The sequence below is a fragment of the Rossellomorea sp. NPDC071047 genome (assembly GCF_050270195.1).
Taxonomy (GTDB): Bacteria; Bacillota; Bacilli; order Bacillales; family Bacillaceae_B; genus Rossellomorea.
The window spans coordinates 230,129-287,799 of sequence record NZ_JBNNJT010000006.1; the positions used below are offsets into that span (position 1 = coordinate 230,129).

General features: G+C 42.1%; 50 protein-coding genes and 1 other annotated feature (2 of these 51 running past the window's edge). Of the genes, 15 read left to right on the top strand and 35 right to left on the bottom strand.

Annotation, left to right across the window (positions count from 1 at the left end):
• The 5 genes from ACQKFO_RS19610 to ACQKFO_RS19630 form a co-directional block, all read right to left on the bottom strand.
• Positions 1-982, bottom strand: the 5' portion of a protein-coding gene (locus ACQKFO_RS19610) for an amidohydrolase (protein ID WP_427600492.1). 620 nt of this gene lie to the left of the window's left edge; only the first 982 of its 1,602 coding nucleotides appear in the window; it begins with the start codon at positions 980-982; its stop codon lies beyond the left edge, outside the window.
• 122 nt (positions 983-1,104) lie between these two features.
• On the bottom strand, positions 1,105-2,688 hold the full coding sequence (gene mbcS / locus ACQKFO_RS19615) for an acyl-CoA synthetase MbcS (RefSeq protein WP_427600493.1): 1,584 nt from the start codon (positions 2,686-2,688) through the stop codon (positions 1,105-1,107).
• Between the two features lie 1,049 nt (positions 2,689-3,737).
• Positions 3,738-3,941 (bottom strand): alpha/beta-type small acid-soluble spore protein, encoded by a 204-nt coding sequence (locus ACQKFO_RS19620; RefSeq protein WP_044339433.1) that lies wholly within the window; start codon positions 3,939-3,941, stop codon positions 3,738-3,740.
• A gap of 85 nt (positions 3,942-4,026) precedes the next feature.
• A complete protein-coding gene (gene thiI / locus ACQKFO_RS19625; protein ID WP_427600494.1) occupies positions 4,027-5,238 on the bottom strand; it encodes a tRNA uracil 4-sulfurtransferase ThiI in 1,212 nt (403 codons plus the stop codon).
• Positions 5,235-6,386: a cysteine desulfurase family protein gene (locus tag ACQKFO_RS19630; protein ID WP_427600495.1), complete on the bottom strand. Its 1,152-nt coding sequence runs from the start codon at positions 6,384-6,386 to the stop codon at positions 5,235-5,237. The genes thiI and ACQKFO_RS19630 overlap by 4 nt, the downstream gene beginning before the upstream one ends.
• 341 nt (positions 6,387-6,727) lie before the next feature.
• Between ACQKFO_RS19630 and brnQ the strand changes: the two genes are divergently transcribed.
• Entirely contained in the window at positions 6,728-8,068 is a 1,341-nt protein-coding gene (gene brnQ, locus ACQKFO_RS19635) for a branched-chain amino acid transport system II carrier protein (protein ID WP_427600496.1), read from the top strand.
• A 65-nt stretch (positions 8,069-8,133) separates the two neighbouring features.
• Here brnQ and ezrA read toward each other — a convergent pair whose 3' ends face one another.
• On the bottom strand, positions 8,134-9,828 hold the full coding sequence (gene ezrA, locus ACQKFO_RS19640; RefSeq protein ID WP_427600497.1) for a septation ring formation regulator EzrA: 1,695 nt from the start codon (positions 9,826-9,828) through the stop codon (positions 8,134-8,136).
• 485 nt (positions 9,829-10,313) lie between these two features.
• On the opposite strand from ezrA, the gene hisJ reads away from it, so the two are divergent.
• On the top strand, positions 10,314-11,102 hold the full coding sequence (gene hisJ / locus ACQKFO_RS19645; RefSeq protein ID WP_427600610.1) for a histidinol-phosphatase HisJ: 789 nt from the start codon (positions 10,314-10,316) through the stop codon (positions 11,100-11,102).
• A gap of 57 nt (positions 11,103-11,159) precedes the next feature.
• Here hisJ and refZ read toward each other — a convergent pair whose 3' ends face one another.
• Positions 11,160-11,813, bottom strand: coding sequence for a forespore capture DNA-binding protein RefZ (refZ, locus tag ACQKFO_RS19650; RefSeq protein WP_427600498.1), 654 nt, complete (start codon positions 11,811-11,813; stop codon positions 11,160-11,162).
• Between the two features lie 284 nt (positions 11,814-12,097).
• Here refZ and ACQKFO_RS19655 point away from each other — a divergent pair, with 284 nt between their 5' ends.
• Both ACQKFO_RS19655 and ACQKFO_RS19660 read left to right on the top strand, forming a co-directional pair.
• A complete protein-coding gene (locus tag ACQKFO_RS19655; RefSeq protein ID WP_427600499.1) occupies positions 12,098-12,583 on the top strand; it encodes a GAF domain-containing protein in 486 nt (161 codons plus the stop codon).
• Between the two features lie 228 nt (positions 12,584-12,811).
• Complete coding sequence (locus ACQKFO_RS19660) at positions 12,812-13,453, top strand: phosphatase PAP2 family protein (RefSeq protein ID WP_427600500.1); 642 nt, start codon at positions 12,812-12,814, stop codon at positions 13,451-13,453.
• Positions 13,454-13,511: 58 nt separating this feature from the next.
• Here ACQKFO_RS19660 and megL read toward each other — a convergent pair whose 3' ends face one another.
• From megL to ACQKFO_RS19675, 3 genes are all read right to left on the bottom strand, one after another.
• Positions 13,512-14,693 carry a methionine gamma-lyase gene (gene megL / locus ACQKFO_RS19665; RefSeq protein ID WP_427600501.1) on the bottom strand — a complete coding sequence of 394 codons (1,182 nt, stop codon included), beginning with the start codon at positions 14,691-14,693 and terminating at the stop codon, positions 13,512-13,514.
• A 161-nt stretch (positions 14,694-14,854) separates the two neighbouring features.
• A complete protein-coding gene (locus ACQKFO_RS19670; protein ID WP_427600502.1) occupies positions 14,855-16,687 on the bottom strand; it encodes a sensor domain-containing diguanylate cyclase in 1,833 nt (610 codons plus the stop codon).
• 41 nt (positions 16,688-16,728) lie between these two features.
• Positions 16,729-17,337, bottom strand: coding sequence for a hypothetical protein (locus ACQKFO_RS19675; protein WP_427600503.1), 609 nt, complete (start codon positions 17,335-17,337; stop codon positions 16,729-16,731).
• A gap of 347 nt (positions 17,338-17,684) precedes the next feature.
• Here ACQKFO_RS19675 and rpsD point away from each other — a divergent pair, with 347 nt between their 5' ends.
• Complete coding sequence (gene rpsD, locus ACQKFO_RS19680; protein ID WP_034765742.1) at positions 17,685-18,287, top strand: 30S ribosomal protein S4; 603 nt, start codon at positions 17,685-17,687, stop codon at positions 18,285-18,287.
• Positions 18,288-18,586: 299 nt separating this feature from the next.
• Here the strand turns inward: rpsD and tyrS are convergent, their stop codons facing one another.
• Positions 18,587-19,849: a tyrosine--tRNA ligase gene (gene tyrS / locus ACQKFO_RS19685; RefSeq protein WP_427600504.1), complete on the bottom strand. Its 1,263-nt coding sequence runs from the start codon at positions 19,847-19,849 to the stop codon at positions 18,587-18,589.
• Between the two features lie 54 nt (positions 19,850-19,903).
• Positions 19,904-20,113 (bottom strand) — a binding site (T-box leader).
• 187 nt (positions 20,114-20,300) lie between these two features.
• Here tyrS and ACQKFO_RS19690 point away from each other — a divergent pair.
• Positions 20,301-23,240: a transglycosylase domain-containing protein gene (locus tag ACQKFO_RS19690; protein ID WP_427600505.1), complete on the top strand. Its 2,940-nt coding sequence runs from the start codon at positions 20,301-20,303 to the stop codon at positions 23,238-23,240.
• Positions 23,241-23,518: 278 nt separating this feature from the next.
• On the opposite strand, the gene acsA is transcribed toward ACQKFO_RS19690, so the two are convergent.
• Positions 23,519-25,237 carry an acetate--CoA ligase gene (gene acsA / locus ACQKFO_RS19695; protein WP_427600506.1) on the bottom strand — a complete coding sequence of 573 codons (1,719 nt, stop codon included), beginning with the start codon at positions 25,235-25,237 and terminating at the stop codon, positions 23,519-23,521.
• A 253-nt stretch (positions 25,238-25,490) separates the two neighbouring features.
• On the opposite strand from acsA, the gene ACQKFO_RS19700 reads away from it, so the two are divergent.
• From ACQKFO_RS19700 to ACQKFO_RS19710, 3 genes are read left to right on the top strand one after another with little or no spacing between them, the layout of a single operon-like run.
• The gene (locus ACQKFO_RS19700) at positions 25,491-26,123 is read left to right on the top strand and encodes a GNAT family N-acetyltransferase (RefSeq protein ID WP_427600507.1); all 633 of its coding nucleotides are present in this window, start codon (positions 25,491-25,493) and stop codon (positions 26,121-26,123) included.
• 36 nt (positions 26,124-26,159) lie between these two features.
• Complete coding sequence (locus ACQKFO_RS19705; protein ID WP_427600508.1) at positions 26,160-26,807, top strand: acetoin utilization AcuB family protein; 648 nt, start codon at positions 26,160-26,162, stop codon at positions 26,805-26,807.
• A complete protein-coding gene (locus ACQKFO_RS19710; protein ID WP_427600611.1) occupies positions 26,804-27,979 on the top strand; it encodes an acetoin utilization protein AcuC in 1,176 nt (391 codons plus the stop codon). The genes ACQKFO_RS19705 and ACQKFO_RS19710 overlap by 4 nt, the downstream gene beginning before the upstream one ends.
• Before the next feature lie 43 nt (positions 27,980-28,022).
• Here ACQKFO_RS19710 and motS read toward each other — a convergent pair whose 3' ends face one another.
• The 4 genes from motS to ACQKFO_RS19730 form a co-directional block, all read right to left on the bottom strand.
• On the bottom strand, positions 28,023-28,760 hold the full coding sequence (gene motS / locus ACQKFO_RS19715) for a flagellar motor protein MotS (protein WP_427600509.1): 738 nt from the start codon (positions 28,758-28,760) through the stop codon (positions 28,023-28,025).
• On the bottom strand, positions 28,750-29,565 hold the full coding sequence (gene motP, locus ACQKFO_RS19720; RefSeq protein WP_427600510.1) for a flagellar motor protein MotP: 816 nt from the start codon (positions 29,563-29,565) through the stop codon (positions 28,750-28,752). The genes motS and motP overlap by 11 nt, the downstream gene beginning before the upstream one ends.
• A gap of 60 nt (positions 29,566-29,625) precedes the next feature.
• Positions 29,626-30,624 carry a catabolite control protein A gene (gene ccpA / locus ACQKFO_RS19725; protein WP_427600511.1) on the bottom strand — a complete coding sequence of 333 codons (999 nt, stop codon included), beginning with the start codon at positions 30,622-30,624 and terminating at the stop codon, positions 29,626-29,628.
• A 565-nt stretch (positions 30,625-31,189) separates the two neighbouring features.
• Positions 31,190-32,266, bottom strand: coding sequence for a bifunctional 3-deoxy-7-phosphoheptulonate synthase/chorismate mutase (locus ACQKFO_RS19730; RefSeq protein WP_148970963.1), 1,077 nt, complete (start codon positions 32,264-32,266; stop codon positions 31,190-31,192).
• Positions 32,267-32,471: 205 nt separating this feature from the next.
• Between ACQKFO_RS19730 and ACQKFO_RS19735 the strand changes: the two genes are divergently transcribed.
• Positions 32,472-34,628, top strand: coding sequence for a cell division FtsA domain-containing protein (locus tag ACQKFO_RS19735; RefSeq protein ID WP_427600512.1), 2,157 nt, complete (start codon positions 32,472-32,474; stop codon positions 34,626-34,628).
• 51 nt (positions 34,629-34,679) lie between these two features.
• Here the strand turns inward: ACQKFO_RS19735 and ACQKFO_RS19740 are convergent, their stop codons facing one another.
• The 4 genes from ACQKFO_RS19740 to ACQKFO_RS19755 all read right to left on the bottom strand — a co-directional run bounded on the left by ACQKFO_RS19740 (position 34,680) and on the right by ACQKFO_RS19755 (position 37,503).
• Entirely contained in the window at positions 34,680-35,264 is a 585-nt protein-coding gene (locus tag ACQKFO_RS19740; protein WP_427600513.1) for a YtxH domain-containing protein, read from the bottom strand.
• A gap of 781 nt (positions 35,265-36,045) precedes the next feature.
• Positions 36,046-36,360, bottom strand: a complete 315-nt coding sequence (gene ytxJ, locus ACQKFO_RS19745; RefSeq protein ID WP_427600514.1) for a bacillithiol system redox-active protein YtxJ — start codon at positions 36,358-36,360, stop codon at positions 36,046-36,048.
• A gap of 131 nt (positions 36,361-36,491) precedes the next feature.
• Positions 36,492-36,974: a YtxH domain-containing protein gene (locus ACQKFO_RS19750; RefSeq protein WP_148970967.1), complete on the bottom strand. Its 483-nt coding sequence runs from the start codon at positions 36,972-36,974 to the stop codon at positions 36,492-36,494.
• 16 nt (positions 36,975-36,990) lie between these two features.
• Positions 36,991-37,503, bottom strand: a complete 513-nt coding sequence (locus ACQKFO_RS19755) for a DUF948 domain-containing protein (RefSeq protein WP_148970968.1) — start codon at positions 37,501-37,503, stop codon at positions 36,991-36,993.
• 201 nt (positions 37,504-37,704) lie between these two features.
• On the opposite strand from ACQKFO_RS19755, the gene ACQKFO_RS19760 reads away from it, so the two are divergent.
• Positions 37,705-38,820, top strand: coding sequence for an aminopeptidase (locus tag ACQKFO_RS19760; RefSeq protein WP_427600515.1), 1,116 nt, complete (start codon positions 37,705-37,707; stop codon positions 38,818-38,820).
• Between the two features lie 259 nt (positions 38,821-39,079).
• Here ACQKFO_RS19760 and murC read toward each other — a convergent pair whose 3' ends face one another.
• The 9 genes from murC to ACQKFO_RS19805 form a co-directional block, all read right to left on the bottom strand.
• Positions 39,080-40,396, bottom strand: coding sequence for a UDP-N-acetylmuramate--L-alanine ligase (gene murC, locus ACQKFO_RS19765; protein ID WP_427600516.1), 1,317 nt, complete (start codon positions 40,394-40,396; stop codon positions 39,080-39,082).
• A 157-nt stretch (positions 40,397-40,553) separates the two neighbouring features.
• Positions 40,554-41,222 carry a hypothetical protein gene (locus tag ACQKFO_RS19770; protein ID WP_427600517.1) on the bottom strand — a complete coding sequence of 223 codons (669 nt, stop codon included), beginning with the start codon at positions 41,220-41,222 and terminating at the stop codon, positions 40,554-40,556.
• An 8-nt stretch (positions 41,223-41,230) separates the two neighbouring features.
• Entirely contained in the window at positions 41,231-42,334 is a 1,104-nt protein-coding gene (locus tag ACQKFO_RS19775) for a nicotinate phosphoribosyltransferase (RefSeq protein ID WP_427600518.1), read from the bottom strand.
• Positions 42,335-42,442: 108 nt separating this feature from the next.
• Complete coding sequence (locus ACQKFO_RS19780) at positions 42,443-45,247, bottom strand: DNA translocase FtsK (protein WP_427600519.1); 2,805 nt, start codon at positions 45,245-45,247, stop codon at positions 42,443-42,445.
• 399 nt (positions 45,248-45,646) lie between these two features.
• Positions 45,647-46,252, bottom strand: coding sequence for a YtpR family tRNA-binding protein (gene ytpR / locus ACQKFO_RS19785; protein WP_427600520.1), 606 nt, complete (start codon positions 46,250-46,252; stop codon positions 45,647-45,649).
• A complete protein-coding gene (locus ACQKFO_RS19790) occupies positions 46,252-47,061 on the bottom strand; it encodes a DUF1444 domain-containing protein (RefSeq protein WP_427600521.1) in 810 nt (269 codons plus the stop codon). The genes ytpR and ACQKFO_RS19790 overlap by 1 nt, the downstream gene beginning before the upstream one ends.
• A 167-nt stretch (positions 47,062-47,228) precedes the next feature.
• On the bottom strand, positions 47,229-47,546 hold the full coding sequence (locus ACQKFO_RS19795; protein ID WP_427600522.1) for a thioredoxin family protein: 318 nt from the start codon (positions 47,544-47,546) through the stop codon (positions 47,229-47,231).
• 1 nt (position 47,547) lies between these two features.
• A complete protein-coding gene (locus ACQKFO_RS19800) occupies positions 47,548-48,579 on the bottom strand; it encodes a PTS transporter subunit IIC (protein ID WP_427600523.1) in 1,032 nt (343 codons plus the stop codon).
• A 185-nt stretch (positions 48,580-48,764) separates the two neighbouring features.
• A complete protein-coding gene (locus tag ACQKFO_RS19805) occupies positions 48,765-49,271 on the bottom strand; it encodes a hypothetical protein (protein ID WP_427600524.1) in 507 nt (168 codons plus the stop codon).
• Between the two features lie 172 nt (positions 49,272-49,443).
• Here ACQKFO_RS19805 and ACQKFO_RS19810 point away from each other — a divergent pair, with 172 nt between their 5' ends.
• Complete coding sequence (locus ACQKFO_RS19810) at positions 49,444-49,890, top strand: YtoQ family protein (protein WP_427600525.1); 447 nt, start codon at positions 49,444-49,446, stop codon at positions 49,888-49,890.
• 209 nt (positions 49,891-50,099) lie between these two features.
• On the top strand, positions 50,100-51,593 hold the full coding sequence (locus tag ACQKFO_RS19815; protein WP_427600526.1) for a peptide MFS transporter: 1,494 nt from the start codon (positions 50,100-50,102) through the stop codon (positions 51,591-51,593).
• Positions 51,594-51,670: 77 nt separating this feature from the next.
• On the opposite strand, the gene ACQKFO_RS19820 is transcribed toward ACQKFO_RS19815, so the two are convergent.
• The 3 genes from ACQKFO_RS19820 to ACQKFO_RS19830 form a co-directional block, all read right to left on the bottom strand.
• Positions 51,671-51,907: a hypothetical protein gene (locus ACQKFO_RS19820; protein ID WP_427600527.1), complete on the bottom strand. Its 237-nt coding sequence runs from the start codon at positions 51,905-51,907 to the stop codon at positions 51,671-51,673.
• A gap of 139 nt (positions 51,908-52,046) precedes the next feature.
• Complete coding sequence (locus tag ACQKFO_RS19825) at positions 52,047-52,577, bottom strand: DUF84 family protein (protein ID WP_427600528.1); 531 nt, start codon at positions 52,575-52,577, stop codon at positions 52,047-52,049.
• Positions 52,578-52,691: 114 nt separating this feature from the next.
• A complete protein-coding gene (locus tag ACQKFO_RS19830; protein ID WP_427600529.1) occupies positions 52,692-53,765 on the bottom strand; it encodes a M42 family metallopeptidase in 1,074 nt (357 codons plus the stop codon).
• A gap of 235 nt (positions 53,766-54,000) precedes the next feature.
• Here ACQKFO_RS19830 and ACQKFO_RS19835 point away from each other — a divergent pair, with 235 nt between their 5' ends.
• Entirely contained in the window at positions 54,001-54,315 is a 315-nt protein-coding gene (locus ACQKFO_RS19835; protein WP_427600530.1) for a hypothetical protein, read from the top strand.
• 69 nt (positions 54,316-54,384) lie between these two features.
• On the opposite strand, the gene ACQKFO_RS19840 is transcribed toward ACQKFO_RS19835, so the two are convergent.
• Positions 54,385-55,227 (bottom strand): YtnP family quorum-quenching lactonase, encoded by an 843-nt coding sequence (locus ACQKFO_RS19840; RefSeq protein WP_427600531.1) that lies wholly within the window; start codon positions 55,225-55,227, stop codon positions 54,385-54,387.
• 519 nt (positions 55,228-55,746) lie between these two features.
• Entirely contained in the window at positions 55,747-56,391 is a 645-nt protein-coding gene (gene trmB, locus ACQKFO_RS19845) for a tRNA (guanosine(46)-N7)-methyltransferase TrmB (RefSeq protein ID WP_427600532.1), read from the bottom strand.
• Between the two features lie 260 nt (positions 56,392-56,651).
• Here trmB and ACQKFO_RS19850 point away from each other — a divergent pair, with 260 nt between their 5' ends.
• The gene (locus ACQKFO_RS19850) at positions 56,652-56,930 is read left to right on the top strand and encodes a YtzH-like family protein (RefSeq protein WP_427600533.1); all 279 of its coding nucleotides are present in this window, start codon (positions 56,652-56,654) and stop codon (positions 56,928-56,930) included.
• 4 nt (positions 56,931-56,934) lie between these two features.
• Here the strand turns inward: ACQKFO_RS19850 and ACQKFO_RS19855 are convergent, their stop codons facing one another.
• Positions 56,935-57,671: the 3' portion of a phosphotransferase family protein gene (locus tag ACQKFO_RS19855; RefSeq protein WP_148970986.1), read on the bottom strand. Its footprint extends 37 nt past the window's final position; only the last 737 of its 774 coding nucleotides appear in the window; the start codon falls outside the window, past its right edge; the stop codon is at positions 56,935-56,937.

Below are 57,671 nucleotides of genomic sequence, written 5' to 3' on the forward strand. Positions count from 1 at the left end.
TGGCCTTCTTCACAAGTTCAAGAAGTTTTTCGTTTGTATGGATGCTGACTCCGGACGTGCTTGGATCATCGGCATATGGATAGCTTAATAGAGCAGTCCTGCCGCCCAAAGCCCCATCAGCAAAGATCTTCATGGCACCGAATTCAATAAATGGATTGCCGCTGAGGAAATGATGACCATCTTCCTTCCAATCTTCGATCACTTCATGATGAACCAATAGATGAGCCCTGAATTTCTTCCTGCCTTCTGAGATCGTTTTTACAAATGCATCATACGTTTTCTTAAAGTTCCCATAGTAGCTTAAATCTTCTGTATGACCACCTACCAGTCCATGCTCCCAGCAGCTTTCGATCCCTTTCGTCAGGGCACCTACAAGATACTCGGAGGAGATGGCCGGTAGTGCATCGATCATCAGATCCTGAGCCTTATCCTTTAACAATCCGTTTAATGCACCTGTTTCATCCCTCTCAATCAATCCACCGGAAGGATCGGGAGTCCCTTCATCGATACCTGCATTTTTTAAAGCGGGTGAATTCACCACCATGGCATGACGGCAAATGCGTTTCAGAAGTACAGGATGATGGGGTACAACTTCGTCAATTTCCTGCTTGGTTAAAACCGCCGCATCACTCCAGAGGTTTTCGTTCCAGCCTTCGCCAATGACCCATTCACCTTTCATGAGCCCATTTGCTTTTTCTTTTATTGCCTCTAATACTTCCTGCTTACTATTCATACTGGAAAGATCCAGCCTCATTAACGTTTCGCCATGCCCGATCAGATGCATGTGACTATCGACAAACCCGGGAAACATCACTTTTCCCTGAAGATCTACTTCGGACTCAATCGTGAATTGTTCATTCTTCACCAGGTCGTCAGATGAGCCGATCCCTTTGATGACCCCATCTTCCGTGTAGACCGCTTCCACGTGATGTCCTTCCTCTTGCATTGTGTAAATGATTCCGTTTTTCCATAAAGTGCCCATGATGTTTACCCCTTCTTTATAAAAAAATTCTGTTTTTCAAATGTACCATATTATAGGAGGAATCTGAAAGAGAAAGGTTTTTTTCATAAAAACAGAGAGCCCCAAAGGCTCCCTATCCCTGATTAGTTTTTAACTGAACTCATTTCTTTTTGTCTCAGTTCGATTCTTCTAATCTTTCCTGAAGTTGTTTTCGGCAATTCTTTCACAAATTCAATTTTACGCGGGTATTTGTACGGTGCTGTTAAGTCTTTAACATGCTGCTGAAGAGCAGGAATCAATTCGGGATCCTCTTGATTCACATCATTTCGCAGTACGACAAAGGCTTTCACTATCAATCCCCTTACTTCATCGGGACTTCCTACAACGGCACATTCCTGAACCGACGGGTGCTTGACTAAAGCATCTTCCACTTCGAATGGCCCGATTGTATATCCGGAACTGATGATGATATCGTCACCGCGCCCCTCAAACCAGAAATAGCCATCTTCATCCTTTTTCGCTTTATCTCCTGTAATGTAGTAATCCCCTCTGAATTGCATCGCCGTCCGCTCGGGATCTTTATAATAATTTTTGAATAGTGCCGGTGTTTCTACATGAACCGCGATATCCCCAACTTCTCCTACTTCACACGGATACCCTTCCTCGTTGATGATTTCGACTCTGTTTCCCGGAGTTGGTTTCCCCATTGAGCCAGGTTTCAGCTCCATACCTTTCATGATGCCGACGAGGAGCGTATTTTCGGTTTGGCCATAGCCATCACGGACTTCTATATTAAAATGTCTCTTAAAGGCGTCGATGACTTCCCTGTTTAATGGTTCACCAGCCGATACTGCACTATGTAATTGATTTAGTTTATAGGATCCGAGATTATCCACTTTGGCCATCAGACGATACTCTGTTGGTGTACAGCACAGAACATTGACTTCATTGTCCTGAAGCAATTGAAGATATTTATTAGGATCGAATTTCCCTTGATACACAAGTCCAGTTGCCCCGGACCCCAGTACAGACAGGAACGGACTCCATATCCACTTCTGCCACCCCGGACCTGCAGTAGCCCAAACGGTGTCTCCCTCATCGATGGATAGCCATTCACGGGCTGCCGTCTTCAAGTGAGCGTATGCCCAGCCATGGGTATGGACAACTCCTTTAGGATTTCCTGTCGTCCCTGACGTATAAGAAAGGAACGCCATATCATCACGCTTTGTATCAGCGAAGGATAATTCTTCAGAAGCTGTTTTCATCTCATCTTTTAATGCAATCCATCCTTCCTGTTTTTCTCCCACAACGAACTTTTGGAGATTTTCCATTCCTCTTACGTTTTCAAACTGCTCAACAAATGGAGAGTAAGCTACAATTCCTTTTACGTCTCCGTGGTCGATTCTGTATTCCAGGTCCTTCGTTCTAAGCATTTCTGAACTTGGAATCACCACGAGTCCGGATTTAAGAGCAGCAAGGTACACAGCGTAAGCTTCAATTAAACGGGGAACCATCACAAGAATGACATCACCTTTTTCCAGGTCCGAACCCAAGAAAACGTTTCCAATTCTATTTACATTGTTCAATAATTCCCGGTAAGTGATTTCGTCTTTCGTTCCCTCTTCGTTTTCCCATTTAATTGCAAGCTTCTGTTCATCGCCTGCGTACTTCTCTACCTCTTCTACTAAATTGTACTTTTCTGGTGCGATAAGTTCTTCTCTCTTCATTCTGACTCCCCCTTGTTTGTCGATTCTCCTCTATTATACAAAATAATTTAAATTTTTTAAATTATTCGTTTATAATTTTCCTAAATACAAATTATGAGGATTTTCGACAAAGGGATTATAAATTAGGGATGATTTTCAAAATCAGATCAAAAAATAACATCATCTTGCAAAGAAAATTGCTCATTTCTTAAAGTTGTCGCTATCTTTAAGATGAAAGTAATAGTTGATTTTCTCTACAGGATGCTCGCTTTCCGCGGGACTGGCGAAGGGGCTCAAGTCTCATCCACCGGTTTTACAAAACTTAATTATTCTTCTAAATGAGTGGTCGTGTAAAAACATGGACCGTTCCTTTCCGCTCCAGGCACAAGATTCCCCGGGGAGGAAGTCAAGCCTCCTCGGGCTTTGCCCTGTGGGGTCTCGACCTTTCCTCTATCTCCCGCAGGAGTCAAGTGCCTTCCGCTACAATCCACTCTGTACTTCTATATTCTGGCTTCCTAATTACGTTTTGAAAAACACAAAAAGCCTCCTATTGTAGATATGTTGAAAGTTTGTTCCCAAAAACAAATCTTCTTCAAAGTAGCTCAAAACTCAGTTTTAGTAAATATTTATCGTCGTTACCCAACCAGGATTCATTTTCAGGAATTCTTAATCTAAGGTAACTTCACATTTTTATTGATGCAGTCCAAATCAAATTTTTCTTTTTTAAAAAATTTAAAACAGGAAGAATAAGAATAATACTGATTTCTATTTAGATTGTTTTTGAAACCTTTTAGCTCTGTCACGAAAAAACTTTTATAGATGGTGAGGGGAACTGCGCAGACTCCTGCGGAAGTACTGGCGTGCCGAGACCCCGGAAGCGAAGCTGAGGAGGCCCGGCCGAACGTCCGCGGAAAGCGGAGCAGTTCCCCTCACCATCTAGCACAAACTTATGGACAGAACCTAGGGAGACCATATGGTAAAAAACAACAATCTCTGCGAAGAGAATTTTATAATATGACAAAATAAAAAAGGAGCGAGAGAATCTCGCTCCTTGTAGCCATTGTATTTAATTATTTTGCGTATCCGCCACCGATTTGTTGTTCAGCCATTTGAACTAAACGTTTAGTGATTTCACCACCTACAGAACCGTTAGCACGTGCAGTTGCATCTGGACCAAGTTGAACTCCGAATTCTGAAGCGATTTCGTATTTCATTTGGTCGATTGCTTGTTGAGCTCCTGGAGCTACTAATTGATTTGAACTTCTGTTTGCCATGTGTTTTCACCTCCTTGTGAGTATAGAATGTGTAAAAACACATGGCTTCATGCAAAGAAAATTGTTGGTAAATAATCCTAAATTTTTAGAGTAGTTCGTCAAAGGATTTTTCTACATTTGAACCTGTTGATCCATCAATGGTGATGGTTTCTGTACCTTCGACGGCTTCTTTAATAAGAGTATCAAAATCAACAAAGCTTTCATAATACGTCACTTTATCTTTTTTAGGTCTTGTTTTTGGTGCAGGTGGCGTGAAGATGGTACAGCAGTCTTCATATGGAAGAATCGAGATATCATGTGTATCGATCTTTTGTGCGATATCGATGATTTCAAGCTTGTCCATGGCGATGAGCGGTCTTAGTACCGGTGTATTTGTCACATCATTAATGGCCTGCATGCTTTCTAGCGTCTGACTCGCTACCTGTCCAAGACTTTCACCGGTCACCAGGGCCAATCCTTCATTCTTTTCACGTATCTCATCAGCAATACGGAGCATCATCCGTCTCGTTGAAGTCATTGTGTAATTTTCAGGAACCTGATCATGGATGGTTTGCTGAATTTTCGTGAACGGTACGATATGCAATTTCACCTTTCCACTGAATGCAGACAGTTTCTTGGAAAGATCGATCACTTTTTGTTTTGCCCTTTCACTTGTAAATGGTGGGCTGTGGAAATGGACCGCTTCTATTTCAACGCCTCGTTTCATCGTTAAATACCCGGCTACCGGACTATCGATGCCTCCTGAAAGCATGAGCATCGCTTTTCCGCTTGCGCCAACCGGCATCCCCGTTGAACCTTGATAAATTTCCGAGGAGAGATAGACACCCTCTTTTCTTACTTCTACATTAAGATTAATATCTGGATTTTTCACATCCACTTTTAATCCATCCATGTTTCGGAGGATATAAGATCCCACTTCGTAATTTAATTCATTTGTATCCATTGAGAATTTTTTATCCGCTCTGCGGGCAGACACCTTGAATGTTTTCCCCGGTGTGAAACTCTTTTTCACGAGAGACAACCCTGCTTGGCTGATCTCCTCGATATCCTGAGCCACTTTTACAACCGGACTGAAAGATTGGATTCCAAAGATTTTCTCCAATCTTGGAATGATCTCTTCCCCGTTCTCGTCCCCTAACTGGATATGCAGTCGATCCCGGCTTGCTGAAACTGAAATCGTGGGGAAATCTTTCAATGCCTGCAAAATATTTTCCCGTAGCTTGGCCGTGAACATCTTCCGGTTTCTGCCTTTTGTTGAAATTTCACCGTATCTGACTAGTATGCGATTATAATTCATCGTGATCTCCTCATTGTCTTTTGTAATTGTTCTATTTCTTTCTTTAATAACTGTATGAACTGACGGCACTCTTCCATCGTATTGTGAAAAGATAGACTGATACGAATGGAACTGTTCGCCTGGCTTTTTGATACACCCATGGAAAGAAGGGTCCGACTTGGCTTACTCTGCTTTGATGAACATGCACTTGTAGTGGACACGAACACCTCATGCAGGTCTAATGCGTGAACGACGACCTCAGCTTTGAAATCTTCTATAGAAAAGTTAAGGATGTGAGGAGCATGGTGCTCCACTGGTGTATGAACGGTCACACCTTCCATTCTTTCCAGTTCTTTTCTTAAATATCGCTGGTTTTCCTCCATCATAGGAAGCTGTTGTTTACTTTCCGTAAGGTGCATCCTTAATGCCTTTGCAAATGACACGATCCCACCTGTGTTTTCCGTACCGCTTCTGAGATTCCCTTCTTGCTCCCCCCCTGAAATGATAGGGGAAAGCTCAAGTCCGTCCCTCACATAGAGCATTCCAGTCCCTTTAATGCCATGTATTTTATGAGCGGAAATGCTGCATAAATCAATATGCTTTTCGTGGAGAATAAGGGGGACCTTCCCGCATGCCTGAACAGCATCAACGTGAAAAAGGATCTTTGGATAGTCAGAAAGCAGCATCCCTATTTCCCTGATCGGCTGAACACTCCCGATTTCGTTGTTCACCTGCATGACAGAGACGAGAATGGTGTCTTCCTGAATGGCGTCTTTTACTTGTTCAGGTTGAATCCTTCCTTGCGCATCGACATCGAGGTATGTCACTGAATACCCGAAGGTCTCTAATTGATTAGCGGCACTGAGGACGGAAGGGTGCTCTATCTTCGTCGTAATAATATGCTTCCCTCTGTGCCTGTATTGTAACGCCGTCCCTTTTATCGCCAGGTTATTCGATTCCGTTCCACCAGAGGTAAAGAATACCTCTTTCTGCTTTATATCTAGTAATGAAGCCACTTGTTCCCTGGACTGCTGAATTAATTTCTCGATTTGCCCTCCAAAGGAATGAATCGATGAAGGATTAGCATAAAAGTGTTCATTCACTTTAATAAATGTATCCAGTACTTCCTTATATGGCTTGGTTGTTGCACTATTATCTAAATAAATCAAGATTTCACCTTCTTTTACTATGGTGACCTGCAGAGTTCGCAGTAATATATTCAATCATTAATCTTACCATAAATCATCCTGAACCCAAATCTTATTCCACACGAAGGGCAAGATATTATTGTGACAATACTAATTTTCTAAGATCATTCGAGAATTTTTTACAATTTCCAAAAATAATCATTGAAAAATGACAGAATTTTTGCGAGAATCATAAAGGAAATAATCGCAAAAGTTATTTAAATATACTAAATTGTAAGACTATTTAGTTTTTCGACATTTTTCTACAATCTTATGATAAGATAATTTTGCTTATGATAACGATTACAAACGGAGGGGTATATATGAATGAGAAAGCGCTGTCATTCAGCCAGATCTTTACGATAGGATTAATGCTCTTTGCTCTTTTCCTCGGAGCAGGTAATATGATTTTCCCGCCCTTTTTAGGTCAGCAGGCCGGGGAACATGTGTGGACCGGTATTATTGGATTTCTCATTACAGGAGTAGGACTTCCTTTATTGGGTGTTATCGCCATCGCTAAATCAGGAGGAGATCTTCAGACACTTGCAAATCGGGTTCATCCTTTATATGGGCTAATATTTACGATTGTAATGTACTTGGCCATTGGTCCATTTTTCGGGATTCCGAGAACCGGTACGGTTGCTTATGAAATCGGAGTGATCCCATTTTTACCTGGAGATGTTGCAAAATATGGAACACCTTTATTCATTTATACGATCATCTTTTTTGGATTAACCGCATGGCTTGCGATGAATCCTTCAAAGCTCGTAGACAGAATCGGAAAGATCTTAACACCTTCCCTGATTCTGATTCTTACGATTTTAGTGGTCAAGAGTATTGTAACTCCTATGGGAGATTTCGGAGCACCGAACCCCGCTTATCAGGATGGAGCGCTGTTCAAGGGATTCATTGAGGGATATCTGACGATGGATACAATCGCCGCCCTAGTATTCGGAATTGTCGTCATTAATTCTATTAAAGACCGTGGTGTGACGAGTAAAGCAAACCTGACGCGCATTACGATCATTGCAGGGGTCATCGCTGCCTTTGGTTTAGCACTTGTTTATTTATCCTTAAGTTACATTGGGGCTACAAGTACAGATTCCATCGGTGCACAAGCTAACGGTGGTGCCATACTATCTGCGGCAGCGAGCCATTTATTCGGATCTTTAGGGACAATCATCCTGGGACTGGCGATTACGTTTGCATGCATCACTACGTCGGTCGGACTTGTTTCTGCATGTTCACAATATTTCGCAAAGATTCTTCCTGTATCCTATCCGAAGTTAGTGATCATCATGTCTGTATTTAGTATGATTATTGCCAATATTGGGTTGACTCAGTTGATCGCTGTATCATTACCGGTACTCATCTTCATCTATCCATTGGCCATCGTATTGATTTTACTGTCGTTCATGCATAACGGATTTAACGGATATTCTCTCGTATACGTGGGAGCCTTGATTCCAACAGGCTTGATCAGTTTAATTGATGGGATTAAAACCGCGGGAATCGACGTGACTGCCATCAGTCAATCACTTGAATTCCTTCCTTTCTACACACAAGGGATCGGCTGGTTAGTGCCGGCTATGATCGGTGCAATCATCGGGTTCGTTATTGCCGCACTTGCAGGACAGACAAAGCGGACAATTGAAGCCAGTTGATCACATGAAAAAAGGACTGATTTAGAAGTACATTCTAAATCAGTCCTTTTTATTTATGGTGAATATTATTTTTCCTCAAGATCCATCATTTTCTCGATTTTCTTAAGGGCACCGGGCTCTACTTTTTCAATCGTAGTTGCGGCTTCTTCCAATGCTTTGCGGTAATCATATTGACGGAAGGATTCTTCAGCAGACTGAAGGCCATCCCTGACAGAGCTGTACTTACTGCGATAGCGATTTCCGTACTGGATGATTCTCTCGGATAGAAGGACGTTTTCGATCAGATCTCCCGTCTTCGTGTAAAAATGATCGACGGTGTCTTCCGCTCCCAGCAGTGTTTCTTGAACAAACTTCATGTTCAAAGGTTTCTCGGTTAAGCTGGCATTCACCTGCTCGATCTTCCGGTGGACCTCATCAAGAAGATCTTTGTAATCAGCAGGTAAGCCCGGTACATTACTCTTTGAGATCATGCGGCTCGCTTCAGCCACCTTTTTCTTAAGCTCCTGGATTTTTTCCCGGGTTGCAAGCTCATCCTTACGCAGGTTTTGTAAGTAGATGGAGAACTCACTCTGTTCCCGGTCCAGTTCTTCCAGTCCGTTTCTGATTTCTTTCAGCTCATCACTTAGTGAGGAGTACGCCGTTCCATTTGATTCTTCTTTATTCATCAGCATTTCGTGTCGCTTTGAAAGCTGAATGATCTTCGTCTCAATTTCGTACGGTGTATCAAGGTCTGCATCTTGAAGATGGTAGCCTTGTTTCACAAGCGTCACTTCAGATTGAATATCTTCATTATCTTCCTTGGCCTTGATCAATCCTTCAGTCGTCTGATCTTTATACTGTTGGACAAAATGTTTGGCATGTACTTCTTTTTCCAGCAAATCATAAAGGTTCTCGACCTTTCCTTTAATTTCCTGGATTCCTTCTTCTACCTCTTCTACCTTCAGCTCTTCAAGATTTTTATTAAAGTGGAGGAGGGTATCCTTCAAGGATGCAACCTCTTTCTCTACTTCAATATGATCAAGCTTGTATCCTTGACCTTTCATTTCCACGTATCCCGCTTCAAGCTCGGACAACTGTGTAGGCAAAAGGTTTTCGCAATCGGTGATCAGTTTCGGAACCGTCTCCATTTTGTAGGAAACATCCTTCATTTCCTGTGCCAGACTAAGAACTATTTCTCTTGCATCCAGATAATTCCCCTGCTCTGTTAAATCATCGAATTGATCCATTTGTTCAGAGAGCTTATCTAAAATGTTCTCTATGTACTTAGCGGTTTGACCATATGTATGACGATACGCAAGTAACTGCTTTTTACTGTTTCGATAGTCTTCTTGAAGAGATTGAATTTCTTCACGGTTCTTTTCTTCACTGCCGATCAATTCATTCAACTCTGTCAGTATTTGATCGATCTTCTGTTCCGTTTCAGCCAGGACCTTGTCGATACGGGATAGGGTCTCTTTTGTTCTAGTAAATCGAAATTTATCGGTGTACTCTTCTGCATCGAATAGTAGTTCTTCAACATTAGGAAGCTGCACAGCAACAATCTCATCCCATCCTTGTCTCCAACCGTCAAACAATTCCTCTGTTTGCCCCGTCATATTCAGTTGCTTCACTTTGGAGAGTTCATCAGAAACCGGCTTGTTCATAATATCTATTTTCCAAGCTTCGTAGCGATCAATTTCAGCGTAATATTTTTTTCTAGAGATAAATCCGATAAGGAATACGATTAAGATTAGTATTATTCCAGCGATGACGTATTGCATCTTAAGCCCCCTGTTCAACTATTCAGTAGACATCTATATCAATTTGAAAGTTCATTGTTTCATTAATAAATTCTCATTGTTATAATGATACCATGTTAACGACAATTTTTGACTATTAATTTCTAATTTTTCAGTGATAAAAAGTCATTTTCAGCAATTTCAGGGGAAAATTAGCTTTTTTATATGTATTTTTAATACTACTTTTAATTATCATGGCTATTTTCGTAAAGATTGGTGTTATTTAACCCGAAGCGAGTAGTGGTTGATTTCCGCTACAGGGTGCTCGCTTTCCGCGGGTCGGGCGGTGAGCCTCCTCGGCTTCGCCTGCGGGGTCTCACCTGTCCCGCTATTCCCGCAGGAGTCGAACACCCTTTCGCTCCAATCAACTTCATGCTTAACTTTTCACTTAAGAACTCAAATTAACCACAATAATCATCGATAAATAGCCATTTATTATCATAATGTTAAGGAAGTGAAGACTTTTGGTGAAAGTGGACGGACATATTCATACCCCTTTTTGTCCCCATGGGAGTGATGATACATTCGAAATGTATATCGAGAGAGCGCTCTCCCTAAATTATTCTGCTATAACATTTACGGAGCATGCACCGCTTCCCGAGGGCTTTGAAGATACAACACCGGACAGAGATAGCGGAATGGATCCATCGCATCTTTTGGAATACTTTCAAACTCTGGATATCCTTAAGGAGAAATATAAAGATAAAATCACGATTAAGTCAGGGTTAGAGGTAGATTACATTGCAGGCTATGAAAAAGAAACAGCTGAATTTTTAAATACTTACGGACCTCGATTGGATGATAGTATTCTTTCCGTTCATTTTTTGGAGAACGAGGGAAAATGGGATTGTCTGGACTTCAGTCCTGATGTATTCCAGTCTATGATTGCCTATTACGGGTCCGTCGATGCGATTTACGAACGCTATTATGATACGGTAGTAGAGTCGATCAGGGCTGATTTGGGCCCCTTTAAGCCTAAGCGCATCGGGCATATGACCCTTGTAAAGAAATTTCAGCAGCTGTACCCAGCATCCCATGCCTTTTCTTATAAAACCTCTTTGATTTTAAAAGAGATGGCATCTTGGAATTTGGAGTTGGACTATAACGGGGCCGGCCTGGTGAAGCCCTATTGTGGTGAGCCCTATCCCCCAACAGAAATCATTCAACAAGCTCTTTCTTTAGGAATCAAAACCGTTTATGGCTCAGATGCCCATACAGCTGCAGGAGTCGGTCAAGGTAGAGCAGAGATGCTGTGATAAAAACAAAGAACTCTTCTATTAACTGCGAAGAGTTCTTTTCTTGCTTTTCCCTGCTTAGATAATAAGTTCTTTCTTCATGATTTCCTTCGCTTCTGAAACGAGAAGTAAATCAATCCACTGATCGATATTTTTGTAGTATTGATCGATAAAATAATACTCCTGGGGGAACATTTGCCATACTTCCCTTAATTGCTGGCTATTGAGAAACGGCATTGTCAGCATGGATTTGAGCTGAATCACTAGAAAGCTGACAGGCTGTTTCTTCAGGGCATGATCTTTCATCCCTTGTTCAAACAATCGCTTCATATAGTGTCTTTCTTTCATTAAGTAAGAAGAAATGATTTCACGCACAACCTGGGAATCAATCGAAACTTCCCTCCAGATGAACCTGGATAATTGATGATGTTCACTTTGGAATTTCAAGATTTTGTACACTGCCCGCTTTAAGCATAAATCCGCACTTACATAGTTCAAGGCTTCCACTTCTTCCTGGAGAAAGCGCAGATATTGTTCAAAGAAATGAGTGAAGCACGCTTCCAGCACACCCTGCTTTCCTTTAAAATAATAGGAGATGGTAGCAGGGTTAACATTCGCTCTTTTTGCTATATCCCGGACAGAGGTCCCATCAAAGCCATGATCATAAAACAAATACACGGCGGCTTGAAAAATGGCTTCTTTCGTCGGTATGGAGGTATCTAGTTTTTTCATATTTCCCCTTCTTTCAAATATGATAGGCTTATGAAAAAAACAGTGACGAGGATTCACTATATAAAAAATCTTTTGATGAAAAAATCTTAATCATTGAAGGTTTGGATGAATTATGCTAAAAATGGTTCAATAGATGTTTCTATTATAGTTTGTTTACTCAAATAATTCGTGTTTTCATGTGGATTTCCTTTAAGTATTTCTCGACAGGATTTGTTGTGTAGAGGGCTTTTGGGAACAACCGAACATGAAAAAACGCACATTTTGTAGAATTGGGGGAGTTGTTGGTGTTTAAAGCAGAAAAATATCAAGGTACAAAGGAACAGGGCTTTGGTCTTGTTACGAAACAACTGAAAGCTTTATTAGAAGGCGAACCAAATCGAATCGCGAATTTAAGCAATGCTTCTGCCCTCTTAAATCAATTTATGGACCGTATTAACTGGGTAGGATTCTATTTATATGAAGAAGAAAGCAATCAATTGGTGTTAGGACCATTCCAAGGACTGCCTGCATGCGTAAGGATCCCACTTGGCAAAGGCGTTTGCGGTACATCTGCAAGTGAACAAAAAACACTTTTGGTCGAGGATGTTCATCAATTCCCGGGACATATCGCATGTGATGCAGCCTCTCAATCTGAAATTGTCATCCCTCTTGTGAAAGAAGGAAAACTGATCGGAGTCCTGGATATTGATAGTCCTGAAAAAGCCAGATTTGATGAAGAGGATCAAAAGTATTTGGAACTCTTTGTGGATGAGCTATTAAAACATCTTTAATACGGAATCATTAAGATAAGCACCCTGCTGGAAATATGATTTTCATATTCGGCAGGGTCTTTTTTTTGGGGATTAGGAGGAAAGTTTGAGTTGTCAAAACCTGTAACTGGTGAAAATTTAACGTTTTTCTTTCCTGCTAAAAGGGAAGAGAATACCGTAAATGAGAACTTTAAACTGGTACATTCCATACAATATCCAGAATGAATTCCAGCTAAGAAGGGGTGTAAGATGAGAGACAAGAAGAAAGACTTACCTTATTTATTATGTTTACTTGTGATGCCGGTATTAGGGTTGTTATATAAACTTTTAAATACGGATACCCGTGAAGCGGTCATCCTCTCTACAGATATTGATGCATTGATCCCGTTCGTGCCGGTGTTTATTGTGCCATATATAATCTGGTACGCCTTTATTCTGCTATACCTTTTTTACTTTTGGTATAAAGACATCCCTATATTTATTAAAACCCTGAGTGTGATTGTTATTGGTGAGTTGGTTTGTTTCGTCATCTACTTTTATTTCCAGACAACAGTACCCCGTCCCGATCTTGCAGGAGACGGCGTGTTTGTCAATCTTGTTCGAATGATCTATAGTCATGATCAGCCGTATAATGCTTTTCCAAGCATCCATGTTTTAACGACATTTTCAATCATTCTTGCAAATATTAACATTAAGAATAAACACTCGTTCCACTCTGCCTTTGTGCCGATAATGGGTTCGTTGATTATCATCTCAACCCTTTTTGTTAAACAACATTACATCCTCGACATGGTTGGCTCGATTTTTTTAACGGCGTTCATTTATGGTATTATTTTTGAGCTTTATGGAGTAAGTACAAAGAAATCAAATCAAGCCTATCTGAAAGAGTAATAGATCCTCCACAGAAAAACAGGAAAGAACCACTATTCAGGTTCCTTCCTGTTTTTATTTATGCCTTATCCAACGCCTGGGATAAATCACTCCAAATATCTTCCGGTGCTTCGAGTCCCACAGAAAGCCTCAGAAGTGAATCATTGATTCCCATGATCTTTCTCGATTCTTCGGGAACGATTGCATGAGTCATGGTGGCAGGGTGCTGAATTAACGTTTCGGCATCTCCCAGACTGACGGCGATCTTGATCATTTCGAGATCATCCATGAGCTTCTGGGCTTCTTCCTTAGAGCCTTTCAGCGTAAAGGAAATCATCCCGCCTGGTTTTTTCATTTGTTTCTTCATGACACCGTGCTGAGGGTGGTTTGCATGTCCAGGGTAAATAACGGTTTCGACAGCCGGATGCCCGGCTAATAGATCGGCAATTTTTTCCGCACTTTCACAGTGACGATCCATTCGCACGGCCAATGTTTTTAACCCCCGGAGCAACAACCATGCATCGAATGGAGAGATAATTCCTCCGATATCCTTTTGAGTCGTCATCCGGATTTCTGCCATTTTCTCCTGTGAACCGACGATGAGGCCGGCGACGACATCCCCATGACCTCCGATATATTTCGTTGCGCTGTGAATGACAATATCGCACCCAAGCTCAATCGGACGCTGTAAATATGGAGAACAGAACGTATTATCCACCACGACGGGTATTCCTTTTTCTTTGGCGACCTTCACAACAAGTTCCAGATCAATGAGCTGCATCGTCGGATTGATGGGGGTCTCCACATAGATGCAGCTGGTGTGTTCCGTGAGTTTCCCACGAATCTCTTCCTCTGAATCCATGGAAGAAAAATCATGCCCGATCGCAAATTTCTCTTGGAGGAGCTCAAGTAGACCGAACGTACAGCCATACACCCCTTGAGAGCATAGGATATGGTCCCCTGATTTCGTTAACGAAAACAGTACCGCGCTCACTGCCGCCATACCGGATCCAAAGGCGAGGGCGGCCTCTCCCCCTTCCAATGATGCAATCCGGTCTTCCAAAATCGATACCGTCGGATTTCCAAGTCTTGAATATATATATCCTTCCTCTTCACCAGCAAATCGCTTTTCCCCTTGTTTCGCATTTGCAAAGGTATAAGTAGAAGTTTGATATAAAGGCGGCGCTAAACTATCAAAGTGCTGAGATGATGCATACCCCTCATGAATCACCCTTGTTTCAAAACGCTTCTCTTCTTTCATACAGTATTCCTCCCAGTATTCCCTTCAAGTCTAAGTAACTACTATTCTAGAATATGATAACCATGCCAAAAAAGAAAGCGGTTACACTAAAGTGATAAAGGGAAATGGTCAAAAAAGAAGAACCCGAAAGAGCCATGTCGGCTCCGGGTTCTGCCACAATCTTATTCCAGGATGATACCATCACAATCTTTCACAACCTGATTCTTCCCATTGTTTTTCGCATGATAGAGTGCTTCATCTGCTTTCTTCACTAATTCCTTTACAGACTTGGGACACTGTTCGTCTCTCACTCTCCATGTGGATATGCCACAGGAAAGAGTCACCGAAGGATCTGTATTCAGAGGAATCTCCTCGACTATGCGATGAGCGATTTCAAAGCCTGCCTCATGATCCAGAGAAGGCAGATAGACCGCTAATTCTTCTCCTCCCCATCTGGCAACGAATCCATGTTGACTTACGATTCCTTTAATCAGGTTCGCCACCCCGATAATGACTTCATCACCGATTTGGTGCCCGTAAGTATCATTGATCACCTTGAAATCGTCAATATCGATCAACAGTAAGGTGCCCACAGAATCCTTGTTCATCGATGATTCCATTTCATCATCAAGATAATTCCGGGCGAATAATTTGGTCATATGATCGGTAATGACCATTTGTTCCAGTTTCTCACGAAGGGTTGCATTGGTTATCGCCAGGGTCGAATGATGGATAAACGACTGAAGCAGCTTGTACATATCAAATGAAAACATGTACGGTTCTTTATGTAACACTATACAAAACCCCAACAGGGCTTCATTTTGAATCATGGGCACGGCCATAACGGAAGGGAAGACCACTCCCATATCAAATCGATCGCTTACATCACCTAAAAAGATGGCATCCCGTTCCTTCTCGATTCTTCCCTGTACATAAGAGATATACTTTTCACCTTCTTCTTCAAAAAAAACAGAAGAACTTTCTTCCAGGATTCTGTACTCCCCTTTTTGCAGGAGAACAAATCCGATGGCTGATGCCTGAAAGGATCGCTTAATCTGTTTCTTTAAAAACAAGACCGTATCCGTTAATCGTAAATTCAAATTTAATTGATGGGAGGTTTCATTAATAAGCTGCAAATCGGTAATGAGCCTTTTTGACTGTTCATAGAGTTTGGCATTTTCAAGGGCATTCCCTGCCGTATAGGCAAGTAAGCGAATGAACTCGATCTTCTGTTCCGTAAAGGTGAAATGGGCCTTTGACTTCACTTCGAGAACGCCATAGATTCCCTGTTTTCCTTTTAAAGGGGCATACAGGACATCTTGTTCCTTCACTTCGATGCTACCATTGACAAATGCCTGCATGGCAAATTCATTGGCACGATCAAAATCAAAGTTTTTAATGGGGAGTGACCCGAATTCATACCGGTCATTAGACAATAACAAGTGGAACTCATCGATTGGAAACACCTGCTTTAACGTTTCAATGATCTGCACGAGAAGCGTATGAACATCCCTTGTTGAGTGAAAGATCTCCGTTACTTTAAATAATTCCCTGTACCGTTTTTCATCTTCTAGTACGGTCTGGATTCCACCTGTATGCTGTAAAAATTGATTGCTGGCTTTCCAAAAAGAATGGAGCCAGCCATCGTCTTTCACTTTTTCACATTCATTCCTTTTTACTAAAAGCATCGCCAGGGGACTGCCATCTTTATCCGTAAAGTGAAAACGGATGGTGAAATCATCACCCTCGTCAACCATTACAGGACGAAAAATGTATTCCTCCTTTGTTTCAGCAAGTGTGAGGGGAACTCCCTCATTGTCACTGGGCTGATATAAGAAATAGGCAGATTCGTTATAAAAATATAAAAATGCCCGATCAATATCAAGGCAGTCTTTAATGATTGCCAGCCATTTTTGCAAATGAGCAGATTGCCCCAATTCAACTGACATTTCTTCATAGATTAAATCAAACAGCTTTGACTTATATTCAAGCAATGAATTATGAACAACGTACATTTTTCTCACCCACACCTAAAAGGTTTGTGAAACTATTAACATCATTGACCTTGAGCCAGCACCAGATCTTCTTGTAATACCACGAGCCATAATGGCTGATCTGCCGATAAGGAATGGACTTCAGCAGGTTCAGCTTTTTGATCTGACAAATCCAGTTGAACCGGGTCTTTGTTCTCTCTAAGGGGTATGTCTATCAACTGATGATGCTCATCATATTTAAAGGACTGTTTACTGGAGATCACCGAAGAAGGAGCATCCTTCTTTTCTTGCAAAACCTCTAAAGATTTCGAAAATAAAACCCATTGCTTCTTATCTAATTGGACCCAAATTCCATCTTTATCTTTGGTGAGCCCTATTTTTTTCACTCTTTTCTGTAACGACACACTATGTAATACCTTAAAGTAATACTGATTACTTCTATCAAGTTCATATATAATAAGTACAGGCTGATCTTGAGCCATCTTTGTTACAGCGATGACGGGGTTCTGCTCTCTATTTCCTGCAGTTAATACCTCCGCATGAATCGATTGCCCGGACTCATCTTCTTGTTCCGAGGAATCGGAAGAATAAACAAACCCTCCGAAAACAACCAGGACGCACAGACCGATCAATACAAATCGAATGGTCTTTTCTCTTTTTGATTCTTTCAACGACATTCACCTATTCAACATATTTTCCAACTTTTATTATATCACAAGAAATGACTTTTGGACTATTTTGTTTAGAGAACAACACACGCAAGAATCTATGAAATCTGTTCATCTTAAAATACTTCCTTGACTTCTATTCTCTCCCGTCATATAATATTCTTTGTGTAAAATAATGCAGCTTCAGTGAAGTCCTTTATGTTCGTATTTTGTTCCTCTACATTCTGAGGTGTATCTTGTAACCCTCTGCTGCTAGGGCGAAGGTACATGAAAACAAAATGCACATAATTGTTTATTCACAGGTGTTTTTATTTTACAACAAAATAAAAACAATAAAGGAGGAGTCATTCATGGCTCGATATACTGGCCCAAGCTGGAAATTATCTCGTCGTCTTGGAATCTCTCTAAGCGGAACGGGTAAAGAATTAGAAAAGCGTCCTTACGCTCCTGGACAACATGGTCCTAACCAACGTAAAAAAATCTCTGAGTACGGTTTACAACTTCAAGAGAAGCAAAAACTTCGTCACATGTACGGAGTAACTGAGCGTCAATTCCGTAACCTATTTGACCAAGCTGGCAAATTACAAGGTAAACACGGTGAAAACTTCATGGCGCTACTTGAGTGCCGCCTGGATAACGTTGTTTATCGTTTAGGTCTTGCTCGTACTCGTCGTCAAGCACGTCAACTTGTTAACCACGGTCACGTTACAGTGAACGGATCTCGCGTAGATATCCCTTCATTCCGCGTACTTCCTGGTCAAACAATCTCAGTTCGTGAAAAATCACGCAACCTTGACATCATCAAAGAAGCGATGGAAGTGAACAGCTTTGTTCCTGAATTCCTAACTTTCGATGCTGACAAATTAGAAGGTACTTTCACACGCGTTCCTGAGCGTTCTGAATTACCGGCTGAAATCAATGAAGCTCTTATCGTTGAGTTCTACTCTCGTTAATCTTTGTGAAAATGACACTGTCCATTTTATGGGCAGTGTTTTTTTGTGCCTTAAAAACCCTTTCTTTATTAGGCAGAGTCAGCATATGGACATTTTATATAATATACATACGAATTCATTACGATTCAGGTCGGTTTTCGGTACCGGACTTAATCATCAGAAGCATTTCTTTTCAACTTTACCTACTTTATTTTCAACTCTGGAACTTTTATTTTCAACTCCCTCTTCCACACAAAAAAAGCACGGTACCCGCTACAATAAGAGTAACGGATACCGCACTGTCAGATTCAATATTAGTATTATACGTACTGAATTCTAAAATATTTCTTCTTTCCGCGGCGAATGATGGTAAATTGTCCTTCGATCATGTCTTTTTCATCCATCACATGCTGAAGGTCTGTTACACGTTCACCGTTAAGGTATACTGCACCATTCCCGACATCTTCACGGGCTTGGCGCTTAGATGGTGAGATTTTCGCATTTACGAGAAGGTCGATCAATCCGATCGCTTCTCCTTTAGGCTGTTCGAATGATGGAACATCTTTGAATCCTTCGAGAATTTCAGAAGCCGACAACGATTTGATCTCACCACTGAATAATGCTTGTGTGATGCGGATCGCTTGATCCAGCGCTTCTTCACCATGAATCAGTTTTGTCATTTCTTCAGCCAGTGCTTTTTGCGCCTTGCGAAGGTGAGGTTCCGTTTCAACTGACTGTGCCAGGGCATCGATCTCTTCGTGTGAAAGGAATGTAAAGTATTTCAAGTATTTCACGACATCTGCATCAGCCGCATTGATCCAGAACTGGTAGAACTCGTAAGGAGATGTCTTCTTCGGATCCAACCAAATCGCGCCACTTTCGGTTTTACCGAATTTACTTCCATCTGCTTTCGTTACAAGTGGAATCGTGAAACCAAACGCCTTCGTTTCTTCTTCGTGGGTACGTCTGATCAGCTCAAGGCCAGTCGTGATATTCCCCCACTGATCGCTTCCACCGATTTGAAGCTTACAATTGTAGTTGTCGTATAGATGATTGAAGTCCAGGGCTTGCAGGATGGTATACGTAAATTCAGTGAACGAAATACCAGATTCCAGGCGAGATGCAATCGTATCTTTTGCCAGCATGTAATTCACACCCACATGCTTACCGAAATCACGAAGGAACGTGACAACGTCCATCGCTCCGATCCAGTCATAGTTATTCACCGTCACTGCACCATTTTCCCCTTCAAAATCAAAGATGCTCTCAAGCTGCACTTTAATGCTCGCTACATTCCCCTGAATCGCTTCAATTGTCTGCAGTTTACGCTCTTCATTTTTACCACTCGGGTCACCGATCAATCCGGTTGCCCCTCCCACTAGTACAAGTGGACGATGCCCTTGATTCTGGAAGCGTCTCAATGTTAAAAATGGGAGCAGATGCCCGATATGCATACTGTCTGCAGTCGGATCGATCCCGCAGTAAATGGAGATGCTTTCTTTATTCAACAGGTCCTTCAACCCTTCAGCATCCGTTTGTTGATACGTGATTCCACGCCATTCCAAGTCCTTTATCAAATCCATGTTGTTTCCTCCTTTTTTTGTAAAACAAGACAATAAAAAAAGCCCCTGCATAAATGCAGGGACGCTGTCGCGCGGTACCACCCAAATTAAGGAATTACATCCTTCACTCATTAAAGATAACGGCTTTAACCGTTTGCTGCTACTATTAGTTCACAGCAAAAGCTCCAGGATGTAATTCATCTGCCATTTGTGTCAGTTCACAGCACCCACTGACTCTCTTTATAACAGGGAAGGCAGACTACTTGTTCCTCTCATTGCGATCACACGTTCATTTTTTTGTAAGTAAACCCGACTGTGTGCCGGATCATCATTCATTTCGCTATATAAGGTTTTTACCATATTCTAAAATAATAGTCAACTAAACTCTTGTTAAAAGACCATTTTATTTGACTTTTTACGACAGCCTTCCTGTAAATATGCTATAATGGGAATGTTCTGGGGGGAATGATATATGAAGGAAAAATGGAACAAATTACTCGAAAAACTAGACCCTGCAATCAGGTTCTTTTCAAATACTGGAGTTCAAAAACGAGCAAGAATTACATATGGAGTATTCTGGAACCTGTCGTTGATCCTGGTCGTGATCTTTGTACTGGGATTTGCATTTGCAGGAGGAGTCGGAGCGGGTTATTTCGCTTCTCTCGTCAAGGAAGAACCGATACGTCCTTACGACCAAATGAAAAAGGACATTTACAACTATGAAGAAACGTCGCAGCTTTACTTTGCCAATGATGTATATTTGGGGAAACTCCGAACAGACTTAGAGCGGGAAGAAGTAAAGCTCAAAGATGTTTCTGAAGATCTGCGAAATGCTGTTATTGCCACGGAAGATGAATACTTCAAAGAACATAACGGTGTCGTACCGAAAGCGATCATGCGTGCCGTACTACAGGAATTCACCAATTCCTCCACTCAATCAGGTGGAAGTACACTCACACAACAGCTAATCAAAAACCAAATATTGACCAATGAAGTATCATTTGAAAGAAAAGCAAAGGAAATACTCCTCGCCCTTCGCTTGGAACGTTTCTTTGAAAAGGACGAAATCCTGGAAGCCTACCTGAATGTAGCGACACTTGGACGTAATTCTTCCGGTCGGAATATTGCCGGGGTCCAATCTGCTGCACAAGGGATATTCGGGGTTGACGCCAAGGACTTAACCTTGCCTCAATCTGCGTTCATTGCCGGACTTCCACAAGCTCCATTCTCTTACACTCCATTTACGAATAGTGGAGAAATGAAAGAGAATCTTGAAGCTGGAATGAGCCGAAAAAACACTGTACTCTACAGAATGCACCGAGAAGGCTATATTACGAAAAAAGAGTACGATGATGCTGTAGCCTATGACCTGTCGAAAGATTTCATCAAGCCTAAAGCATCACCAAGTGAACAGTATCCTTGGCTGACTGCTGAACTTGAAAGCAGAGCAGTGGACATCATGACGGATGTACTTGCCGAAAAAGACGGCTATTCCAAGCAGGATCTTGAAAATAATGATGAACTTGAAGAAAAATACCGAACCCTCGCGGACCGCAATGTCCGTCAAAGCGGTTATCAGATTCACTCAACCATCAATAAAAAGATCTATGATCAAATGCAGAAAACAAAGGATGCCTACGAAATGTATGGCCCTCCGAAATATGTAGCGGGAACGGACCCTGACACGGGAGAAGAAGTGGAAGTACAGGAGCCCGTTCAGGTCGGAGCGATCATGATTGAAAACAAAACAGGACGCATCATCAGTTTCATTGGCGGCCGTGACTTTAAAACGGAACAAATCAACCACGCCACCCAGTCACTGAGATCGAATGGGTCTACCATGAAGCCATTACTTGCTTATGCCCCGGCACTGGAATACGGATACATTTCACCTGGATCCCCCATTCCTGACGTTGGTGTGAACATAAATGGCTGGACGCCTGAAAACTATTCGCTTAATGAACGTGGACTTTTCCCTGCAAGATATGCACTTGCAGAATCATTGAACTTACCTGCTGTAAGAACTTATGCCAATATCTATAACCGAAATCCATTTAAAGAATTCCTTCTGAAAATGGGCTTTTCATCACTAAACAGCCGATATGATAATAACCTGTCACTTGCACTGGGAGCCACCACAAGTGGTGTAACAGTCGAAGAAAATGTAAATGCCTATACTACTTTTGCAAATGGCGGGAAATTCATAGATGCATACATGATCGATAAAATTGTCGATCAAGATGGCAATGTGGTGTTCGAACATAAAGTAGAACCAGTGGATGTATTCAGTCCACAAACGGCTTACCTTGCCATCGATATGATGAGGGATACCCTGGATCATTCACTTGGGACAGGACGTTATGCGAAGAAATTCCTGAACTTTGGTTCTGATTGGGCCGGGAAATCCGGAACGAGTCAGGAATACAAGGATCACTGGTTTGTCGCATCCAATCCGAGCATTACATTCGGAACCTGGTTCGGGTATGATACACCTTCTTCATTAAATACCCCGGGATCCCGGGCACAGTATGGTCATTATGGATTACGTAATATCCGCTTATGGTCATACTTATTGAATGATACGAGAGACTTGGCTCCTGAACTGATTGATCCCGATGCACAATTCCAGCAGCCTGAAGGTGTTGTAAGAAGATCCTTCTGCTCGATTTCAGGATTACTGCCATCAGAAGCATGCAGTCAGGCCGGGTTAGTGAAAAGTGACTTATTCAACGCTAAATATGTACCAACCAAAACAGATGACAGCTTACTCATGAGCCGTTATGTCATGGTAAATGGAAAAAAATATTTAGCTCTGCCTAATACGCCGGAAGAATTTTCACAGCCGGGAGTGATCTTGAATCCTGACTTTGTGAAGAATGTATTTGGTTCTGTACCTGGAGATCCAAACAAACTCATTCCGGACGGTGACAATCGATTCAAAAATGTTCTGATTGCAGAAAACAAGATTTCAGACGATGGAGCAGCTCCTGGGACGGTAAAAGCAAGTGCTAATGGAAATACCATCACTTGGACCCCTTCTGCAAGCGGAGATGTCGTCGGATATCGTGTATATAGTAAATCTGGCGGCAAGGTCGGCAGTGTCAAGTCTGGCGGGAATTATTCCGTTTCCGTTGGAAATGGTGATTTCTATGTGGTTGCCGTTGATGTAGCGGGTAAACAATCTGCAGCTTCCAACACTGTACAAATCGGAAAACCGGAGCCAAAACCGGAACCGAAGCCCGATAAGCCGGCAACGGATCCGAAACCGCCTGGTGATAAACCGGCCGATCCTCCCCCTAAACCAGATAAGCCTGAGCCACCACCAGCTGATGATGGAGGCGGTGATGGCGGCGGTGACGGTGGAGGAACCGAGCCACCAACTGAACCTGAACCACCTGCTGAGCAGAATTAGATAGCAATAAAAAAAGCGAGCAAAAGCATTTACTCTTGCTCGTTTTTTTTATATTGGATGAGGGTGAAGGACTGGAGTGGGATTGTCTCTTAATCTTTTATGCCATTTTGGAAATTTATCTGCCGCTTATTCAGTTTATCTGCCCTATTCTATTTTTATATGCCATTTTTTTAGTTTACCTGCCACTTCTCATAAATCTACAAATACCGCCCTCCTCGCCCCTTCTCCCCCAACCACAAAAAAACCCCCACTCATCAAGAGCAGAGGTTCTTCATCTATTAATCTTCCATTGTACTTAAATCACCGGTAGGAAGGTCTAATTCCCATGCCTTCAACACGCGACGCATGATTTTTCCGCTTCGTGTTTTCGGAAGCTTGTCTCTGAATTCGATTTCTCTAGGAGCCGCATGGGCAGCTAATCCTTTTTTCACGAATTGACGAATCTCTTCTTTCAGCTCATCTGTCACTTCGTAGCCATCGCGAAGAGCGATGAACGCTTTGATGATTTCGCCGCGAACCGGGTCAGGTTTGCCAATGACGCCTGCTTCGGCAACCGCCGGATGTTCTACGAGCTTGCTTTCTACTTCAAATGGACCTACTCGTTCTCCAGACGTCATGATGACATCATCGATCCGGCCCTGGAACCAGAAATATCCGTCTTCATCCATATAAGCTGAATCTCCTGAAACATACCAGTCACCAGGCATGAAATATGATTCATACTTCTGTGGATTATTCCAGATCTGGTTCATCATGGATGGCCAGCCTTTTTTGATCGCCAAGTTCCCCATGCGGTAAGGAGGCACTTCATTTCCTTGATCATCCACAATCGCCGCTTTCACTCCAGGGAATGGTTTCCCCATGGATCCTGGCTTGATTTCCATGCTCGGATAGTTACAGATCAATTGGCCGCCTGTTTCCGTCATCCACCAAGTATCATGGATGCGCAGATTGAATACTTTCATTCCCCAGCGTACCACCTCAGGATTCAAGGGCTCTCCTACGCTAAGGATATGGCGAAGAGAGCTTAAGTCGAATTGTTTCACGACTTCATCCCCTGCCCCCATCAACATCCTGAAGGCCGTTGGAGCACTGTACCAAACCGTCACTCCATAATCTTCGATCGTTTGATACCAGTTCTCCGGTTTAAAGCGTCCCCCTACAATGACGTTCGAGGCACCTGTCAGCCACGGTCCGAAGATTCCATATGAAGTCCCTGTGACCCAGCCTGGATCAGCTGTGCACCAATACACATCCTCTTCCTGAAGGTCGAGTACCCATTTGGAAGTTTGGTAATGTTGAATCATTGCGTTATGGACATGAAGGACCCCTTTTGGTTTTCCAGTGGAACCTGACGTATAGTGAAGGATCAACCCATCGTTCCGTTCTACCCATTCTACCGCCAGTTTATCGCTCGCTTCAGCAAATTTAGTCATAAAGTCAATATGGACATCGTCCTCCTGTACCTCATCCCCAATTAAGAAAACATGCTTTAAGTTCGGAAGTTCACTTACCGGAACCCTCTTCAAAAGCTCAGGAGTCGTGATCAGTACTTTCGCTTCACTATCCTCTAATCGATCACGGACGGCTCCCTCCATGAAAGCTTCAAACAGAGGTCCTACGATGGCACCCAGCTTGATTGCACCCAATACGGAGAAATACAATTCCGGTGATCTTGGCATGAAGATGAATACTCGGTCACCTTTTTCAACATCCCCAAAACGTTTCAATACATTTCCTGCTTTGTTCGACATCTTCTTCATATCAGAGTACGTATATTTTTCATCACGTTCTGCATCTCGGTAATAAAGAGCGACTTTATTTTTCCTGAAAGATACTGCATGTCGGTCAATTGCTTCATGAGCCAGATTGACACGTCCTGTTTCAGACCATGAAAATTCTTTTTCGACATCTTTCCAATCAAATGATTCATAAGTATTTTCATAGCTTTCAAGATTATAGTTTCCCTTAGTTACTGGTAACGCTTCCACTTTCATATACCGCATCCCCCTTATGTAAGAAATTACAATCTTATTATAGTATAAATTTAATATTTTCTCAATTTTTTAAAAAATCTGCCACAAGGTCATCTTTACTGTAATCAGATTAAAAACACTTCAAACCCCTGTCCTAGATAGGTATTGCAGAATAATATCACCGCTTCAAACGTCTGAAAATTTCGTGAAAGCGCTATACATTTTTATATTTCATGTATAATGGACTTGAGGAATATCTTTAGGTGGTGTCCAGATGAAATTGAAAAAAACCTATAATGCAACAGAATTGAAGACGACAAAAGGTAATATCATTATTGAAGGTCCGATTTCCGCTGAAGAATTATCAAGGCTTGACTTTCACGAGGACTTGGTCGCTTTCAGACCTCCTGCCCAGCAGCATAAAGCCCTTGTAGAGATTGCCAGTTTACCAGAAGGTCGAATCCTGATCGCGAGAGATCAACATACGATTGTTGGATATGTTACATATTTATATCCTGATCCCCTTGAACGCTGGTCTCAAGGGAAAATGGATAATCTGATTGAGCTTGGAGCAATCGAAGTCATTCCTAAATTCCGCGGGGCTTCGGTCGGAAAGAATCTTTTAAAGGTTTCCATGATGGATGATCATATGGAAGACTATATCGTCATTACGACTGAATATTATTGGCACTGGGATTTAAAAGGGACCGGCCTGAACGTGTGGGAATATCGTAAAGTAATGGAAAAAATGATGAACGCCGGCGGATTGGAATATTACGCAACGGATGACCCTGAAATCAGTTCCCATCCAGCTAATTGTTTAATGGCGAGAATCGGTACGAGAGTGGACCCGGATTCCATCCAACGATTTGATCAACTGAGGTTTATGAATCGTTTTATGTATTAATGGAACTCTGACAAGTTTTCTAAAGGGGTGGAGAACGTGATTGTAGAAGAAATTATGAAAACGAAAGTCGAAACTTTAAAGGCAGACGATACAATTGAAACAGCCATAAAATTAATGCGGGAGAAGAAGATCAAGCATATCCCGATTACCAATCATGATATGGAAGTGATCGGGATCGTGAGTGACCGTGATGTTAAAGACGGTACCCCCTCTATTTTTCATGATGAGTCACCTGGCAATGAATTGCAGAATCCGCTTAAATTGATCATGAAGAAAGATGTGATCACAGGTCACCCTCTCGATTTTGTCGAAGAGGTTGCGGCTCTCTTTTATGAGCACCGGATCAGCTGCCTTCCTATTTTGAAGGAAAAGAAGCTGGTCGGAATCATTACTGAAACCGACCTGTTATACACGCTCATTCAACTGACGGGAGCACACCAGCCCGGCTCTCAAATAGAAGTGAAAGTCCCGCATAAAGCGGGCATCCTTTACGAAGTAGCCGGAATCATCAGAAGGAATAACTCCAATATTCAAAGTGTACTGGTCTATCCGGATAAAAAGGACGAGCAGTTCAAGATCCTTGTATTCAGAGTAAGAACGATGAATCCGATGAATGTGATCAATGATCTAAAGAAAGAAGGATATGACGTGTTATGGCCAAACATGCCCGGAATCTCCTCATGACAAAAGATGCTGTTTTCATCTATTCAGACGAACTCCTCGGGTATCGGTTCTCTGATGAGCATCCCTTCAATCAAACCCGATTGACCCTGACGATGGATTTACTCAAGGAGGCAAATGCTCTTCAATCAGATGAAATCGTTCCACCACGAATGGCTACCGATGAAGAGTTATTTCTTAATCATGATCCCAATTATGTAAACGCCGTCAAAAGAGCGAGTGTCGGCCAACTCTCTCAAGATCAGGCAGAAGGGTTTGGAATTGGTACAGAAGATACCCCGATGTTTCAAGGAATGCATGAAGCGAGTGCTTATTTGGTAGGCGGTACGTTAACGGCCGTTGATCTTGTCATGACGGGAAAAGCCAAGCATGCCCTTCATCTCGGTGGTGGTCTGCATCATGGTTTCAAAGGGAAAGCATCAGGCTTCTGTATTTATAACGACAGTTCGGTGGCGATCCGCTACTTGCAGGAAAAGTACGGGGCTCGTGTCCTATACGTCGATACAGATGCTCATCACGGGGATGGCGTTCAGTGGTCCTTCTACGATGATCCGGACGTGTGTACCCTTTCCATCCATGAGACGGGCCGCTACCTTTTCCCGGGGACAGGCAATATTAATGAGCGCGGTCATGGAAAAGGATATGGGTATTCGTTCAATATCCCCCTAGATGCCTTTACAGAGGATGAGTCTTGGCTCGAAGCTTATGAAACGTCCTTTCGTGAAGTCATTGAATTCTTCAAGCCCGACGTCATTTTGACTCAAAACGGGGCAGATGCCCATTATTATGACCCACTCACCCACCTTTCGGCTACCATGAATATATATCGGGAAATCCCTCGTATCGCCCACGAGCTTGCTCATGAGTATTGCGATGGTAAATGGATTGCCGTTGGTGGTGGCGGCTATGACATTTGGAGAGTCGTCCCAAGGGCCTGGAGCATGATTTGGATGCAGATGACCGGGCGTATGGACCTCGCCTCTTCCTTCCCTGGGAAATGGACGGAACGCTGGCAAAGTAAAGCCGGGGTCACCCTGCCATCTGACTGGTGGGATAACCCTGACATTTACAAGCCGATTCCGAGAAAAGGCGAAATCACGGAAAAGAACAAGCAAACCGTTGAGAAAGCCCTCTATTCCATCCGGCAGCAATTGAGACAGAAGCCGTCAAGTTAACTAAAAACCAAGGACCTCTCACTACCCGAGAAGTCCTTGGTTTTTATTGTTCCTTATATGCAGGATCTGTAATGATCACTTCCACACGCCTGTTTTTTTGAAGGTTTTCCCTTGTGTCATTGGGTGCAACCGGGCGTGTGTCCCCATATCCGACGGCAATGAAGCGCTTCGGATCTAAGTTTTCGGTTTGAACGAGATACCGGATCACACTGCTTGCCCTTGCCGAGGAGAGCTCCCAGTTTGATGGGAACCGATATGTACCGATGGGACGATTATCTGTATGTCCCTCCACTTTCACGAAGTTTGGGATCCTCGATAAAAGATCGCCCACCTTATTTAAGAACGGATAAGCGTCCTCAAGGACCGTCGCTTCGCCTGAAGCAAACAGGGCTTGCTCCTGTAGGACCAGCACGACTCCGCGCTCGGTTCTTGTGGCCACTACAACGTCACTTAGTTTGTTTTCATTCAAGTAGCTCTGAATATCGGCTAAAAGCTGATTCAACTCTTTATCGGTTTCCTCAATGCTCTGAGGCTGAGTTTTCTCCATCTCCATTTCAGGTTCGGCTGAAGGATTCTCAAATGGAATGACAGAAGGGTAAAACTCCAGTATTTGACGCTGCTGAAAGGAATCAGCAATGGTCCTGAATTTGACGATATCAATTTGAGACATGGAAAATAGTAAAATAAAGAATACGAGAATAAGAGTAATGAGATCAGAAAAGGTTACCATCCATTTCGGTGCACCCGTTGGCTGAGACGCTTGTCTCCGTCTACGCATCATCGAATGTTGCCTCCTCTTGTTTCCTGCCAGAGTACATCTCCAGTTCCTTATTGGATAAGAACACTCTCAGTTTCTCTTCCAATATTTTTGGATTTTGACCGGATTGTACCCCGACGACACCTTCAATCACGATTTGTTTCATGAACACTTCTTTTTCTGTTTTCATCGCTAATTTGGATGCCATAGGTAAGAAGACAAGATTTGCAAGGATCGATCCATATAGAGTCGTTAATAAGGCGATGGCCATATTTGGCCCTAATGACGCTGGATCATTCAAATTCTTTAACATCAGTACGAGACCGATCAAGGTCCCGATCATCCCCCAGGCAGGTGCATACTCCCCAGCCTTATCAAGTAAACTTTTATTTTTACGATGCCGCTCTTCTAAAGCGATGATTTCTGCATTCATGATATCCACAATCACGTCCTGCTCAATTCCATCGACGGCTAACAGGACTCCTTTTCGAATGAAAGGATCCTCGACCTCTTCCACTTCCGCCTCTAATGCGAGAAGACCTTCACGTCTGGCTTTTTCTGATAGTGTCACAAAAGTGCGGATGAGGCCTTGAAGATCGTATTCCTCGTCCCGAAAGGATTCTCTCATCACTTTCCCCAATTGCTTCAATTCCTTAATAGAGAAGCTGACCAGCATGGCAGCGACCAAACCGCCTATGACAACAAACATGGACGGCAGATCTATGAAGGAACTGAAGCCTGTAACACCAGCGTTCGTAATGATGGCAAAAGCGACGAATAGAAACCCTACTACAACCCCGATCGGTGTAAGAACATCAAGCTTTTTCATTTTGACTCTCCCTACAAAATTAAGTTCTGTTTGTCTTTATCTTTTATATCGACAAACTTCTTATTTTGTTGAGTTCCGATGTTCGATTCGATGAGGTAGAACCACTGTGGATTCTTCAACCGTTTCCTTGTTCATATATTTCGTTAATAATCTCATCGCTACAGCCCCGATATCATATAAAGGCTGAACAACGGACGTTAACTGTGGTCTGACCATAAGCGCCAGTCTCGTGTTATCGAAGCTGATCACTTCAACTTCTTCAGGAATGGACACGTTCTGATCCTGAGCACCGTGAACGACTCCAAGGGCCGTCTCATCATTTCCGACGAATATAGCGGTCGGCTTGTCCTCAAGCTCAGAAAACTTCTGCCAGGCTTCAAGTCCTGAATCATATGTGTACTCACCTTCAACAACCAGTTCGTCACTATATTCAACTCCGGCTTTAGCGAGTGCCTCACGATACCCTTCTAATTTGAACTTCATGTTGATTGTATCGTGGAAAGGACCACTGACAAATCCGATACGCTTATGCCCTTTTTCCAACAATTCCGTAACAGCATCGTAGGTAGCCGCTTTGTAGTCGATATTAACGGAAGGGACCTTGCTTGTTTCTTCCACTGCCCCTGCTAAAACGATTGGAACAGGGGAACGTTCGAATTCCTGAACATGTTCCTCGGAAATGTGCCCGCCAAGGAACAGAATTCCGTCCACTTGTTTACCAAGCATCGTGTTGAGAAGATGAAGCTCCTTCTCCGCATTTTGATCCGAGTTACTTAAGATAATATTGTATTTGTACATCGTTGCGATATCTTCAATTCCACGTGCCAATTCAGCATAGAAGATATTAGAGATATCCGGAATGATGACTCCGACCGTTGTTGTTTTCTTACTTGCAAGTCCCCTTGCTACTGCATTCGGACGGTATCCAAGACGGTCAATGACCTCCAGTACTTTCTTTCTTGTTGCCGGCTTTACATTGGGATTTCCGTTGACAACACGTGAAACGGTTGCCATGGAAACATTTGCTTCTCTTGCTACATCATATATTGTAACGTTCATAGCTAACTCTCCTTTACTCTTCTACTCATTTATTTATCTTATTTTACACTAAATAAACCTAAAGAAAAAAGCGATTACAATAGTTTGTTAAAAAATGCACATAATTATATTCACGTTAGTGTTTTTTCAATGTATATAGGTTATTTATCTGCAATTACCATGATAATCATACGATAGTCTCTATATTCGTGCAACGACTGTGCCTTATCTTGATAAAAAGTTGATTATAGCATGTTGAAAGGGCGACTACCAGAATACAGACTCACTGGGAGAAGAGGATGCGTTTCGCCGATATATTTGGTATTTCGCCGATAAAAGTGAGATTTCGCCGTTAAAATCAGGATTTCGCTGATAAAATAAGAATTTCGCCGATAAAATGAAAAGTCCGCTGATATCCTCAATGAAGTTCGGATGATTCCCTGAAATTCATTCATTATTTTGTCATTATGCTGCTCGTAAGTAATAATAAAGGCTTTTCTTATAAACCCCCCCCACAATGACAGCAGAAAATCAAAAACAAAGGGTTGAACCCCATAAATAGGATCCAACCCTTCTCTTATATATATTATACTTCGATCGTTCTTCCTTTTAACAGCTCCTGATAGAAATGATCAAATTGATCTAAGTCCATTTGTTGGGCAGAATCGGATAAGGCAACGGCAGGATCAGGATGTACCTCAGCCATTACACCATCTGCACCGATGGCTAGTGCTGCTTTCGCCGTTGGAAGCAACAGATCTCTGCGTCCGGTTGAGTGCGTTACATCCACGAATACTGGCAGATGCGTTTCTTGCTTAAGGATCGGGACAGCTGAAATGTCCAATGTGTTTCTTGTCGCTTTTTCGTACGTACGAATTCCGCGCTCACAAAGGATGATGTCTCCATTACCTTGTGAAATGATATATTCAGCAGCGTTGATGAACTCATCGATCGTTGCAGCTAAACCGCGTTTAAGTAATACGGGCTTCTTCACTGCTCCTGCTGCTTTTAACAGCTCGAAGTTTTGCATATTTCTCGCACCGATCTGAATCACGTCAATGTATTCCAATGCGGGTTCGATATCGGCTGGATTTACGATTTCACTGACGACAGCCAAATCATATTCATCCGCGACTTTTTTAAGAATCTTCAATCCTTCAATCCCGAGACCCTGGAAGTCATAAGGGGACGTTCTCGGTTTGAACGCTCCGCCTCGAAGCAATTTAAGCCCTTTTGCTTTGACGGCTTTTGCCACTTCTGCTACTTGCTCGTAAGATTCAACCGCACATGGACCGAAAATGAAGTGAGGCTTTCCGTCTCCAATTGAATCTCCGTTGATCGTTACAATCGTATCATCCGGTTTCTTTTTACGGGAAACAAGCAGTGCTTTACGGTGATCGTCTTTTTGAAGCTCCAAACCTGCTTTAAAGATTTCTTTAAAAATATGTTCAACGGTCGAATGTTCAAATGGACCATTATTATTTTCTTTGATCAGATCAAGCATTCCTCTTTCACGAACAGGATCATAGCGGTATACTCCTTGAGTCTCCTTGACACGCCCGATTTCCTGAACTAGTTTAGCACGTTCATTAATGGTGTCTAATAGTTTTAAGTTCATCTCGTCTACTTGTTTTCGTAATTGATCGAGCTCTTGATTACTCACAATACAGCACCCTTTCTTTTTTTATCCTGTTCATACGTAAAAACTGTTATAGTTTTAAGAAAGTATGATACATTTTTGATATTGAAACTTATTATAATAGAACATATCCAAAATGTCACGATAAAATTCTTTATTAATTAGACGCTTTTAAGCGCTAAAGTATTTTAGTATTGTATGAGAATAGGCTAAAGTGGGTGAACACTAATTGAAAAATACGCAAAAAATATTTGCATTGGACATTGGAACCCGATCGGTTGTAGGGATCATTTTAGAAGAAATAAACGGAATATTTCAAGTTTCAGATATTTTAGTAGAAGAGCATAAAAAGAGAGCCATGTTGGATGGTCAGATCCATGACGTTCCAGCAGTCGCAGAGGTCATTTGCTCCATTAAAGAGAAATTGGAGAAGAAACACAGCCCTCTTCATAAAGTGTGTGTCGCAGCTGCCGGAAGAGCCCTGAAAACGGCAACCGCATCTTCCACATTGAATATAAAGGGAAAACCCCTTCTTCAAAAAAACGATATCCTTCATCTCGAGTTAAGTGCCGTCCAGCAGGCTCAAGCATTGGCTGCAGAAAACGAAAATGATGCGAATGGCTATCACTATTACTGTGTTGGTTATTCTGTCCTTTTTTACCGTTTGGATGGTGAGGAAATCGGGAGTCTCATCGATCAGCAGGGGGAAGAGGCAACGGTTGAGATTATCGCAACCTTCCTTCCACGTGTAGTAGTTGAATCCTTAATTGCGGCGCTGAATCGCGCTGGCTTAGAAATGGACGCCTTAACCCTTGAGCCCATCGCTGCGATTAATGTCCTGATTCCAGAATCCATGCGACGACTCAATGTTGCCCTCGTTGATATTGGAGCAGGAACATCCGATATCGCGATCACCAATCTGGGCACGGTCATTGCCTATGGAATGGTACCGACAGCCGGCGATGAAATAACAGAAGCCATCAGCAATGAACTATTGCTGGATTTTCCTTTAGCCGAGCAGGCAAAGAGGGAGCTTCAGTCCAATGAGGAGATTACGGTTACCGATATTCTCGGTTTTGAAACGAGTTTGCCTGCACTGGAGGTTGTGGAAAGAATTGGTCCAGCTGTAGATCGTTTAGCCGGGGAGATTTCCAAGGAGATTCTCCGTTTGAACAATGGGAAGCCTCCACAAGCTGTCATGCTTGTAGGGGGAGGCAGCTTAACGCCTGAGCTGCCGGGCAAATTAGCTTTATCCTTACAACTTCCACACAACCGGGTCGCAGTAAGAGGCGTGGAAGCGATTCAGAATATAACCATATTGGATGAGATAACGAAAGGACCAGAGCTCGTTACACCTATCGGAATCGCCATTGCAGCAAAGCAGACACCTGTCCAATACGTCACAGCCCATGTAAACAATCAGCCGGTCCGATTATTTGAAGTAAAGGACTTAACGGTCGGGGACTGCATTTTAACTGCGGGCTTAAAACTAAGTAAATGGCACGGGGTTCCAGGTAATGGTTTCTTTGTAACAGTCAATGGTCAAGATATAACCTTACCAGGAGGTCATGGTCAGGCACCTCTTATCGAAAAAAATGGTCAGCCCAGTACACTCGACGAAAAAATTAACAATAACGATATCATCACTGTTCACAAAGGAGAGAACGGGACTTCACCAAGTGTAACGATTGGAGATCTATTAGACACCTCTACTTCTAAACAGGTTCTGATAGATGAGAACCCTTTTTTACTATCTCCACTCGTCTACAGAAACAATCAACCTGCATCCCTTGATGATACCATTCAGGACCGTGATTGTATCCGGATCGAACTGATGGAATCACTATTCGATGTGTTGAAGCATTCAGGGTATGAAGAGTGGTTAGAAAGCACTAAGCCCTATCGTATTTCCATCAATGGAAAAGACACTTTCTTCCCTGTTTATAGTGGAAAGCTGTTCATCAACGGGATTGAGGCGAAGCTATCATCAAAGATTCAACAGGGCGATATCATTTCATATAAACCAGGCCTTACTCCAACGGTAAAGGAGCTTCTCGCCAAGAAACAGCTTACTGCAGGGGCTACTATCATGATTACTTTTAACGGAAAGAAAGTAGAGCTTATGAAAGAAAGCAGCCGTGTTTATCGCAATGGCAATAGACTTGGAATGGATGATCATTTATTTGCGGGGGATGCGATTGAAATACAAGAACTACAGATAAGCTCATTTATTTTCCAGGACTTATTTAGTACTGTAGAAATCAACATGCCTTCTCATGCGAATGGGAGCTTCATACTCTTGAAAAACGGAGAGGAAACCACCTTTTATGAAGAAATTCAAAATGGGGATGAGCTTGAAATCGTCTGGCCTCAGTCCACACGCTGAATGAAAGAATAGCAGACAGCAAAAAACTGGCATTTACGCCAGTTTTTTTGTTTATGATCCAACTTGTCCAGGTACGCTGCTCGTACGATTAGTTGGATGGATATTGTTGTTATCGTTCGAAGCAGTTGAACTCGTTGAAGTCTGTGAGCTGTTTACTGAAGAGGTCGTGTCTCCTGTCACTTCTTCACCTGCTTCTTTCACTTTACCGCCTATATCCTTCAATTCCTCTGCCGCTTCCTTCGTTGTAGCGATAATTTCTGAAGAATCTTCCTTTACTTGATTCACTTGGTCGATCACATCATCATTCACCTTTTCATAAAGGTTCTGTGCGTCGTTGATCGCATCCTTTAATACTGTGGAAGCCGTTTTAAGGCGATCCTGCCAGTCGTTCATAACTCCCGATGGATTCTCCCTTACCTTTGCCACCATCCCCATTGTGGAGTCCTTTACATTGGATGTTCTGGATGAAACCCGCTTCCTCGTTGTTTTATCAAGCATAGCCAGTGCGCCGCCTACTACAGCTCCCACTACCATGCCTTTTAATAACTTGCCATTCTTCTCACCGGAAGTGCCGTTCATCGCAGTCGTATTAGTCGTATTGCTCGTTTGAGTATTATAAGGTACAGTCTGTGTCATGAATCGTTCCTCCTAATTTACTTTAAATAAATTTTATTCTTATAGGGTAAGTTCCCTGTATGATAGAAAATAAACACTTGGGAGGGAATTACCAAATTTTTATAAATGCACGCATTCTTTCTGTACTCTTATAGAAAAATACATAACCTCCCTCGCCATAAAAAAGGTTCTTTTCACAAAGATTGTTGTTCTTTAACATAAGATCTGCTTGGGCTCTGTCAAATTAGTATGTGCTGGATGGTGAGGGGAACTGCTTCGCTTTCCGCGGACGTTCGGCCGAGCCTCCTCAGCTTCGCTTCCGGGGTCTCGGCACGACCGTACTTCCGCAGGAGTCTACGCAGTTCCCCTCACCATCTATAAGAAAATTTCGTGACAGAGCTTAAAAATGACAAAAAGAATAAAAGAGACTACTGCTCTCTTTACAAGAAGTTATTTACCCTGGGAGCATTATTTGATTCATTTGAAAGACAGTTCATTGATCCACTTTATGAGTTAACATAAAATTTTCTTTTATTCCTTTGTAGGTACGTTGTTTTGGGAACAAACGCTCAACCTATCTAGAATAGGAGCTTTTTTTGTGTTTGTCTATCTATAATAATGTAGTAGCACAGAGTGGATTGTAGCGGAAGGCACTTGACTCCTGCGGGATATAGAGGAAAGCAAGTGCCTGGAGCGAAAAGGAACGGTCCATGTTTTCACACAAACACTCGTTCTTAGCAATAATATTTACGAAAAGTGCTTTTTAAAAAAGACCCTGCAATTAAACAGAGTCCTTTCACTTCTACAACTTATTCAATTCAGTCTCAGTGATATTCCAATGTGAAGCATTCCAGCCCGGTTTTCCTTCAATAAACAAGAAGGCTTGGGGTGATTCATGCCTGATGCCGTATTTTTCGGCAATATGATTGGATAACTCCCTTGACTCTTGAACGGCTAAATAGTAGCCGTCTTCCTCTTCATGCTTATTCAGGAAGGCCTGGTATTCATTGAAAGCATTTGAGCTCACAGGGCAGGTTAAGCTGTGCTTCATAAAAAAGAAGCGGGCATTCGTTTCGGAAAGCTGTTCAAACTCTTGAACGGTTTCAATTTTTTGCATATCATTCATACTCCCTTCCATAAAAATGTGCATTATCGGATAGCCGGAGACAGAGTTGCCTCAATGCATTTTCATTCCAACACAAAAACGGTGAAGTAATCATATCACTTCACCGCCCTTGGAATCAATTATTATTGATTGTATGTTTTTTCAGTTTCGTCAAATGCCTTTTTTGTTTCTTCTAGCTTTTGATTTACATCTTCTGTTTCTTCCACAGGTGTGGTTTCACCTACAGCAACAGCTTGAAGTTCATCGTTCGTTTCTTGAAGCTCGTTATTATTAGAGCGGTATGTTTTCAGCTTTCCAACCACATTGTTGGATTGCTCCTGTACTGATTTTGAAAGTGCAGATGATTTTTCTTTTGCTACTGCTGCAAGCTCATTGCTCTTTTCCACAGCCGTGTCTTTCCACTGACCTGTCTTTTCTTTCAGTACGCCAGCCTGCTCGTTAATATCATGACGAAGGTCTTTACCTGATTTAGGAGCCAGTAGAAGAGCTGTTGCCGCCCCAACGATTCCTCCGATCAGTGTTCCGATCATGAAGTCTTTCGAGTTGATGTTGTTGCTGTCGTTCGTTTGGTTTTGGTTCTGATTTTGATTGTACTGTTGTGTCATTTAAAAATTCCCCTCTCTAATTGTTATAAGATCTTGCTCTTTTAATCAATTTTTCTCGAGATCGAACTTCTTTAGATGCTTGGTTTTGAACAGCTGCATCAGGTTGACTTGGCTGTTTTTCCTGTTTTTGTTTCCATTTGTCCTTTAACTCGATAAAGGCATTGCCCCACTGAACCACTTGTGAAATCTTACCTTGATTTCGTTCAAGTTCAGTTGAAATGGAAGTACTTACCTTCTTAACCGAGTTATTAAGGTTCTGGATGGAATGCCCTACATCTCTTACTGCATAAACAACAGTGTTCAGATCCTCAGATTTCTTCTGGATATCCTCAGCTAATAGATTTGTTTTATGTAGTAATTCAGTAGACTCTTTTGTTACTCCCTGAAGCTGGCTCTCAAGGCCCGTCAATGTAGTCGAAACACTGTCCAGGGTAGATCCTAAAGACTTCAAGGTTTTCATTACACTCATAACTAAAATAAAAAATGCAACTGCTATTACAGCCACGCTTAGATAAAGAATGATTTCCATATGCCACACCTCCATGTATAGAAATTCTTTACCCTTATGATAAACAAATAAACATTATACTAGTATTTCTTCCTTCCGCATGAATTCTCCTGCACGAAAAAATAAAAAATATTTCTTGATTTATCATTTCACATTTTGTTTCTCTCATCCATTTTTGTTTTAGGGTACAATAGTAGAGATCACATAAAAGGGGGAAATCCAATGAAAGATCCACGCATTGAAAAACTGGCAAAAAATTTAATTCAATATTCCGTGCAGTTACAGCCTGGAGAAAAAGTATTGATTGAAAACTTCGGATTACAACGTGAGCTTGTAACAGCACTCGTTAAGGAAGCATATGCAGCAGGGGGATATCCTTTCGTATCCATTAAAGATCACTCAGTCGACCGCGCATTATTAATGGGAGCCCAGGAAGAGCAATATGATATGATCGCAAGCTTTGAAGCGAATGTCATGGAGCAGATGGATGCCTATATCGGTTTGCGTGCAGGTGATAATATCAGCGAGCAATCGGATGTACCTGACGAAAAGATGAAAATCCACGGTAATACGATCGGGAAGAAAGTACATAGAGAGATCCGGGTTCCCAAGAAAAAATGGGTAGTGCTGCGCTATCCGACTTCATCCATGGCACAGCTCGCCAACATGAGCACAGAAGGCTTCGAAGACTTCTACTTCGATGTCTGCAACCTGGACTACAGCAAAATGGACAAAGCCATGGACAACCTGGTTGAACTCATGAACAATACGGATAAAGTCCGCCTTGTCGGAGAAGGGACGGACCTTTCATTCTCAATCAAGGACATTCCTGCAGTGAAATGTGCGGGACGCCTGAACATTCCCGATGGAGAAGTATATAGTGCACCTGTGAAAGATTCCGTAAATGGAATCATTTCCTACAATACACCGTCACCTTATAATGGATTTACCTTTGAAAACGTAAAATTGACATTCAAAGAAGGTAAGATTGTAGAAGCCACTGCAAACGATACAGACCGAATCAACAAAATCTTTGATACGGATGAAGGGGCAAGGTACGTAGGCGAATTCGCCATTGGAGTGAATCCTTACATCCAGCATCCGATGCAGGACATCCTCTTTGACGAAAAGATCGATGGCAGCTTCCACTTCACGCCGGGTGAATGCTACGAAGAAGCGTACAATGGGAACCACTCGAACATTCACTGGGATATGGTAATGATTCAGCGTCCTGAGTACGGCGGCGGAGAAATCTATTTCGATGATGTATTGATTCGAAAAAACGGTCGATTTGTCATTGAAGAACTTGAAGTGCTGAATCCTGAGAATTTGAAATAACAATGAAGAGTCACTGTCATGAATCATGACGGTGACTTTTTGTTTGAGTGTGCGAGAAAGGTAATGTTGAATCATCTCATGAATATGGTCAGATATTCTCCTGCTGAATTTCTTCCTGATTTCAACTGTTGATTTTCGCATCATATTCTCCTGCTGAATATCCCTCTTTTTTTGACAGGAGAATATCTACAAATATTCTCCTGTCAAACCTACCTCAAAGCATAAAAAAACCGGCTCCCATCAGAACCGGTTTTTCACATTAATTTTCTGCTAATTGTTCCTCCAGCGTTTTTTCATACGCTTGTTGGAACTTTTGTACATCTCCTGCTCCCATGAAAATAAGCACGCTATTGTCGTGTTTTAATAGGGCAGTCGTATCTTGTTCGTCTATAATTTCGCATCCTTCGATCTTGCTTCCAAGATCGTTGATCGAAAGTTTCCCATGATTTTCCCTTGCGGAACCGAAGATTTCACATAAGTACACTTTGTCTGCAAGACTCAGGGTTTCTGCAAACTCTGAAAGGAAGGTTTGCGTACGTGTAAATGTGTGAGGCTGGAAGACAGCGATAATTTCTTTTTCAGGATATTTCTGTCTTGCCGAATCTACGGTTGCTTTAATTTCAGTCGGATGATGAGCGTAATCATCGATCAGGATCTGATTGCCCACTTCTTTTTCAGAGAAACGGCGTTTAACCCCTTTGAATGAGCTTAATCTATCCTGGACGATGGCTGTATCAAGCTCTTCGTAATGACAAATGGCAATGACGGATAAAGCATTCATGATGTTATGGTCACCGAATGTCGGGATTTTGAATGCTGCATAAAATTCATTACGGACAAACACATCGAATGAAGTGCCGGTTCTGTCCCTTGTTACGTTTCTCGCCTGAAAGTCATTCTCCTCGGCAAAGCCATAAAACACGACTGGCACTTGAGCCTGGATTTTCTGTAACTGTTCGTCATCTCCACAGGCGATGATTCCCTTTTTCACTTGCATCGCCATCTCCTGGAAGGCAGAGAAAACGTCATCCACATTGGCAAAATAATCGGGATGATCGAAGTCAATATTAGTCATGATGGCGTAGTCAGGAAAATAAGACAGGAAGTGGCGGCGATATTCGCACGCTTCAAAGACAAAGTATTGAGCATCCACTTCCCCTTTCCCTGTTCCATCCCCGATCAGGAAGGATGTTGGCTTTGCGCCACTGATGACATGTGCCAACAATCCGGTTGTAGACGTTTTTCCGTGCGCACCGGTTACCGCTACACTTGTAAATTTCTGCATGAAGTCTCCAAGAAATTTATGATATCTAGTGAGGGGTAGACCTTGCTCTACAGCTGCCTGAATTTCTTCATGTGTATCAGGAAATGCATTTCCTGCGATCACATGCATATCCCCTCCAATGTTTTCTTTTTGGAAAGGGAGAATTTTTATATTTGATTCATCCAGAGCTTTCTGAGTAAAGAAATATTTATCTACATCAGATCCTTGGACCTCGTAGCCCATATCGTGGAGTATTTGGGCTAATGCACTCATGCCCGACCCCTTAATTCCTACGAAATGATATATAGTCATAATAGAACCTCCAACAATCGTCTATCTAAAAGCATTATATGAAATGAATATTATTTTGCCATCGGTCTTAAGCTTTTGATATTTAGTATAGAAAAAAGCGAACTTTCTTCAACTTGAAACATTATATCATTTTTTAAAATCCCTGACCATGCACAAGCTACAAAAGGCTGCGGATTATGAAGTTTGGTGCTTCCTCTTTTAAATATGTTCTCCATAATACCCCAGTTTTTTGATTCATTTGACCATAATGATTTTTCACGTCTGATAAAATCCCCTCTGATTTGACGGGGAAAACGGGACCTAAGATCCACTGATGAGTCACTAACGGGACTTTCCTCACGAAATAGACCCCGCCCTCACGAATTCCCTTTTTATTGAAATCAAGGTTTGTTTTAACAGAAACTTCTTCATCCTGAATGACATTCTTACATGTAAACGTAACTTCTTCGTTCTGAGTATCGATTTTTCTAATGATGATGGGCTCCCAAGCTGCAGTCAGCACGATTGCACCGAGCAGTTTGACTGATTCATGCAGGGTATGGGACTGAAGAAATTGAAAGAACAGGGTTTGACCCTTAATGGTCTTATAATCAAACAAAAACCATTCCTGAAACAGCTTTTCGACTTCCTCATCCAATAGGGTGTCATCATGTATTAGGAAACGCTTAGAGAAAATCATCTTGGCCCGTACCTTTTCCCTTATGTTCGTTTCCTTCAAAGCGTACTCATACGCTTTTCTATAGAGGTCTTCTATATGGTGTTCGGCCATTCTTTGTTTTTTTTGTCTATATTGCTCTAGATTTAAAAGGCTTTCTGGTTCTTGCATCCTCTCACCTATTCGAATTCTACTTTTTCCAGTCGGGGGTTTGGACGGAGTTTTCTTCCTGCCTTGGCTTCAGGGGAACCGTCAATCACGACATTATCTCCCGTAAACCCGACATGAATTTTCAGAAGACTGCTTCCCACTCCATACATATCGACTGGAACTTTATTTTCCTCAAACTGGCGAATACGATCTTCGTTAAATCCACCTGAAACCACAATCTTGACGTGGTGGAATCCTTCTTCATCCAAGGCTTGTCTTAAGGCATTAATCAGTTGCATGTTTACTCCCCGCGGATCAAATGTTCCAAGCACATGTTGATTACGTAGGAAGTATTTATCGATCATCATTCTTGATGTATCTACCCTTACCCCTTTTAATTCAGGGCCAAACTCCCGTGCTACCTTTAATGAGTCGGTAATGGCATCATTATTGTAGTCTACAAGGGCAATGAGCTCGTCTTCAGGAAATGTTTCCTGATAAGCTTTGGTGGCTTCTACGATATCCCCATTGAATAATTGGATCAGGGCGTGGGGCATGGTACCCATCCCTTTCTTTCCCCACCATTCGTTCATGGCATGGGTAGCCTGAGCTGTGGATCCCCCCATAAATGCCGCATATCCATCCCCGGCCTGCTGAGTAAAGTGATCATCCCGATCCCCCATGAAGATGACCGGTTTTTGTTTCCCTGAAATAGAGGCGGCTTTCATTACATTATAGACACTCGTCGCCACTGATGTTCTTCTAGCCAGGATACCATCAATGATTCCTTCCAAATAGCCAAAGTCCTGGTAACGGCCCTTGATGGTCAGAACCGTTTCAAATGGTGAGATTTGATCTCCATCCTTTAAGGAATGGATTTCAAGATTCTCCGGATTATCAGCGAAACTATGTAGAAGTGCAATCACTTCATCCGTTCCACAAATAACGGCATGATTCTTTTGAAAGAATTGCATGGTGACAACGGCATCCGGTTTATACTTCTTGGCAATTTCCTTTGTTTTCAAGAAATAAACCGCTGAAAACCAGCCATCCTTGATTCTTTCGTCAAACTTAAATGTATGATTGGTCAATCTGTTGAGTTTTCCTTGAAGTTTCAATTCTATTTCTTTCATCACTAAAGCTCCTTATGGCTCTTCCTACACAAAAATAGGTATTCTGTTTACTGAATCCTAAAAGGACACATATAAACAGAATACCATGTATTAAATGATTCTACTAGTCTATGCCAGAGTCTCCAATTCACTCTCGGAAATCAGGACATCCCTTGGCTTACTGCCTCTGGACTCTGAAATAATTCCATTACTCTCCATCATTTCCATCAATCTTGCGGCGCGGTTATAACCGATTCTGAATCTGCGCTGCAAGCCTGATGCAGAGGCCCCCCCCTGGTCGACGACAAACTCACAGGCTTCTAAAAATAATTCATCTTCTTCTTCGGTTACCTGCGCCTTCTTGATCAATTCATCCTGTTGGAAGAGATAATCCGGTTCTCTTTGCTCTCTTACATGATTGATGATGTCATCGATTTCGTCATCTGACACGAAGGTTCCCTGCAAGCGGACCGGTTTTGATGAACCATTTTCCAGGAAGAGCATATCTCCCTTACCAAGAAGCCTTTCAGCACCGCTTCCATCGATGATTGTTCTTGAATCGACGCTTGATGATACGGAAAACGCCACTCGTGTCGGTACATTCGCTTTAATCAAGCCTGTAATGACGTCGACTGAAGGACGTTGAGTCGCAATGATTAAATGAATCCCACATGCACGTGCCTTCTGGGCGATTCGGCATATCGCTTCTTCAACATCTGCCGGCGACATCATCATCAGGTCAGCTAACTCATCAATGACTATTACTAAATACGGCAGCATATCACTGTATTGTTTATTCCGTTTAGCCAGTTCATTGAAGCGTTTAATATCCCTCACACCAGTATGAGCGAATAATTCGTATCTTCTCTCCATTTCCTCAACAGCCCATTTAAGAGCTGCAGTAGCTGCCTTCACATCCGTTATGACCGGACTGACGAGATGTGGGATCCGGTTATAGGGAGCAAGCTCTACCATCTTCGGATCAATGAGTAGCATCTTCAATTCATCCGGTGATGCTTTGTACAAGAGACTCACGAGTATCGAGTTGATACATACACTTTTACCCGATCCGGTAGCACCGGCGATGAGTCCATGTGGCATTTTGCTTAAATCAGTCACGATCGGCTGTCCGGAAATATCGAGACCAAGAGCAGCGGTCAGAGGCGAAGACGGCTCTTGGAACTCAGGACTCGCAATGACTTCACTAATGCATACGGGACGGCTTTCCCGGTTAGGCACTTCAATACCAATCGTATGCTTACCCGGAATAGGGGCCTCCATTCGAATATCCCTGGCAGCCAGGCTCAGCTTAATATCATCTGATAGATTCGTAATTTTATTCACCTTCACGCCAGGTTCAGGCTGAACCTCGAACCTCGTGACAGATGGCCCTTGTGTAACATTCACTACTTTGGCCCTCACATTAAAGTTATGAAGGGTTTCGTCCAGTAATATTCTTTGTGCATCGAGCCACTCTTCGCTCATTTCCTTTGATACAGGAGGCATCAGATAATCCATTTCAGGAAAAACATAGTCTCTTGCCCTTTTAGAAGATGAGCTTAATTCACTATAACTCTTTACTGCCTCTTCTCCTTGAACAGAATTTTGTTGAGATGTTTTCTGTTCAGGATGATGAATGGATTCCGCTTCTTCCACTTTTTCTTTCTTTACTTCCAGGACAGGTTGCTCCCTCTTCTCCGGTTCTGCTTCAGTCTGAGTTAATGTTTCTCCCTCACTTTTCTTTTGGATGGGAGTCGAATCATTACTGGCTGATCGTTTTCGGGCATCTAACTGTCGCTTATCCTGCTTTAGCATCAATACATTAAAAGGAAGATGGGACCTCTTACGTCTCTGCGGTTCTTCCTCCCTCTGCGCCGGTTGGGAACGTGCAGGTTCGGGTTTTTCCTCTACCAGTTTCTCCTCACTCGTGGATTCATTTTGTACAACAGGTTCTTGAACCGGTATCTCTTGAAGAGGATGAACGGGTTCCTGGATATGTTCTTCATTTACTTCATCTTCACGTGCAGAATGTGGTGGTACTTCCTGCACAGAGTCATTAAGCTCTTTCTCTTCATGTGATGAATACTCCAGCTCATGGGTTGGTTGCTCCATTTCAGATATAAGAGAAACTCGTTCATTTGGGTTCTGGGGAACTTCCTCAGGGCTCTCCACTTTTGGCTCTGGATTTTCAACTGGAGTTGTTTCATTGATATCTCCTGCTTTAACCAACAGAGTATCTTCAATCTGCGATTCTTCACGTTGTTCTTCCGGAAAATTCATCATCATCGCAACAGGTTCATCGTTAATAGGTTTTTCGGATTCAGCCGATTCAACTTCGACAATGGATGCTGATTCTTTTACAACGGGAATTGAATTCTCTACTTCAGATAGAGCCTCATGATCAATCACAGCTTCTTTGCTCTCTTCTTCATTATGTAAAAATTTCTTAAGTTCGAACTCTACCTGATTTTCTTTTTTTACCGGTCGTCCTCTAAAACCATAGATGGGGGAAGGGATTTCTGTAGGGGTGAACGGCCTGCTGTTTCCCTTTTCCACTTTAGGAGATTTCTTCGGTTGGACTTTAACCGATGGTTTTTCTTCTTTCCACTTTCTATTTTTAGCAGCGTGGTCCTGACTCTTTTCCTTTTGTTCCTTAGGCGGCTCTTCCTTCTCCTGGCTTCTTCGATTTCTATTCGTTCGTGGACGCTCTATATTTTCTCCATCCGATATAAGGGGAAAGCGAAAAGTCCCTTTAGGATATTGATACGTCATCCTAGCTTCTACATCACGTGAATGGTTGGGCCCTACTATATTTTTACGTTCAGCCTTTTTACGTTCAACAGGCTGAACTTCATCATTTTTTTCATCATAATACTCTTCAAATTGTTCATCATTATCTGATAATTTACCAAATATTTTTTTAATCCAGCTCACAAACATCACTCTTTCTTTCATACTTATTTATATTTTATCAGTTAAAGAGAAAAATTCGAGTCATTTCGATAGAATAAGAGAATTGTTAAAGGATTGTGTCGAAATAAACATAGGTGTAAAGAGATTGTAATACGTTTTGGAAGGTTATATTTTGGAACTTTGTTGCTGAACGAGTAGTGGTTGCTTTCCGCTTCAGGTGCTCGCTTTCCGCGGGGCGTGAGCTGAGCACCTTCCGCTCCAATCAACTTATGAAAGATCCCGTCACGTCTCAGTACTCAGTGAGAAAATCTTATTGAAATACTCTATGAACAAGTTTCTAAAAGTTTTCAATCATACGACCTCTAACATAAATAAAAACAAAAATACCTGAGCCCATACTCCGGACTCAGGTATACATTTTTAAGCTGTGAATGGTTGACCAACTTGGTAAGTATCTTCAAGAACGAGGATCCCTTTTTCTTGAGGAGCATCTGGAAGTGCCAGTTCTTTGGCAGAACAAATCATGCCTGATGATGCCACACCGCGAAGCTCTGCATCCTTGATGACCATTCCGCTTGGCATGACAGCGCCAACTTTCGCGACAACGACTTTTTGTCCTTTGTCAACGTTAGGTGCACCACACACGATCTGCAGGGTTTCATCCCCAACATCCACTGTACAAATGTTCAATTTATCTGCATTTGGATGCTTTTCTTTTTCAGACACATACCCCACCACGAACTTGGGTGAAAAGTCTGCTTCCAACACTTCATCGAAACCGTTCTTCTTGATGGCTTCATTGATCAATTGGAGCTTCTCTTCATTCATTTCGACAGGTCCCACTTCACTTAAATCCATATACTTTGATGCATGGAATAGGTTATACCCAAGTGTTTTCCCTGTTTTCTCATCAAACAAACGTGCAGCATCTTCTTTTCTTTCGTGAAGAACCTCTCCCTCAAACCTTGGATGCATTGTAACGATCAGGGTATCACCAATACCTTCTAAGTTATAAAATACGTTCATTATTTCTTCTCCCTTTCCTTTTTGCGATTTTTTGCCAGAATGAAGATCGGCTCCAGTTCTCCTTCTTCGTACACAAAGGATAGTGCCGTAATCGGAACATTTCCTGTCGTAAAGAAGCTCATCGTCAGTTGGGCAAGAACATCATAGCCCGTTTCATTGCGAATATCCCCGATGACCAAAACATCCTGATGAGGTACGGATACAGTCATTTCCCCTTGAACATCCTTGCTTACCTGCTTTAAGAAAGCATCATTCAAAATACGACTTGCATCATATCCATCATTATTATTTAGAAAATAGAAGATGTTTCCTGCAACTTCATCTTTCTTCATTTCAGTTGGTAAGCTTCTGACATTGAATAAGGCGGTCTCCTTCATTTGCTCGTGAGACCATCCTTCAGCCTTTAGCATATTTTCATCCAATAGGCGGTAGGTTTTCCCCAGGTCAACAGCATAATAAATACGCGTTTCAGCAGTATGATCATCTGTAACGAGGGCAACCCCTTCATTGGATTCTGTGGCAAAAGAAGTGGAACGGATCACTGGAAACACTTTTTTCTCTTTATTCCCAAGATCTGCTCCGGTCCCCATTACGTTTAAAGCTTCTTCCACGTAATAAACCACTTCATCGATAATGGACTTATTATTTTCTTTCCACTTGGATACAATCGGTGGCAGGGCGACGGTAATGCCTTTTTTCGTATCGGTGTTCTCAATTCTAAGTGAATCCTTATCTCGATCATATGTAAACGTACGATTCGGTTTCTCTAATCGTTCCTGGAGTATACCTTTTAGCTTTTTAATGTCCAAATCTGATCCTCCTTTGGTGGTACTATTATAATAGAAAGTATCGATCCATTGCTGATGCATTCACTTATAACATTTTACATCAAATTGCTTAGAATACAAAAGGAACCTGTTTTATTTCAAGCAAAAAGAAAAGGGATCCCAAAATAAGGTGATCCCTTTTCATCCTATTATGAAGATAATGTGTTCATGAAGTTCTCGATTTGTTCTTTTGTTTTACGGTCCTTATTAACAAATCGTCCAAGTTCACGACCGTCTCCGTATGCCAGAAAGCTAGGAATTCCGAAGATATCCAATTCAATGCACAGATCAATGAATTGATCCCGATCTACGTATAGGAAAGTGTACTCTGAGTATTGGTTCTCAATTTCCGGGAGGATCGGCTCGATGATTCTGCAGTCCGGACACCAGTCCGCTGAAAACATAAATACATGCTTGCCACTTTCTTTCAACTGATGAAACTCTTCCACTGATTCAAGTTTACGCATTTTATTTGCCCCCTGTTTCAATCGTCATTTGATTAGGTTTAATCCAACCTAGTTTACGCATATATTCAGATATTAACAGGCTTATGAATGCAGGTCCAACAAAATGCAACAGAAGGATTCTCAATGTTACATCCCAAGTAAATCCCATCGTTTTAAATGTCATGATTTGACCGACGAATCCGCTGGTTCCCATTCCGGCTCCCGCAGCATTGTTTTCCATCAGCCAAATCGTGGTTCCGATGGGTGCCAATATCATGCCCGCAACGGTGGGAGGAATGAGAATGCGGGGATTTCTGACGATATTAGGCACTTGAAGCATGGACGTACCTATTCCCTGAGCCAATAATCCACCTACTTTATTCTCACGGTAACTGATGACAGCGAATCCTACCATTTGAGCAGCACATCCAATCGTTGCGGCTCCGGCAGCGACTCCATTCAATTCAAGCATAAGGGCAATGGCTGCGCTTGATATCGGGGCTGTCAAAGCAAGACCCATGAGGGCAGCAACCAGAATCCCCATTATAATCGGACGTTGCTCAGTCGCCCAGCTGATCCAGCTGCCAAACATGCTCATAAATTCGGCAATTCCAGGTCCAATAAAGTAAGCGATCGTAAACCCTGAGAAGATGGTGACGAATGGAGTGACAATGATATCGACTTTCGTAGTTTTACTGACTAGCTTACCTATTTCCGTTGAAATGACCGCTGCTACATAAGCTCCCGCCGGTCCACCCAAACTTGCACCTGCCGCTCCCGTAACAACCGCAGCAAACAGGACAAGTGGAGGCGCCCCAAGACCAAAGGCAATGGCTACCCCGATCGCAGGACCCATCAAGCTGATCGCAAGGCCGCCCATCTCAATGAAAAATTCACTTAGACCAGGGGAAAGTGGAAGCTGTTCCCCGATCGTCTTAATGATTAATCCGATGATCAACGAACTGAATAACCCTAATGCCATATAACTTAACGCATCTATGAAATAAACCTTTGCAGATAATGTAATGCCTTTTCTCTTTAAGAATTCCCTCACTTGTTTTCTCTCCTCTGTGTTAACCTTCTTCCTTTTACTAGTGTAAAGACACTTGTTTGTTTTGTCCATATATTTTACCTTTACTCGGCAATCAATTTCCTTTTATTTTCCTTTTATTAATATATGCATATTCACGTATAAAAAAAAAAAACGATTTTCCACCTAAGTGGAAAATCGTTCTATTGTTATGATTTATGTTTAACTGAAGCTGCCATTTTCATCATCATTTCTGCATGATCTGCCAGATCATCTAATTCCGCTTGTGTCGTTACCTTTGTTCCACCCACTCCAACAATAAGTTCGTATTTTTCTGTATCGGGCACTTCCTTAATGACATAGTATCCTAAGCGATTGTTTTCTTTAAAAGTCCCATGTTTCAAGAGATTTTCATTGTCACTAATGGCCATTTTATATAGAAGTTCACTATCCTTATTTTCTTGAGGGTTTGTGAAAAGTATAAAAGTATCAGAGCTTTTTGAAATAATGATATTATTGGGCGATTCTTTTTCTATTTTGGCTCCAAATGGAAGATAAAAATTAATGTTTCCAGCCTCTTCTTTAGCTGCTTCATTTGAACTTAATGTGTTCTCCACCACTTTGGCTGTTTCTTCTTTTTCTTGATCGATCGTCGTGTTGCATCCGGCTAAAATAAGCACAAGAATAAAGAAAATGACTGTCTGTTTGATTTTCATCCTATACTTATCCTCCCTTTCATGCTTAGGACCTACGCTTATGATACCCTCACAAAGTCCCATTGACAACCCTTCCAATAAGAAATCCTGCCTTTTTAATGGGAAAACAGGTTATTTTTAACTTACATCGGGTATTTATGATAAAATGACTAAAAACAGGAAGGTGAAATACATGGAATTCATAGTATATCTGGCAGGGGAAATACATAGTTCCTGGAGAAACGAGCTTAAAGAGAAAGCAGAAGAGCTTCGTCTCCCTCTATCTTTCGTCGGTCCAATGGAAAATCACGAACGTTCCGATGCAATCGGGGAAGAAATTCTTGGTGAACAACCTAATAAAATACTTCGAGATGAGGCCGCTTCGAGTATTAACAATCTTCGAACAGAGTTACTGATGAAAAAGGCCGATGTGGTGATTGCCCTGTTTGGAGAAAAATATAAACAGTGGAATACTGCAATGGATGCGAGCACCGCCATCACACTTGGAAAGCCACTGATTCTTATTCGTCCTGAAGAACTTCATCATCCCTTAAAAGAACTTTCAAACAAGTCAAATGTCACCGTCACAAACATAGATCAGGCGATCAAGGCGTTATCATACGTTTTTGAAACAGAATAAAATCATGAAAATACGCATGCCGTCCTATTTTGACGGCATGCGTATTTTTTATATTCATTACAAAACTCCCGTAACTTTTTTACTATTTCAAAATAACTTAATATTGGCAATCTAAAGACATTTTATGTTATTATTAACAATTTATAAACTTTTTTTGACTTTATGAAAATATTAAAATATTATAGTAAAAGAATAAGGGAGGTAGTAACATGTCATCAATGAATAAACAGAAAATTGTGGATAGTGTCCCTCAAAAAGGTTTCTTTGGACATCCGAAGGGATTATTCACTTTATTCTTCACAGAATTTTGGGAGCGCTTTTCCTATTACGGAATGCGTGCCATCCTCGTATTCTACATGTACTATGAGGTTTCAAAAGGCGGTCTGGGCCTAGAGCAAAACACAGCTTTAGCAATCATGTCGATTTATGGTTCACTTGTATATATGTCCGGGGTTATCGGAGGCTGGTTGGCAGATAGAATATTCGGAACTTCGAAAGCCGTCTTCTACGGTGGAATATTCATCATGTTTGGTCATATTGCTTTATCATTTCCAGGAAGCTTAGCCATGTTCTTTGTTTCGATGGTATTGATCGTTGTCGGAACAGGTTTATTAAAGCCGAATGTTTCAACTGTTGTCGGTGAAATGTACAGCGAAAGTGACACTCGCCGCGATGCAGCTTTCAGTATTTTCTATATGGGTATCAACCTGGGTGCATTCATTGCTCCACTAATTGTCGGTAAACTTATGGAAACAAAAGGGTTCCATTGGGGATTTGCGGTTGCAGCCATCGGAATGTTCTTAGGTCTTGTCGTATTCATGGCAACAAAGAAAAAGAATCTTGGTCTTGCCGGTACCTATGTTCCAAACCCGCTTGCACCAGCTGAGAAGAAGAAATATGGTTTAATTGCAGGATTAGTTGTTGTTGGTCTTGCCATCATTTTAGGTATTACAATTCCTGCAGGATTATTTACATTAAACGTATTCATTAATTTGGTAGGTATCTTCGGTATCGTCGTTCCAACTATTTACTTTATAGTGATGTACTATAGTCCGAAAACAACACAAACTGAACGCTCAAGAGTCATCGCTTATATTCCATTATTTATCGCAGCGGTTATGTTCTGGGCGATTCAAGAACAGGGATCAACCATCCTTGCAGTATACGCAGATAAGCGAACTGAGCTTGAATTCATGGGAATCAGCATTTCCCCAGCCTGGTTCCAATCGTTAAACCCGTTGTTCATCATTCTATTAGCTCCAGTATTTGCTTGGATGTGGGTGAAACTTGGTGATCGTCAACCATCGATTCCGAAGAAGTTTTCATTCGGTCTATTGTTTGCCGGTTTATCATTCTTAGTGATTCTATTACCTGCATACTTCGGAGGGGAAGATTCACTGGTAAGTCCTTTATGGTTAGTGCTTAGCTATTTGATTGTTGTACTTGGTGAGCTATGCTTGTCACCAGTCGGTCTTTCTGCCACAACCAAATTAGCTCCGGAAGCCTTCTCTGCTCAAACGATGAGTCTTTGGTTCTTAGCTTCAGCTGCTGCACAGGCGTTGAATGCACAACTTGTCCGTTTCTACACACCAGAAACAGAAACACTGTACTTCGGGGCAATCGGAGGTATGGCAATCGTATTGAGTATCGCTCTATTCCTGCTTTCACCTAAGATTCAGGAATATATGAAAGGTGTAAAATAATTGATAAAACCCTCTGGATGTTTTCAGAGGGTTTTTTATATCTCTCAATGTATGTGAAGTATAAGAAGAACTCCGTTTCAAAACGGAGTTCCACTCTGCCTATTAGAATAAGCCACAGCCACATCTTCTTTTACGTCTTCTTCTACGGTTGTCTTCAGCTCCCAAGACATTGTCATCTCTTCTTCTGCGGCATCCTCTACGATCATCATCATCTCTACGGTCACATCTTCTTCTGTCACCAAAAAGCAACTTATCCCAATCACAACACCTTCTGTCATCACGACGGTCATCACGACGACCCCCAACTCGGTCATTACAATAATGGCATCCCATAAATTCTTACCTCCTTAGAAAGAATTTATCAGATAAAATATAGTCTGATATACTCCATCCTATGAATAACAGGTAGATTTGGTATGGGCCAAGTACCCTCTAAGGGCAAAAGTCTATCGATTATTTGTCCTGCTCTTTGTTTCTCAACTGCCACTGACCTATTAATAGCTGAACCACGTGCAGAAACATGGCCTCTCTCGTGATGAGTCCATTTGTAAACACACCCACTGCGCCCACTTTTTTTCTTATCCCGGAGGTTTGAGTATACTCATCCATCAAGGGCCCCAGCTCTTCCCCCGCCTTTAACCGACTGCTGATTTCTTTAGGAAGGGGGATTCTGGCACCTCCACCAAGGATTTCGTTACCGCTCCGATCCACGAGTGCCCCCCAGTTACACACAAACATTCCGTAAAGTGATTCCGTCACTCCTCCTTCAAGACCTATCCCAATATCGCTATTAGTTGCCCTCAATATGTTCTTGGCACGATTTAACGCACCTTCGATGGTCTCTTGATCAGAAATTGGCTGCTCACCTACATTTGATTCTGTTTTGAAACATTCGAACTCTACATCCTCATAGAGTTCCTTAAAAGCCTTTTGAATGGCTTGTACCTTTGCGGGATTTGTCGTTCCAATTGCTATTTTCAACAAATTGATACCTCATTTCTATGGGAGATTCACTCCCTTTTTATCTCTATAAAAAGACTGTCTCAAGAAGTTCATAAATGAGACAGTCTTTTTAGTATATTTTTTTAACAACGTGAATTATCCGTTTGATTTAATGGATTCAATTGTGGAACGGTCACACTGCTTCACTAATTTGACAATCAGTTCTTTCGCAGCAGCATAATCGTCTACATGGATCATGGATGCATGTGTGTGAATATATCTTGAACAGATACCAACAACGGCACTCGGAACCCCTTCATTTGACATATGTACTCTTCCGGCATCTGTTCCGCCTTGGGAAACGAAATATTGATAAGGAATGTCATTTGATTCAGCAGTATCAAGAACGAATTCCCTGATTCCTCTGTGAGTAACCATTGAACGATCAAGAATGCGAAGGAGAGCACCTTTCCCTAATTGGCCAAATTCATTTTTGTCCCCTGACATATCATTTGCCGGACTCGCATCGAGGGCAAAGAAAATATCAGGATTAATCATATTGGCTGCTGTCTGGGCACCACGTAATCCTACCTCCTCCTGAACCGTCGCTCCGGAGTATAGAGTGTTTGGAAGTGTCACTCCTTGCAGCTCTTTTAGCAGTTCAATGGACAATCCGCATCCATAACGGTTATCCCAGGCCTTCGCAAGTATTTTTTTCTCATTCGCCATTGGTGTAAACGGACAAATCGGTACGATCTGCTGTCCTGGTTTAATCCCTATTTCCAGTGCATTGTCCCGATCATCAGCACCGATATCAATAAGCATATTCTTGATCTCCATCGGCTTTCTACGCTGTTCTTCTCCGAGCAGGTGAGGAGGGATGCTTCCGATCACACCCGTAATCGGGCCATTATCCGTGATGATTTGAACACGCTGGGCAAGCATAACCTGACTCCACCAGCCTCCAAGGGTTTGAAAACGAAGCATTCCATTATCCGTAACAGACGTGACCATAAACCCTACTTCATCCATGTGACCTGCAACCATCACAACGGGATCCTGATCATTGCCTTTTTTCACTCCAAACACCCCTCCGAGGCGATCCTGGACAATGTCATCTGAGTATTGAGACAATTGTTCTTTCATAAATTTACGAACTGCATGCTCATTACCGGGTGCTCCCGGCAATTCAGTCAATGTTTTAAAAAGTTCCAACGTATCTTGTTTCATGTCATATGCCCCTTTTATATAAAATCTACTTTATGTATAATCTTATTTTACAGAACTTTCGAACGTCTTACCACCAATTGAGAAGAAAAGGAGTTCTCTTTTTTATTATTTCTTTGATAGAATGTACCTATAGATGGAAAATAATCGAGAATTACCGGGGAGTTAGTGGGAAGAGCATGCTATCCCTTGCTTTTAAGAGAAACATCAAATACTCATTGCCTGTGGAGGGAATAAAATGAACTGGAAATCTTTCATGATCGGAATCGGAATCGGAGCAGTAGGCGGATATTTTCTTAAAGAAAAATTGGATGATTCAAACATGGTTTCTGCCGAAAAAGTATTAAGGGACGTAAAACTTTCATTTAAAAAAGAGGGGGACATAGATGGCTCCTGGATCGGTATGAAGCCCGAAGACTATCAGAAGCACTCGGTAACAACGAAAGTCTATAAAGGCGGGGTATCCAGAAGAAAAGACGGTGAACTGGAGCAATATGAGTTTTTAGCAGATGCGTATACGGGCACTGTTGTGGACGTGTATCCTTTAGCTTAAAAAAACTGACCTCTTCATAACGAAGGATGATCCCAAAAAGCCTTGGGACCATCCTTTTTCTATACATTACTATTTTCCCCTCAGTAAGTGATCAACGATTTCTCCATCTCTATTCCACTTGATCCCTCTATAAACCGCATCATGATAGAATAGGAACCAGTACTCTCCTTCAATCGCTTGATTGATCCACTTGTCTTTAGCATCGATGGACGTCATCGGATAGTCGTCGTAAGCCAGTACCCAAAGTGGATTTTTGTGCGCGTGAGTAGGCATGATATCCGCCATATGAATGAACTTCTCCCCGTTATGCTCTAAGAGGATAATGGAATGACCATTACTGTGACCTCCTGTATGCACCATCTTAATTCCAGGAAGTACTTCCTTTTCTTCTTCGAACGTTTCCACTTGGGATTGAATGCTTTCCCAATTTTCTTTCCAGTATGTATTGCGGGAGCGCACATTCGGATTTCTCATTTCATCCCATTCCACTTGGGAGGTGTAAATGGTTGCATTCGGGAATACAGGAACAAGCGTATCGCCCTCATATTTTGTTAAACCGCAAGCGTGATCGAAATGCATGTGAGTCATCAACACCACATCAATGTCATCTGGTTTCAAGCCCAGTGCTTCCAGGGATGTCTCGATATGGGACTCTTCATGCACGCCATAGTTGCGTTTCTGTTTATCATTCAACTTCCCTTTACCGATACCCGATTCAATTAATACTTTCTTTCCTTCCCATTCGAAAAAGAGCGGATCTGTACGCAATTCGATTTGATTCAAGTCATTCACGGCATATTTTTTTGACCAAAGGGGCTTTGGGACCACTCCGAACATAGCTCCCCCATCCATGTGAGTGACTCCTCCATTCAGCCAATAGATCGATATATCTCCAACCTTCAACGTTTCCATTTTGACTCCTCCTTTGTTCATTCCCTTTTATTTTATCAGAATTTATGGACAACTTATAGGTCGATGCTCGGGTCGTCCTCAAACGATCATGAAAATATAAAGCTCTTTTTGTAAAGATTGTTGCTGTTTCATAGTGTAGGAACAAAACGTGGACCGTTCCTTTCCGCTCCAGGCACTTGCTTTCCGCGGGGAGGAAGTCGAGCCTCCTCGGGCTTTGCCCTGCGGGGTCTCGACCTTTCCTCTATTACCCGCAGGAGTCAAGTGCCTTCCGCTACAATCCACTCTGTGGTTCTAAATTTTGACTGCCTAATGACGGATAGAATAAAAAAATCCTATTGTAGCACAAAATTAACCTCATTATGATAGGTCAAAAATCAGTTATTAGTCATATGTTTATCGTGATTACTCACAGAGTCATTTAATTTACTTTTAATCAAATGAAATTAAACAACAATCTTTACGAAAAGAGCCAACTATAAAAAAAGCCCTGCGAGATCGCAAGGCTGCTTTAGGAGTGAATTATTGATTTTGATATTGTGCTTCGACCCGGTAGATTCTTTGGCCTTTGGCTGAAAATTTCTCTTCATATTCAGTCATGATATTTCCTTCAAAATCGCTGTTATGAAGATCAAGACTCAAGAAGTTCAGATGCAGACCATACCATGAGAAGCTCTTTAATGAGTACTCGAATAAGCCTTGATTATCTGTCTTAAAGTGGATTTCCCCGCCTTTGATCAGTACATCTTCATATAGCTTCAGAAAATCTTTATAAGTCAGTCGACGTTTTTCATGTCGGTTTTTCGGCCATGGATCAGAGAAGTTCAAGTACACTCTGCTTACTTCTACTGAGGCGAAGTATTCAGTCAGGTTCTTTGCATCGACATTTAACAGCTTGACGTTTGGAAGCTCAGCCTCTATTAAACGATCAAGAGCTGTTACAATGACGCTTTCATATAACTCGATTCCAATATAATTAACGTCCGGATTGGCTCTGGCCATTTCCGTGACAAATTGACCTTTTCCAGTTCCTACCTCGATGTGGATAGGATTGTCATTGCCAAATTCTTTATTCCATTGACCTTTTATCTCCTGGGGTTCTGCCACAACATACTGTGGATGGTCACTGATTTTCTCAGAAGCCCACGGTTTATTACGTAAACGCATGTAGACACCTCTTTTTTTATTATCGAAAAAAACATACCACGACTATCCGTCCTGTGCAAGAGCCAAAATAGAGCCAATCCAGCTTCATATCTGCCGGATGGTATAACCGCTTCAGGTCCGTCCCTCAAAAAACGCGCATAATTGAAAAAGGAATTCACACACTATTAGTGAATTCCTTTTTCGGGTCTGGTCATTTTGAGGGGCTGAAAAAGTACGTGTTTCTTTAAATCTTTGCAGACGAAAATGAAAGGGTGTACTCTATGCCTTTAAATTCACAGAATCAAATGCAGTTATTATCAGATATTTTAAGCAATCACAGTACGGATTGCTGCGGTTCGGTTTCTGAATGTGAGCAGGTTGAACGATTGGTGAAGTCATTAATGGTTAACGCTGATATTCACGAAAACGTAAAGCCTGTCCTGCAGGAAATTTATCAGTATAGTCAAAGCGGGAAATCCTCAGCTGACTTATCGAACCATATTACGTCCAATCAAGAAAACTTGTCTCAATGGGTCACTGATATGAACAGCTACTCTTAATAGATCAGATGACTTTATGCAGATATTCAATCCAGTGATTCATTTCGTGAAATCGGGCTTTTCCTTTATGCCACTGAATGGATAATATCGTTTGCGCGACCACATACCATTTCATTCTCAGCTTTAAGTTATCGGTTAACTCAACACCATATTGGGTTAGCCAGCTCTCCCATTGGTCTTCAGGGATATACCAGTACAATAATAGACCTACGTCAAAGGCAGGGTCCGCGATCATCGCCCCGTCCCAATCGATCAAATACAACTGGTTGTAATCAGACAGCAGCCAGTTGTTATGATTGACATCACCGTGACAGACTACATATTCTTCCTGATGAACTTCCAAGAGCTCTTTTTGAAGAAATAACAGCGCCTCTCTAATAACAGGCAATGAAAGAAGATCGAATTCCAAGCCTGTCTCCACTTCCGTGAGCATATGCTCCGGCTGAAACGGCTCTTTTCCCAACCGCTCAAGCATGGTTGAAAGCGGCTTTGAGGAATGAATCTTGTTAAGCAGCCTTGCCACCCGTTCATCCTTCATCTCTTCCGGCTTTAATTCTCTCCCATTTAACCAGTGTTGTGCCGTTATGACATCCCCGTTTTCTAGTCTTTTCGTCCAAACTAGCTTGGGTACGATTCCTTCTGCAGACAATACAGCCACAAAAGGAGAGGAATTGCGTTTCAGAAATAACCTTTGCTCTTGGTACTGAGCAAAGAACGCTTCTCCAGTAGCACCGCCTGCGG

Bases quoted from the DNA above. Each gene is read 5' to 3' on its own strand.
- ACQKFO_RS19750 (WP_148970967.1), bottom strand. From the start codon at position 36,974: ATGACACAACAGTACAATCAAAATCAGAACCAAAACCAAACGAACGAC.
- murC (WP_427600516.1), bottom strand. From the start codon at position 40,396: ATGACTATATATCATTTCGTAGGAATTAAGGGGTCGGGCATGAGTGCA.
- ACQKFO_RS19850 (WP_427600533.1), top strand. From the start codon at position 56,652: ATGCCTTTAAATTCACAGAATCAAATGCAGTTATTATCAGATATTTTA.
- acsA (WP_427600506.1), bottom strand. From the start codon at position 25,237: ATGAAAGTGGAAGCGTTACCAGTAACTAAGGGAAACTATAATCTTGAA.
- ACQKFO_RS19815 (WP_427600526.1), top strand. From the start codon at position 50,100: ATGTCATCAATGAATAAACAGAAAATTGTGGATAGTGTCCCTCAAAAA.
- brnQ (WP_427600496.1), top strand. From the start codon at position 6,728: ATGAATGAGAAAGCGCTGTCATTCAGCCAGATCTTTACGATAGGATTA.
- trmB (WP_427600532.1), bottom strand. From the start codon at position 56,391: ATGCGTTTACGTAATAAACCGTGGGCTTCTGAGAAAATCAGTGACCAT.
- ACQKFO_RS19700 (WP_427600507.1), top strand. From the start codon at position 25,491: ATGAAATTGAAAAAAACCTATAATGCAACAGAATTGAAGACGACAAAA.
- ACQKFO_RS19775 (WP_427600518.1), bottom strand. From the start codon at position 42,334: ATGAAAGAAATAGAATTGAAACTTCAAGGAAAACTCAACAGATTGACC.
- tyrS (WP_427600504.1), bottom strand. From the start codon at position 19,849: ATGGATTTGATAAAGGACTTGGAATGGCGTGGAATCACGTATCAACAA.
- mbcS (WP_427600493.1), bottom strand. From the start codon at position 2,688: ATGAAGAGAGAAGAACTTATCGCACCAGAAAAGTACAATTTAGTAGAA.
- ytpR (WP_427600520.1), bottom strand. From the start codon at position 46,252: ATGAACGTATTTTATAACTTAGAAGGTATTGGTGATACCCTGATCGTT.
- ACQKFO_RS19740 (WP_427600513.1), bottom strand. From the start codon at position 35,264: ATGACACAGACTGTACCTTATAATACTCAAACGAGCAATACGACTAAT.
- ACQKFO_RS19835 (WP_427600530.1), top strand. From the start codon at position 54,001: ATGAACTGGAAATCTTTCATGATCGGAATCGGAATCGGAGCAGTAGGC.
- ACQKFO_RS19820 (WP_427600527.1), bottom strand. From the start codon at position 51,907: ATGACCGAGTTGGGGGTCGTCGTGATGACCGTCGTGATGACAGAAGGT.
- ACQKFO_RS19710 (WP_427600611.1), top strand. From the start codon at position 26,804: ATGACAAAAGATGCTGTTTTCATCTATTCAGACGAACTCCTCGGGTAT.
- ACQKFO_RS19770 (WP_427600517.1), bottom strand. From the start codon at position 41,222: ATGCAAGAACCAGAAAGCCTTTTAAATCTAGAGCAATATAGACAAAAA.
- ACQKFO_RS19810 (WP_427600525.1), top strand. From the start codon at position 49,444: ATGGAATTCATAGTATATCTGGCAGGGGAAATACATAGTTCCTGGAGA.
- ACQKFO_RS19620 (WP_044339433.1), bottom strand. From the start codon at position 3,941: ATGGCAAACAGAAGTTCAAATCAATTAGTAGCTCCAGGAGCTCAACAA.
- ACQKFO_RS19755 (WP_148970968.1), bottom strand. From the start codon at position 37,503: ATGGAAATCATTCTTTATCTAAGCGTGGCTGTAATAGCAGTTGCATTT.
- ACQKFO_RS19670 (WP_427600502.1), bottom strand. From the start codon at position 16,687: ATGTACGTTGTTCATAATTCATTGCTTGAATATAAGTCAAAGCTGTTT.
- ACQKFO_RS19660 (WP_427600500.1), top strand. From the start codon at position 12,812: ATGAGAGACAAGAAGAAAGACTTACCTTATTTATTATGTTTACTTGTG.
- ACQKFO_RS19805 (WP_427600524.1), bottom strand. From the start codon at position 49,271: ATGAAAATCAAACAGACAGTCATTTTCTTTATTCTTGTGCTTATTTTA.
- motS (WP_427600509.1), bottom strand. From the start codon at position 28,760: ATGATGCGTAGACGGAGACAAGCGTCTCAGCCAACGGGTGCACCGAAA.
- ACQKFO_RS19760 (WP_427600515.1), top strand. From the start codon at position 37,705: ATGAAAGATCCACGCATTGAAAAACTGGCAAAAAATTTAATTCAATAT.
- ezrA (WP_427600497.1), bottom strand. From the start codon at position 9,828: ATGCAATACGTCATCGCTGGAATAATACTAATCTTAATCGTATTCCTT.
- ccpA (WP_427600511.1), bottom strand. From the start codon at position 30,624: ATGAACGTTACAATATATGATGTAGCAAGAGAAGCAAATGTTTCCATG.
- refZ (WP_427600498.1), bottom strand. From the start codon at position 11,813: ATGAAAAAACTAGATACCTCCATACCGACGAAAGAAGCCATTTTTCAA.
- ACQKFO_RS19690 (WP_427600505.1), top strand. From the start codon at position 20,301: ATGAAGGAAAAATGGAACAAATTACTCGAAAAACTAGACCCTGCAATC.
- thiI (WP_427600494.1), bottom strand. From the start codon at position 5,238: ATGAATTATAATCGCATACTAGTCAGATACGGTGAAATTTCAACAAAA.
- ACQKFO_RS19795 (WP_427600522.1), bottom strand. From the start codon at position 47,546: ATGCGTAAACTTGAATCAGTGGAAGAGTTTCATCAGTTGAAAGAAAGT.
- ytxJ (WP_427600514.1), bottom strand. From the start codon at position 36,360: ATGCAAAAAATTGAAACCGTTCAAGAGTTTGAACAGCTTTCCGAAACG.
- ACQKFO_RS19840 (WP_427600531.1), bottom strand. From the start codon at position 55,227: ATGGAAACGTTGAAGGTTGGAGATATATCGATCTATTGGCTGAATGGA.
- rpsD (WP_034765742.1), top strand. From the start codon at position 17,685: ATGGCTCGATATACTGGCCCAAGCTGGAAATTATCTCGTCGTCTTGGA.
- megL (WP_427600501.1), bottom strand. From the start codon at position 14,693: ATGAAAGAAGAGAAGCGTTTTGAAACAAGGGTGATTCATGAGGGGTAT.
- ACQKFO_RS19830 (WP_427600529.1), bottom strand. From the start codon at position 53,765: ATGAAACAAGATACGTTGGAACTTTTTAAAACATTGACTGAATTGCCG.
- motP (WP_427600510.1), bottom strand. From the start codon at position 29,565: ATGAAAAAGCTTGATGTTCTTACACCGATCGGGGTTGTAGTAGGGTTT.